The organism is Mycobacterium sp. IS-1590 (genome assembly GCF_001500025.1).
Classification (GTDB): Bacteria; Actinomycetota; Actinomycetes; order Mycobacteriales; family Mycobacteriaceae; genus Mycobacterium.
Genome location: NZ_LQIW01000011.1, coordinates 1 through 57,671, shown reverse-complemented (window position 1 = coordinate 57,671; position 57,671 = coordinate 1). Strand labels below are relative to the sequence as shown.

Annotated in this window: 53 protein-coding genes (1 of these 53 running past the window's edge); 38 read left to right on the top strand and 15 right to left on the bottom strand. The window is 66.5% G+C overall.

What is annotated here, in order from left to right:
* Window positions 1–189, bottom strand: the start of a protein-coding gene (locus AU197_RS09230; RefSeq protein WP_156434361.1) for an LLM class flavin-dependent oxidoreductase. The gene continues 732 nt to the left of window position 1, outside the view; only the first 189 of its 921 coding nucleotides appear in the window; the start codon lies at window positions 187–189; the stop codon falls past the left edge of the window.
* Window positions 190–534: 345 nt separating this feature from the next.
* Here AU197_RS09230 and AU197_RS09225 point away from each other — a divergent pair, with 345 nt between their 5' ends.
* A complete protein-coding gene (locus AU197_RS09225; RefSeq protein WP_064402242.1) occupies window positions 535–1,068 on the top strand; it encodes a TetR/AcrR family transcriptional regulator in 534 nt (177 codons plus the stop codon).
* Between the two features lie 35 nt (window positions 1,069–1,103).
* Here the strand turns inward: AU197_RS09225 and AU197_RS09220 are convergent, their stop codons facing one another.
* The gene (locus AU197_RS09220; protein WP_064402241.1) at window positions 1,104–3,242 is read right to left on the bottom strand and encodes a DNA gyrase subunit A; all 2,139 of its coding nucleotides are present in this window, start codon (window positions 3,240–3,242) and stop codon (window positions 1,104–1,106) included.
* 9 nt (window positions 3,243–3,251) lie between these two features.
* Entirely contained in the window at window positions 3,252–5,285 is a 2,034-nt protein-coding gene (locus tag AU197_RS09215) for a toprim domain-containing protein (RefSeq protein WP_064402240.1), read from the bottom strand.
* A gap of 183 nt (window positions 5,286–5,468) precedes the next feature.
* On the opposite strand from AU197_RS09215, the gene AU197_RS09210 reads away from it, so the two are divergent.
* From AU197_RS09210 to AU197_RS09145, 14 genes are all read left to right on the top strand, one after another.
* Window positions 5,469–6,767 carry a DUF2786 domain-containing protein gene (locus AU197_RS09210; protein WP_064402239.1) on the top strand — a complete coding sequence of 433 codons (1,299 nt, stop codon included), beginning with the start codon at window positions 5,469–5,471 and terminating at the stop codon, window positions 6,765–6,767.
* An 87-nt stretch (window positions 6,768–6,854) separates the two neighbouring features.
* Complete coding sequence (locus AU197_RS09205) at window positions 6,855–8,243, top strand: oxygenase MpaB family protein (RefSeq protein WP_064402238.1); 1,389 nt, start codon at window positions 6,855–6,857, stop codon at window positions 8,241–8,243.
* Between the two features lie 52 nt (window positions 8,244–8,295).
* Window positions 8,296–8,622, top strand: coding sequence for an ArsR/SmtB family transcription factor (locus AU197_RS09200; RefSeq protein WP_064402272.1), 327 nt, complete (start codon window positions 8,296–8,298; stop codon window positions 8,620–8,622).
* A 2-nt stretch (window positions 8,623–8,624) separates the two neighbouring features.
* A complete protein-coding gene (locus tag AU197_RS09195; protein WP_064402237.1) occupies window positions 8,625–9,113 on the top strand; it encodes an SRPBCC family protein in 489 nt (162 codons plus the stop codon).
* Window positions 9,114–9,263: 150 nt separating this feature from the next.
* Window positions 9,264–9,701, top strand: a complete 438-nt coding sequence (locus AU197_RS09190) for a hypothetical protein (RefSeq protein ID WP_064402236.1) — start codon at window positions 9,264–9,266, stop codon at window positions 9,699–9,701.
* A gap of 153 nt (window positions 9,702–9,854) precedes the next feature.
* Window positions 9,855–11,225 carry a flavin-containing monooxygenase gene (locus AU197_RS09185; protein ID WP_064402235.1) on the top strand — a complete coding sequence of 457 codons (1,371 nt, stop codon included), beginning with the start codon at window positions 9,855–9,857 and terminating at the stop codon, window positions 11,223–11,225.
* Window positions 11,215–11,844: a TetR/AcrR family transcriptional regulator gene (locus AU197_RS09180; protein ID WP_064402234.1), complete on the top strand. Its 630-nt coding sequence runs from the start codon at window positions 11,215–11,217 to the stop codon at window positions 11,842–11,844. The genes AU197_RS09185 and AU197_RS09180 overlap by 11 nt, the downstream gene beginning before the upstream one ends.
* Window positions 11,841–12,785 carry an alpha/beta hydrolase gene (locus AU197_RS09175; RefSeq protein ID WP_082696577.1) on the top strand — a complete coding sequence of 315 codons (945 nt, stop codon included), beginning with the start codon at window positions 11,841–11,843 and terminating at the stop codon, window positions 12,783–12,785. Before AU197_RS09180 ends, AU197_RS09175 begins: the two co-directional genes overlap by 4 nt.
* 189 nt (window positions 12,786–12,974) lie before the next feature.
* A complete protein-coding gene (locus AU197_RS09170; protein WP_082696583.1) occupies window positions 12,975–14,054 on the top strand; it encodes an AI-2E family transporter in 1,080 nt (359 codons plus the stop codon).
* A 225-nt stretch (window positions 14,055–14,279) separates the two neighbouring features.
* Window positions 14,280–15,584 carry a cation:proton antiporter gene (locus AU197_RS09165; protein ID WP_064402232.1) on the top strand — a complete coding sequence of 435 codons (1,305 nt, stop codon included), beginning with the start codon at window positions 14,280–14,282 and terminating at the stop codon, window positions 15,582–15,584.
* A 5-nt stretch (window positions 15,585–15,589) separates the two neighbouring features.
* Complete coding sequence (locus AU197_RS09160; protein WP_064402231.1) at window positions 15,590–17,344, top strand: NAD(P)/FAD-dependent oxidoreductase; 1,755 nt, start codon at window positions 15,590–15,592, stop codon at window positions 17,342–17,344.
* Window positions 17,341–22,869 carry a type I polyketide synthase gene (locus tag AU197_RS09155; RefSeq protein ID WP_064402230.1) on the top strand — a complete coding sequence of 1,843 codons (5,529 nt, stop codon included), beginning with the start codon at window positions 17,341–17,343 and terminating at the stop codon, window positions 22,867–22,869. The genes AU197_RS09160 and AU197_RS09155 overlap by 4 nt, the downstream gene beginning before the upstream one ends.
* Window positions 22,866–23,711 carry an ABC transporter ATP-binding protein gene (locus AU197_RS09150; protein WP_064402229.1) on the top strand — a complete coding sequence of 282 codons (846 nt, stop codon included), beginning with the start codon at window positions 22,866–22,868 and terminating at the stop codon, window positions 23,709–23,711. The genes AU197_RS09155 and AU197_RS09150 overlap by 4 nt, the downstream gene beginning before the upstream one ends.
* Entirely contained in the window at window positions 23,708–24,565 is an 858-nt protein-coding gene (locus AU197_RS09145; protein ID WP_064402228.1) for an ABC transporter permease, read from the top strand. Before AU197_RS09150 ends, AU197_RS09145 begins: the two co-directional genes overlap by 4 nt.
* Window positions 24,566–24,575: 10 nt before the next feature.
* Here the strand turns inward: AU197_RS09145 and surE are convergent, their stop codons facing one another.
* Window positions 24,576–25,349, bottom strand: a complete 774-nt coding sequence (gene surE / locus AU197_RS09140) for a 5'/3'-nucleotidase SurE (protein ID WP_064402227.1) — start codon at window positions 25,347–25,349, stop codon at window positions 24,576–24,578.
* A gap of 28 nt (window positions 25,350–25,377) precedes the next feature.
* Window positions 25,378–26,358, bottom strand: coding sequence for a 1-phosphofructokinase family hexose kinase (locus AU197_RS09135; RefSeq protein WP_064402226.1), 981 nt, complete (start codon window positions 26,356–26,358; stop codon window positions 25,378–25,380).
* A gap of 116 nt (window positions 26,359–26,474) precedes the next feature.
* Here AU197_RS09135 and AU197_RS09130 point away from each other — a divergent pair, with 116 nt between their 5' ends.
* A complete protein-coding gene (locus AU197_RS09130) occupies window positions 26,475–27,101 on the top strand; it encodes a TenA family protein (RefSeq protein WP_064402225.1) in 627 nt (208 codons plus the stop codon).
* On the opposite strand, the gene AU197_RS09125 is transcribed toward AU197_RS09130, so the two are convergent.
* Complete coding sequence (locus tag AU197_RS09125) at window positions 27,092–28,309, bottom strand: CynX/NimT family MFS transporter (RefSeq protein WP_064402270.1); 1,218 nt, start codon at window positions 28,307–28,309, stop codon at window positions 27,092–27,094. The genes AU197_RS09130 and AU197_RS09125 overlap by 10 nt on opposite strands.
* 89 nt (window positions 28,310–28,398) lie before the next feature.
* On the opposite strand from AU197_RS09125, the gene AU197_RS09120 reads away from it, so the two are divergent.
* On the top strand, window positions 28,399–29,076 hold the full coding sequence (locus AU197_RS09120; protein WP_064402224.1) for a FadR/GntR family transcriptional regulator: 678 nt from the start codon (window positions 28,399–28,401) through the stop codon (window positions 29,074–29,076).
* Between the two features lie 8 nt (window positions 29,077–29,084).
* Here the strand turns inward: AU197_RS09120 and AU197_RS09115 are convergent, their stop codons facing one another.
* Genes AU197_RS09115 through AU197_RS09105 form a run of 3 tightly spaced genes read right to left on the bottom strand, consistent with a single transcriptional unit; the run spans window position 29,085 to window position 31,580 of the window.
* The gene (locus AU197_RS09115) at window positions 29,085–30,410 is read right to left on the bottom strand and encodes an MFS transporter (protein ID WP_064402223.1); all 1,326 of its coding nucleotides are present in this window, start codon (window positions 30,408–30,410) and stop codon (window positions 29,085–29,087) included.
* Window positions 30,411–30,415: 5 nt separating this feature from the next.
* Complete coding sequence (locus AU197_RS09110) at window positions 30,416–31,012, bottom strand: TetR/AcrR family transcriptional regulator (protein ID WP_064402222.1); 597 nt, start codon at window positions 31,010–31,012, stop codon at window positions 30,416–30,418.
* A gap of 4 nt (window positions 31,013–31,016) precedes the next feature.
* Window positions 31,017–31,580: a hypothetical protein gene (locus AU197_RS09105; protein WP_064402221.1), complete on the bottom strand. Its 564-nt coding sequence runs from the start codon at window positions 31,578–31,580 to the stop codon at window positions 31,017–31,019.
* Window positions 31,581–31,783: 203 nt separating this feature from the next.
* Here AU197_RS09105 and AU197_RS09100 point away from each other — a divergent pair, with 203 nt between their 5' ends.
* From AU197_RS09100 to AU197_RS09060, 9 genes are all read left to right on the top strand, one after another.
* Window positions 31,784–33,151: an aromatic ring-hydroxylating oxygenase subunit alpha gene (locus AU197_RS09100; RefSeq protein ID WP_064402220.1), complete on the top strand. Its 1,368-nt coding sequence runs from the start codon at window positions 31,784–31,786 to the stop codon at window positions 33,149–33,151.
* Window positions 33,152–33,183: 32 nt separating this feature from the next.
* Window positions 33,184–33,708, top strand: coding sequence for a hypothetical protein (locus AU197_RS09095; protein WP_064402219.1), 525 nt, complete (start codon window positions 33,184–33,186; stop codon window positions 33,706–33,708).
* A complete protein-coding gene (locus AU197_RS09090) occupies window positions 33,705–34,169 on the top strand; it encodes a hypothetical protein (RefSeq protein ID WP_064402218.1) in 465 nt (154 codons plus the stop codon). Before AU197_RS09095 ends, AU197_RS09090 begins: the two co-directional genes overlap by 4 nt.
* Window positions 34,166–35,467 (top strand): cytochrome P450, encoded by a 1,302-nt coding sequence (locus tag AU197_RS09085; RefSeq protein WP_231744876.1) that lies wholly within the window; start codon window positions 34,166–34,168, stop codon window positions 35,465–35,467. Before AU197_RS09090 ends, AU197_RS09085 begins: the two co-directional genes overlap by 4 nt.
* A gap of 13 nt (window positions 35,468–35,480) precedes the next feature.
* On the top strand, window positions 35,481–36,236 hold the full coding sequence (locus AU197_RS09080; RefSeq protein ID WP_064402217.1) for an SDR family NAD(P)-dependent oxidoreductase: 756 nt from the start codon (window positions 35,481–35,483) through the stop codon (window positions 36,234–36,236).
* Window positions 36,233–36,862: a carboxymuconolactone decarboxylase family protein gene (locus AU197_RS09075; protein ID WP_064402216.1), complete on the top strand. Its 630-nt coding sequence runs from the start codon at window positions 36,233–36,235 to the stop codon at window positions 36,860–36,862. The genes AU197_RS09080 and AU197_RS09075 overlap by 4 nt, the downstream gene beginning before the upstream one ends.
* Before the next feature lie 195 nt (window positions 36,863–37,057).
* Window positions 37,058–39,328: a catalase gene (locus tag AU197_RS09070; RefSeq protein ID WP_064402215.1), complete on the top strand. Its 2,271-nt coding sequence runs from the start codon at window positions 37,058–37,060 to the stop codon at window positions 39,326–39,328.
* A 129-nt stretch (window positions 39,329–39,457) separates the two neighbouring features.
* The gene (locus tag AU197_RS09065; RefSeq protein WP_064402268.1) at window positions 39,458–40,216 is read left to right on the top strand and encodes a response regulator; all 759 of its coding nucleotides are present in this window, start codon (window positions 39,458–39,460) and stop codon (window positions 40,214–40,216) included.
* On the top strand, window positions 40,213–41,370 hold the full coding sequence (locus AU197_RS09060) for a sensor histidine kinase (RefSeq protein ID WP_231744875.1): 1,158 nt from the start codon (window positions 40,213–40,215) through the stop codon (window positions 41,368–41,370). The genes AU197_RS09065 and AU197_RS09060 overlap by 4 nt, the downstream gene beginning before the upstream one ends.
* Window positions 41,371–41,428: 58 nt before the next feature.
* Here AU197_RS09060 and AU197_RS09055 read toward each other — a convergent pair whose 3' ends face one another.
* The gene (locus AU197_RS09055; RefSeq protein ID WP_502687869.1) at window positions 41,429–42,160 is read right to left on the bottom strand and encodes a DUF305 domain-containing protein; all 732 of its coding nucleotides are present in this window, start codon (window positions 42,158–42,160) and stop codon (window positions 41,429–41,431) included.
* Window positions 42,161–42,460: 300 nt separating this feature from the next.
* On the opposite strand from AU197_RS09055, the gene lpqS reads away from it, so the two are divergent.
* The 3 genes from lpqS (at window position 42,461) to AU197_RS09040 (ending at window position 45,342) form a co-directional block, all read left to right on the top strand.
* Window positions 42,461–42,862 carry a putative copper homeostasis (lipo)protein LpqS gene (lpqS, locus tag AU197_RS09050; protein ID WP_120271020.1) on the top strand — a complete coding sequence of 134 codons (402 nt, stop codon included), beginning with the start codon at window positions 42,461–42,463 and terminating at the stop codon, window positions 42,860–42,862.
* A 111-nt stretch (window positions 42,863–42,973) separates the two neighbouring features.
* Window positions 42,974–44,083, top strand: coding sequence for a PLP-dependent cysteine synthase family protein (locus tag AU197_RS09045; protein WP_064402212.1), 1,110 nt, complete (start codon window positions 42,974–42,976; stop codon window positions 44,081–44,083).
* Window positions 44,080–45,342, top strand: coding sequence for an MDR family MFS transporter (locus tag AU197_RS09040; protein WP_064402211.1), 1,263 nt, complete (start codon window positions 44,080–44,082; stop codon window positions 45,340–45,342). The genes AU197_RS09045 and AU197_RS09040 overlap by 4 nt, the downstream gene beginning before the upstream one ends.
* Before the next feature lie 24 nt (window positions 45,343–45,366).
* Here the strand turns inward: AU197_RS09040 and AU197_RS09035 are convergent, their stop codons facing one another.
* On the bottom strand, window positions 45,367–45,828 hold the full coding sequence (locus AU197_RS09035) for a rhodanese-like domain-containing protein (protein WP_064402210.1): 462 nt from the start codon (window positions 45,826–45,828) through the stop codon (window positions 45,367–45,369).
* Between the two features lie 102 nt (window positions 45,829–45,930).
* Here AU197_RS09035 and AU197_RS09030 point away from each other — a divergent pair, with 102 nt between their 5' ends.
* Window positions 45,931–46,647, top strand: a complete 717-nt coding sequence (locus AU197_RS09030; RefSeq protein ID WP_064402209.1) for a DUF1326 domain-containing protein — start codon at window positions 45,931–45,933, stop codon at window positions 46,645–46,647.
* Window positions 46,648–46,873: 226 nt separating this feature from the next.
* Entirely contained in the window at window positions 46,874–47,107 is a 234-nt protein-coding gene (locus tag AU197_RS09025; RefSeq protein WP_407937605.1) for a hypothetical protein, read from the top strand.
* A 21-nt stretch (window positions 47,108–47,128) separates the two neighbouring features.
* Here AU197_RS09025 and AU197_RS09020 read toward each other — a convergent pair whose 3' ends face one another.
* The 3 genes from AU197_RS09020 to AU197_RS09010 are packed head-to-tail and all read right to left on the bottom strand — an operon-like array spanning window position 47,129 to window position 49,452.
* Window positions 47,129–47,983 carry an SDR family NAD(P)-dependent oxidoreductase gene (locus tag AU197_RS09020; RefSeq protein WP_064402207.1) on the bottom strand — a complete coding sequence of 285 codons (855 nt, stop codon included), beginning with the start codon at window positions 47,981–47,983 and terminating at the stop codon, window positions 47,129–47,131.
* Window positions 47,973–48,179 carry a ferredoxin gene (locus tag AU197_RS09015; RefSeq protein WP_064402206.1) on the bottom strand — a complete coding sequence of 69 codons (207 nt, stop codon included), beginning with the start codon at window positions 48,177–48,179 and terminating at the stop codon, window positions 47,973–47,975. Before AU197_RS09015 ends, AU197_RS09020 begins: the two co-directional genes overlap by 11 nt.
* Window position 48,180: 1 nt before the next feature.
* Window positions 48,181–49,452, bottom strand: coding sequence for a cytochrome P450 (locus tag AU197_RS09010; RefSeq protein WP_064402205.1), 1,272 nt, complete (start codon window positions 49,450–49,452; stop codon window positions 48,181–48,183).
* 155 nt (window positions 49,453–49,607) lie between these two features.
* Here AU197_RS09010 and AU197_RS09005 point away from each other — a divergent pair, with 155 nt between their 5' ends.
* Window positions 49,608–50,201 carry a TetR/AcrR family transcriptional regulator gene (locus AU197_RS09005; protein ID WP_064402204.1) on the top strand — a complete coding sequence of 198 codons (594 nt, stop codon included), beginning with the start codon at window positions 49,608–49,610 and terminating at the stop codon, window positions 50,199–50,201.
* Between the two features lie 15 nt (window positions 50,202–50,216).
* Here the strand turns inward: AU197_RS09005 and AU197_RS09000 are convergent, their stop codons facing one another.
* Window positions 50,217–51,245: a fused (3R)-hydroxyacyl-ACP dehydratase subunits HadA/HadB gene (locus AU197_RS09000; RefSeq protein WP_064402203.1), complete on the bottom strand. Its 1,029-nt coding sequence runs from the start codon at window positions 51,243–51,245 to the stop codon at window positions 50,217–50,219.
* A 155-nt stretch (window positions 51,246–51,400) separates the two neighbouring features.
* Here AU197_RS09000 and AU197_RS08995 point away from each other — a divergent pair, with 155 nt between their 5' ends.
* The 6 genes from AU197_RS08995 to AU197_RS08970 all read left to right on the top strand — a co-directional run bounded on the left by AU197_RS08995 (window position 51,401) and on the right by AU197_RS08970 (window position 57,542).
* Window positions 51,401–52,387 (top strand): glycoside hydrolase family 6 protein, encoded by a 987-nt coding sequence (locus AU197_RS08995; RefSeq protein ID WP_156434360.1) that lies wholly within the window; start codon window positions 51,401–51,403, stop codon window positions 52,385–52,387.
* Window positions 52,388–52,425: 38 nt separating this feature from the next.
* The gene (locus AU197_RS08990; RefSeq protein WP_064402202.1) at window positions 52,426–53,001 is read left to right on the top strand and encodes a COG4315 family predicted lipoprotein; all 576 of its coding nucleotides are present in this window, start codon (window positions 52,426–52,428) and stop codon (window positions 52,999–53,001) included.
* Window positions 53,002–53,058: 57 nt separating this feature from the next.
* Window positions 53,059–53,889: an LLM class F420-dependent oxidoreductase gene (locus tag AU197_RS08985; protein ID WP_064402265.1), complete on the top strand. Its 831-nt coding sequence runs from the start codon at window positions 53,059–53,061 to the stop codon at window positions 53,887–53,889.
* 57 nt (window positions 53,890–53,946) lie between these two features.
* Entirely contained in the window at window positions 53,947–55,140 is a 1,194-nt protein-coding gene (locus AU197_RS08980) for an acyl-CoA dehydrogenase family protein (protein ID WP_064402264.1), read from the top strand.
* Window positions 55,133–56,287: an acyl-CoA dehydrogenase family protein gene (locus AU197_RS08975; RefSeq protein WP_064402201.1), complete on the top strand. Its 1,155-nt coding sequence runs from the start codon at window positions 55,133–55,135 to the stop codon at window positions 56,285–56,287. Before AU197_RS08980 ends, AU197_RS08975 begins: the two co-directional genes overlap by 8 nt.
* Window positions 56,288–56,408: 121 nt before the next feature.
* A complete protein-coding gene (locus AU197_RS08970) occupies window positions 56,409–57,542 on the top strand; it encodes a glycoside hydrolase 5 family protein (protein WP_064402200.1) in 1,134 nt (377 codons plus the stop codon).
* The last annotated feature ends 129 nt before the right edge of the window (window positions 57,543–57,671 follow it).

Here is a 57,671-nt window from a genome sequence, read left to right as displayed (position 1 = left end):
CATCGCAGCCGCGGCGGCAAGCTGCGGGACGACTGACCAGCTGTAGGGGTAGACGATTCGTTCGTAGGTGACGAGCCCGTCCCACGGGCCCTCGTCTATCTTCCGATACCACGCAAGCTCCGTCTCGCGTCCGTGCGGGAACAGTGTCGGAAGACCCATGGAGATCTTCAACCCGAGATCAGAGCTCAACGTGGCTCCTCGGGAGGCTTGGGGCAGAGCGGAATCCGACTACTAAGCGGCGCAGCGCTATCCGTGACATATGCAGCATTCCTTTACTGAACCGGCGATCGACAGCAGGCATAATAGCAACAGTCTGTTCAATTAAGCTTGCGTGTCTCGGGATCGAAAGGCCGCCCGGCGCTGGCGCGATCTAATGGGACACCGACGACGAGGAGAACCGATGAAACCGACAGCGCGCAACGCCAGCGTCGGTCCAGCTGCAAGGGACCACGGACCGTGAGCTCGTCAACGCACCGCAGTGCTGCGAATCATGCAGTCAGACAACGCGTTCGCCCTGGCGGACGCAGCGAGCGTGTGCGTGAATCGGTGATGCGCGTATGTCTGGAGTTGTTGACCGAAGGCAAGGTGGAGCTTCCGATCGCGGAGGTGGCGGCACGGTCGGGGGTGAACAGGGGCACGATCTATCGCTGGTGGCCCACCTCGGCGGCACTGCTGGACGAAGCTCTCGTGTTTCACGCGCGTCATCGCACCGACACCCCGGACACCGGCGCCTGGGAGAGCGATGTCCGGACCCTGATCACCGAGTTGGCCTCGCTCGCAGCCGATCCCGTGGAGCGGGCAATCATGGCCACGATGATCTCGGGGCGGTACCCGTCGTTGAACGACTCCATAATGGGCTGGTTTCGAAACGACCTCTCGCAATGGTTCGGGATGGTCGAGCGAGGTATTGATCGCGGCGAGGTGAGCACTGACGTGGATTCGGCGGTCGTGCTGCGCATGATGCTGGCACCCGCGGTGTCGGTCTCCCTCTTCGAAGGACGAGCGATGACACCCGACGAGATCGATTCCCTGGTGACGTTGGTGTGTCGAGCTACGGCAGCGCGGTAGGGATCCGGTCAACCGTAAGCCGAAGTGAACTTCGGCTATCCGGCCGCCGTCACATCCAGGCCCGAGCCCTTGATCGACGCCTTGGCCCGGTTCTCGGCGCGGACCGACCTCTTCCCCCGCACGAACCCCGTCGCCGAGATCGACGCCGCAAGCAGCGCGCTCTCACCCTTGACGAAGGGATGGAACCCGACGCCGGCGCCCCCGCGGCCCTTCACCGGGATGTCGGCGACTTCGGTGACCTTCCAACTCTTTTCCGCCAGCGACAGGATCGCCTCGCCGTTGGCGCACGAGACGGGCAGCGCGGCAATGACCTCGTCGCCGTCGCCCGCCAACTTCACCCCGGCCACGCCGTTGCCGGCCACACCCTGCGGATTCACCGCCGCCGGGTCGATGCGCAGAACCTTGCCGCGTCGGGTCACCAACGCCAGGTGGTACCCCTCGGGTAGCACACCCGAGCACACGAGGCCGGTGATGTCCGGCGCGACGGGAATCTCGCGAACCTTGTACGGCAGCCCTCCACCGGCGGTGAACTTCACCCTGCCGTCGGTCCACACCGCCCACCCCAACCCAGAGGTGAGCAACTCGCCGTGGCGATCGGAGAACACGCCGCGGTCATCGAGCCGCCAGGCCGCGTTGACCTTGCGCTCGCGAGGCCCGTCGTCGCCTCCGCCCGACGTGACCGGCGTAGCGTCGAAGTCGAGCACGGTCCGACGGTCGAATTCCGGCCCCTTGAACAGTTTTGCCGTCTCCACCAGTTCCTTGTCGATCACCGCCTTGCGCGCCTCGGGATCCGACACCAGCTCGGTGAGTTGGGCGAACTCCGCGTCCAGTCGCTCTGCCTCGGCCTGCAACTCGATGACGTCGAGCTTGGTCAGTCGGCGCAGTTGCAACGCCAACACGTAGTCGGCCTGAACGGCGTCGATCTTGAACCGGTCCTGCAGACCCTGGCGGGCCTCGTCGACGGTGTCGGAACCGCGGATCACCGCCACCGCGGCGTCGATGTCGAGGTGGATGGTCATCAGCCCGGCCACCAGATGACGTCGCGCCGTGACCTTCTCCAGCCGGTACTCGCTGCGATGCAGCACCACCGAATCACGCAGCGACAGAAACGCTTTGATCAGTTCGCGCACCGACCACCACCGCGGCACCCGGTTTTCGTCGAGGGCGACGAGACTAGCGGCGAACGTTCCCTCCAAGGGGGTCAGCGCCAACAGCTGATCGCGGATCTGCTCGGCGCTGTGGCCGCGCTTGGCGGTGACGACGATCCGCAGCCCGTTGCGGCGGTCGGTCAGATCGGACATGTCCGCCACACCGGGGAGCTCGCCGGACTCGACCAGGGCCCGAATCCGTTCCTGGACCGTGTTGCTCGCGACGCCCGGCGGAAGCTCGGTGATGACGACGTTCTTCCCGTCCACCGACAGCGTGCCGCGCACGGTGAACTGGCCCCGCCCGGTGGTGATGTACTCCCGCAGGCCGGCGGTACCGACCACCGTGGCTCCGCAACCCCAGTCCGGGCCGGGGATCAACTTGACCAAGCGGTCGTCGGTCATGTTCGGCGTTTTCAGCAGTGCCCGGCAGGCGGCCATGATCTCGCGTGGATTGTGGGCGGGCACCTTGGTGGCCCACCCCTCGGCGATGCCGACGGCACCGTTGCACAACAACACCGGCCACTGGGCGGGCAGCACCGTCGGCTCGACCCATTCGCCGTCGAACGTCGAGACCATCGGGACCGCATGGCTGTCGAGCTCGGCGGTGAGCGCGGCGCCGGGTGCCGACAACCGCATCTCGGTGTAGCGGTCGGCGGCGGGGATGTCGCCCTGGATACGAGGGAACGCGCCTTGTCCGTCAATGACTTTCACGCGCTGGAACTCCGCGGCCATCAGGGCTGCCGCACCGTACATCGAGGTGCCGCCGTGGGGGTGCAGGTTGCCCGTGACCGCCGAGCAGACCTTCGAGGACTTCTGCGGCTTGTTGCCGGGCGTCAGCTTCGAATCGTGCATCTGGTAGAGCAACCGGCGCTGACCGGGTTTGAGCCCGTCATAAGCCGACGGGATCGCGCGGTCGCTGACGCTGTAGAGCGCGAAGGTCAGCTGGTAGCGGTTCCAGTAGTCGTCGGCGCTCTGGTCGAGGACCAGGTCCGGATTCTGTTCTGGAACGTCCAGGGTGGCGGTCACGTGGTTCTCCTAGTCCAGATCGAGGGAATTGGTGTCGACGCGGGCGGCAATCTCTGCCATCCACGTGCGCCGGCCCTCGGGTGGCCCGCCGAACAGCGTGTGGTGCAACTTCTTCTCCCCGTCGTCGGGCAGAACGCGAATCACGGTGCGCCGCTGGGGGTCGAGCACGGTGTTCCAGAAGTCGTCGGCGTCCATCTCGCCGAGACCCTTGTTGCGCTGCACCTCGACCCTGCCCTTCGAGGTGGCCTTCATCTTGGCCACCGCCGCGTCGCGCTCGGACTCGTCCTGACAGTAGATCCGCTCGCTGGCGGTCTTGACGACGAACAACGGCGGCAGGGTCACATAGACCATCCCGGCCTCGACGAGTGGACGGTAGAAGTCGAGGAACATCGAGATCAGGCTGGAGTTGATGTTGCCGCCGTCGGGATCGGCGTCGGAGGCGAACAGGATCCGGTCATATCGGCACAGTTCGGGATCGCAGTTGTCGCGCACACCGCAGCCCAGGATGCGCTCGATGGAGTCGAACTCGTCCTTGGACCGCGCCTTGCTCAGCGCGAACCCATACACGTTGGGCGGCTTGCCTTTCAGCGGGAAGGCCGCCTGGAAGGTGGCGTCGCGCGCGGCCTTGATGGTGCCCAGCGCCGAATCGCCCTCGCACAGGAACAACTCGGCGCCCGATCCGCGACCGGTCTCCCGGCTGGGAAGCAGCTTGGGCGGCAGAGACAGGTTGGTGCCCAACCCCTTGGCCTTCGAAGCCGCGCGCGACCGAGCCTTCGCCCCTTCCGCGCTGCGTCGTGCCCGCGCGGACTCCAGCGCCAGCTTGGTCCACAGGGTCACCGCATCGCCGTTGGCCGGGTTGGCCGCCCACACGGTGACGCTGCGCGCGACATCCGGGGCCATGGCCACGTTCAGCGACCGCGATGACACCGCGGTCTTGGCTTGCGAGTCCCAGGCGACATCAGGTGCGCGGGTGTCCACGGCGAGAGCGGTGACAGCGGCGAAATCCTGTGGCTCCGGGCCTTCTTCACCCTTGGCCAGGCCCAGATCGCGCATCCGCGACGCGCGGTCGGCCAGCGCCTCGGACAGCCCCTTCATCGCGGCCGTCAGATGCGATCCGCCGCCGGGGGTTCGCACCGTGTTGCAGAACGCGGCCACCGTCGCCGGTTCGGCCGGCCCTGCGGTCAGCGACCAGCGGAACGGCGTCGGGCCGCGGCCGGTGGTGTACTCACCGCGGCCCTCGACGGCGGCGCGGACGTCGGGCGCGGGAGTGCCGGCGGCGGTGCACATGAGGTCCAGCAGCGTGTCGGTGCCCCATGGGCCGCTGAACGGGTCGAGCAACGCGGGCGGCACCTCCGCACCGGGCCAGCCCTCGTCGACCACGACCAGGTGAACACCGGGGGACATCCGGGCCGCGGCATGCGCCCGCAGCAGCACTTCACCGATGTCGACGCTGGTGTCCGGCACCACCGCGGGGTCGAACAGGATGCGGACGGTGGTGCCCTGCATGGCGGGCTTGCGATTGCCGGCGCCGCGCAGTTTCTGGGTGTCGGCTCGGGTGAACGGGGCGTCGGGATCGAACTCCTTGCCCTCGAAGGTTCCCGGATAGCCGCGTCCGAAGCTCTGCAGGTAGGTCTTGCCGGCACGATGCACCGTCACGTCGGTGCGAGCGGAGATGAATACCGCTGCGGCGGCCCCGATTCCGTTGAGACCGGCACCGGTGCTCGCGGCATCGGTATGGGCGTCGAACTTCCCGCCGGCCCGCGCGGTGCCGAGCGTCTTGACGATGCCGTTCTTTCCTGTCGCCGGATCGGTGTCGACGGGCAGGCCGCGACCGTCGTCGGCGACGCTGACGGAGCCGTCGGCGTGCAGGGTGATCGTCACCGTCGAGCCACCGTTGCCGGGATCGGCCACTTCCTCGATGGCGTTGTCGATCAACTCACGCAACGCGGTGTTGAGCACATCGAGCCCCAGGTTCACCGCCGGCCGCAGGCGCGTGTGCTGGACATCATCGAGTTCGGTGATGTCGGCGGCGGTGTAACTCACTGCGGGTCCTTTGTGTCGATGCGGATTTGGGGGCCGCAGGAATCGTAGACGCGGGGATCGACATCTCCGCGGAACCTGGGTGCCTGCGGTGATAACGGTGTCGACACAGCCAGGTGAAGACTGCCTCGAACGAATCGGCGCGGCTGCCGCAGCGTGTCGGACCCCTTCGGAAGACTTCGGCGCATGGGGAGACGCAACCGCGAGAAGCGGGCAGCCAAACAGAGGAACCGCCGCCGGGCGACGCCCAAACAGGAGCGCGTCGGGTCATTCGATCCGGGACCGGACCGCGCCCTCCTCCTCGAACACCTTGTCGTGGCATTGAGCACGGCCGCCTCGGGCCCACCCGAGCATCTGCCGCGTCGTGCCACCGAACTGCTGCGCGAGTTCCGGGACTTCGCGCACGAGCTCGACGTTGCCGCTGACCTCGCCATGAACGAGGCCATCAGCGCGGCATGGAAGCACGGTTGGCAACCGTCCGATCTGCACGAAATCGGGCGCCGCAAGCTGAAGCCGGCCGAGATCCGTTACCTCGACGAGGCGATCGTCAATGAGTGTCGGCGATACGCGGCCGCGACTTTGCACCCGGACTGGCGCGCCGATATCGCCACGCTCTCGGCCACCGTCGGATCGAGTAGCCAGCCACCCCAGATGTGGCGGTGGGCAGCGTCGAATGCCGTCGACCAGCGCGACGGTCTGGCCGCGGTCCTCAAACTCCTGAACCTTCTCGGCCGCCTCCCGGCGCTGGAAACGATCGTGCCGCTTCCCGGCGAGTATCGGCCTACGGCAACGGCGGTGACCGTCACTGACGAAAAGGCGCTCGGCAAGGTGCGCGCTCTGCTGGCAAAAGCCGAAGCCACCGAGTACCCGGACGAGGCGGAGGCTCTTTCGGCCAAGGCCCAAGATCTGATGCGCAGGTATTCGCTGAACGAAGCGCTGGCCCGCCACGATCGAGGCCGTGAGCCCGCCGCGATCGCGCGCCGCATCTGGATCGAGAACCCGTACGCCGCGGCCAAGGCGACGCTGGTGCAAGTGGTCAGTCAGTCCAACCAGTGCCGTGCAGTGTGGGCCGAGCGACTCGGGTTCGCGACGATCGTCGGCTGCGAAACCGATCTCGATCTGGTTGAGTTGCTCACCACGTCGCTGCTCGTGCAAGCCAACCGAGCCATGCTGAGCGCTGGCCGCAGCGGAACCGCGCAAGCGCGCTCCAGGACATTTCGCCAGTCTTTTCTCCTCGCGTACGCACAGCGCATCGGCGAGCGACTCGACAGCGCGAGCGCATCGGTCACCGAGGAAGTCAAGCGCGACGCTCGCCTGCTTCCTGTGCTGGCGGCCAACAGTCGAGCGGCCGAAGAACTCGCTCATCAACTGTTTCCGTCGACGGTGCCTCGCGCGGTCTCAGCGTCCAACGGTGCCGGCTGGGGCGCCGGACGTGCAGCGGCCGACATGGCAATGCTCGACACCTACGAGTCGATAGCGGGGTAGCGAGCGCGGAATCGGCATTCACATCCGTAGGACCGTGCGATAACGTCAAAATCAGTGTCCTGTATCTAGCAGATTGGATCCGCCTACATGACTGTCACTGGCGAGCGGCAAGAAATCCTGCTCGAAGACGTCGAGTTCAACCGGCGGGATCATCCCGATCGGCCGCTGCGGCCCATCCCCCCGGGCCGCGACCACTTCGCGGACCAGTGGCGGCAGATGCGCGAGTTCATGTTCGGCGAGTGGATCGACATCGACAAAGAGGTCCAACCCAACGAACTCACGCGGCTACGCGACGACTACTTCTGGCAGGGCGACGAATACATCGTGGGCGTGGTCGACGCGTTCGAGCGCCTCGGCTACGAGAAGGGCCGCGCACTGTATGAACAGGCGCTGACCCAGGGCATCGACACGCTCGAGGATCCGCCCCGGGAGTTCGTCGAATTCTTCGAGCACCTGGACCAGCTTCCGAGCCAGTTCGACCTCGAGGCCGCGGAACGCGGCCGCATGCTGGCGATGTCGGCCACCCGGGCCGCCACCATGATCATCCAGGGGTGGGCGTTCTATGAGACCGCGATGACCGGAGACATCTCCGCATCCACCGGCGCCACCGGTCGTTTCGCCGATGACGGACCGCGGCGCTTCATCGAGACCGCACGGGTGTTCGCGGAGTTCACGCTGCCCGACATCTTCGACCGGCACTCGGAGGCGTTCCAGGATGTGGTGCGGGTGCGGTTGATGCACGGGCTGGCCAGTCGTGGTTTGCGCCGGAAATGGGGGGACGACGTCTACCTCAAGTTCGGCGAGCCCATTCCGGTGACGTCGCTGCTCGGGTTCGGCAGCGGAATGCTGCTCGGACGGCTCGTCGACCACGCGTTCGGACGGAAGCTGACCAGGCAGCAGCTCGAGGACCTCGCCGAGTACTCGTCGTACTCGGGGCGGCTGTGGGGTGCGCCGGAGCGGCTGTATTCCCCGACCGGCCTGGAGTTGATCAAGTCGCTGAACTACGTCCTGGCCAGGGGCGGCAACCCGTCGCCGTGGCGAGCCGAACTCGTCGATGCGATCGCGGGGCCCGCGCACCTGACGACGCTGACCGAAACGCTTCCCGGCGTCGTCAAGAAATTGGTGGCCCGGCACGCCAACCAGCTCACCGCAACCCTCGCCCTTGTCCCGGCGGGCGCGGTGTTCGGGTACCAGCAGATCGAGGCGATGGTGGCCGGCAGCTTCTTCGAGCCGCTTGGCTACAACTACGAACGTCGGATCCGGATCTTCAAGAAGGTCGCCAGGCTCAACGTCGGCATCGCGATGGTGGCCGACAAGCTGCCGTGGTCCAACCCCTTCCGCGAGCAGAGAAAAAAGACCGGGGCGGCCGCGCGGGAGCGGATCGCGATGCTGAACAAAATCGCCAAGGGCCGGCAGATTCCGCTGACGTACACCCACCACGACCGATCGACCAAGGGAGAGGGCTTCACCGGCTAGGGACTGCTCCCGCGGTTGACAATGTACAACCGATTGGTTGTATATTCTGGTGGTGACCGACCAGGACGAGGACAGAGCGGACGCGTTCTTCCACGCCCTGGCCGACCGGACTCGGCGAGACATTCTTCGTCGGGTGCTGGCCGGCGAGCACTCGGTCACGGCGCTCGCGGCGCAGTACGACATGAGCTTTGCCGCGGTGCAAAAGCACGTCGCCGTGCTGGAGAAGGCGGGCCTGATCTCCAAGCGTCGTCAGGGGCGAGAGCAGCTGGCGAGTGGCGAAGTGGAGGCGGTGCGGTCGGTCGCCTCGATGCTCACCGAGCTCGAGGACGTCTGGCGAGGTCGCATCGCTCGCATTGACGACCTACTCAGCGAGGAATAACCATGCCTGTCACCGACATCAGCAAGAACATCGACGAGCGCACCCTGACGATCACCGCGGAGTTCGCGGCGCCCGTCGAGCGCATTTGGCAGATCTACGCCGACCCGCGACAGCTCGAGAAGATCTGGGGCCCACCGGGTTACCCGGCCACCGTGGTCGAGCATGCGCTCACCCCGGGTGGCACCGTCACCTACTACATGACCGGCCCCGACGGTGAGAAGTACGGCGGATACTGGAACGTCACGGCCGTCGACGAGCCGCGCAGCTTCAGTTTCGAAGACGGTTTCGCCGACGCGAATCTCGAGCCGATACGGGATATGCCGGTCGCGCACAGTGTGTACACCTTCGAGGCGATCGGCGACGGTTCCACCAGAGCCACCTACGTCAGCACCTACGAGTCGGCCGAAGGCCTGCAGAAGGTGCTCGAGATGGGCGTCGAAGAGGGCACGAGGCAGGCGATCAACCAGATCGACGGACTGCTCGCAAGCTGATACCAGACACGGTCACGGTGCCGGAACCCGTTGTCCTACAGGGTTCCGGCGCCGCGTCAGCCGGAACGGCCAGCCGATAGCCGACGGCCGCGATCGGCGCGTCCGGACAAAGCGCGCTAACACCGCCGTCGCGACGGCCGATGACAGATCATGACCTCGCTTCGTGCCGCCGGCGCAGTCGCCGTCGTTCTGGCCGCACCCTGGGCCGGGATGGCGACGGCACACGCAGAGGCGTTCGCCCAACTCGAGCGCGTTCCCGTGGTGGCGTCGCCGACATGCGGCGGAAGCGTCAGCGCCGAGGCACAGGTGACCCCGGTACAGGTCGGCGATCGCGCCGAGAACGGGGTCCGCGTCGCCATCCACTACGACGCCGGTACCTACGACGGCTCGTGTTCTCTCACCGTCGCCGCCGATTGGGTGAACCTCGACAGCGGCGCCTCGGGCAGCAGCGACATCACCGCTGTGTCGACCATCGACGGGCACTACGGCTTCGTCGGCTATGCCAACACGACATTCGCGACCGGTCCCGGCACGGTGGTTGTGACGCTCAGTTCGCATCCCGACGCCGAAATGCGGCTCACCACCTGAGTCCGAAACGCCTGCCTACTTCTCCCTTCGCCGCTGGGACGGCGGCTGCCACCAGCGAAAACTTCGAGGCGGCCCCGCTGCGAAGCAATCTTTGACAGCTGTCAGAAATTTGGTACCGTAACCGGTGACTGAGTTCACAGAAACGGTAGGCAAATGGCTTCATCACCCACGGCGGCGATCATCGGCGCAGGCATCAGCGGACTGACCACGGGCAAGAACCTCGCGGACGCCGGCATCGCGTACGACTGCTTCGAGTCGTCCGACCGGATCGGCGGGAACTGGGCGTTCCGCAATCCGAACGGCCACTCGAGCGCCTATCGGTCGCTGCACATCGACACCTCGCGTGAGTGCCTGTCGTTCCGCGACTTCCCGATGCGCGCCGACCTCCCCGACTTCCCGCATCACTCGCAGGTCAAGGAGTACCTGGACGACTACGCCGAGACCTTCGGTCTGTTGGACCGCATCCAGTTCCGAAACGAGGTCAAGCACGCGCGGCGTCTACCGCACGGGGGTTGGGAACTCGACACCGCCGACGGACAGACGCGGCGGTACGACACGCTGGTCGTCGCGAACGGCCATCACTGGGATCCGCGCACCCCCGACTTCCCGGGCGAATTCACCGGCGAGAGCATCCACGCCCACCACTACATCGATCCCACCGAACCGCTCGATCTGCGCGGCAAGCGCATCGTCGTGGTCGGCATCGGGAACTCGGCGGCCGACCTGGTTTCCGAGCTCTCTCAGAAGTCCTGGCGCAACACGGTTTATCTCTCGACCCGTTCGGGCGCGTGGATCGTGCCCAAGTACATCTTCGGCAAGACCGCCGACAAGGTCGCGCGCTCGCTGCCGGTGATCCCGCTGGCGTGGCAGCGGCGTGCGATGCAGCCGTTCGCCAAGCTGATGTTCGGCGATCCCGAAAGCTACGGCCTACCCAAACCCAACCATCGATTCCTCGAGGCGCACCCCACCCAGTCCGCCGAACTGCTCATGCGGCTGGGGTCCGGCGACGCGACCGCAAAGCCGAATATCGAACGCCTGAACGGGAATTCGGTGGTGTTCGTCGACGGCTCGACCGTGGAGGCCGACGTCATCATCTACGCGACGGGATACAACATCACGTTCCCGTTCTTCGACCGCAGCTTCATCGAGGCCCCCGACAACCGGCTGCCGCTGTACAAGCGGATCCTCAAGCCGGGCATCGACGACCTGCTCTTCATGGGATTCGCCCAGGCGGTGCCCACGCTGTTCCCGTTCGTGGAGTGCCAGGCCCGGTTGGTCGCCGCGTACCTCGCAGGCACCTACCGGCCCCCGTCGGAGGCCGAGATGTGGCGCGTCATCGCCGCCGACGAGCGCAAGTACGTCGGCCACTTCGCCGACAAACCGCGGCACACCCAGCAGGTGGACTACTGGGACTACGAACGTGACATGCGCAAGCGTGAGCTGCCGGCGGGTCGGCGCCGCGTCGAGAAGTTCGGTCCGGTGCAGCTGGCCGGCCGGGCACGCGAGGCGGCCGGTGTCGCCTGAGTCGACGCAGACGTCGCGACGCAACGCGCGCCGGCCGCAACCGCGCGGGGACGAGAGCCGGCAGCGGCTCCTCGAAGCCTTCGAGGAGCAACTGCAAACCCAGTCGCTCGCCGAGATCAGCGTCGCCGAGGTGGCTCGGGCGGCGGGGCTGAAGCGCCCGGCGTTCTACTTCTACTTCGCGGGCAAGCACGAGGTCGTCACCGAACTGCTCACCGACATCTTCGCCGACGACGTCTTCACCATCGGCGGTTTTCTGGCCGGCGGTGGTGATCCGCGTGCCTCCGTGGCGGACGCGATGACGCGGACCTTCGAGTCCTGGCACGCCCACCGGACCCTGTTCCGTGCGATGCTCGACGCCCGCGACTCCGACCCCGAAGCCAAGACCATCTGGGACCAGTGGCTGGCGCGGTACGAGGAGTTCGTCGGCGACTTCATCGCCACCCAGCCCACCATCGACATCCCGGACGCCAAAGCCCTTGCCCACGCGCTGATCTCGATGAACGAACGGGTCCTCGACCGCCACATCCGCTCGGACGACGGACCAGAGGCCGCCCGCCCGCTTCTCGCGGCGATCATTCACGTCTGGCACACAGCGCTGTTCGGAGGGCCTGCACAGTGACATCCACCCAAATTCAGATTCCAGTCGGCGGCGACATCATCGCGGCGCGGCGCTTCTCCGCGACGACGGACGCGCTGACCGGCCCGGCGGGACGACCCTGCGTCGTCATGGCCCACGGCCTCGGCGCCACCCAGGACTGTGGGTTGTTCGCGTTCGCCGAAGCGATGGCCGACGCCGGCGCGGAGGTCGTGACGTTCGACTACCGCCACTTCGCCGAATCATCCGGACAGCCGAGGCAATTGATCTCACTCGCCGGACAGGTCGCCGACTACCACGCGGTGATCGACCACGCCCGCCGCCTCGAAGATGTGGACCCGGCGCGAATCGTGGCGTGGGGGGTATCGCTGTCCGGCGGGCACGTCATCCGCGTCGCCGCCGACGACCCGCACCTGGCGGGCGTCATCTCGCTGACGCCCGCTACCGACGGACTGTCCGTGACAACCCACATGCTGCGGACGCTTGGCCCGCGGTACGTCACGCGCGTGATGGGCTACGGCATCCGGGATGTCGCGGCGAAGTTGCGCGGCCGCCCGCCGGTGCTCATTCCCGTGGTGGGCGCGCCAGGGCAGGTGGCCGGTCTGAGTGCCGAGGGTGCCGTCGAAGGGATGCGTCGCATCGCGGGGCCGACCTGGCGTAACGAATTCGCCGCCCGGCTGGTGTTGGTCATGGGCGGCCACCGGCCGATCGCGAGCGCCGAACGTGTCACCTGCCCGGCCCTCGTGCAGATCGGTGATCTGGACCGTACCGCCCCGCCGGCGCCGGCCACGGCGGCCGCGACGCGGATGCGCGCGACGGTTCATCACTACCCCTGCGACCACTTCGACGTGTATCCCGGCGAGCCTTGGCATGAGCGCGTCGTCGACGATCAGATCGCCTTCCTGAAACGCATCCTCGCACCGGCCGAGTCCACACCGAGCGCGCGGCCTTCCGCTACTGCGTGATGTCCGACCGACCACGTCGCGGCGCGGTCGAACTTTCGCCTGTCAGGCCGCATAGCCAGCGTTCTGGTACGGGACCGGCCGCGGTTTCGATATGACCTTCCGGGGTAGAACGCTCGCGTGAGCGAACACAGCCCCGGTGCAGCAGCCGAGCGGGACCGTGGAGCCCTGATCGGATCCGGCGCGCTGTGGATGGCGAAGTGGTCGTTGGTCATCGTGGCGATCGCCGCGGGCGCGGTGGTGCTCGGTTGGCTCGTGGCCCAGCTGTGGGTGATCTTCCTGCCGGTCCTGCTCGCCGTCATCCTGTGCACGGTGCTGTGGCCGCCGGCTCGCGTGCTGATGGACCGCGCCGGGTTGCCGCCGGCGGTCGCCGCGCTGACGACGCTGTTGCTGTTCCTGGCCATTGCCTCGGGTCTGATCGCGCTGATCATCCCGCCACTGCTGAGCCAGCTACCCGCGCTGATCGACCAGGCAACCGAAGGCATCAACCGGCTGCAGGACTGGATCGCGGGGCCCCCGCTCAACCTGCGGCAGGAGCAGTTGGAGCGCTTCACCGACTCACTGGTCAACGCGATGCGCGAAAGGTCCGCCGCGATCGCGACCGGTGTCGTCAGCGGGGTCAGCACGGTCGGCAGCGTCCTGGTGACGCTGGTACTGACGATCGTGCTGTCGTTCTTCGTCCTCAAAGACGGCCGCAAGTTCTCACCCTGGCTCGTCGGGCTGACCGGGCGCCGCGCCGGGCGGCACCTGGAAACGGTGCTCAGCCGGATGTGGGACAACCTCGGCGGCTTCATCCGCGCGCAGACGGGAGTGGCTCTGATCGACGCGGTCTTCATCGGCGCCGGCCTGGTGATACTCGGTGTCCCGCTGGCGCCCGCACTGGCCGTGCTGACCTTCATCGGCGCGTTCATTCCGTTCATCGGCGCCTTCGTCGCCGGAGCGCTCGCGGTGCTGATCGCGTTGGTGGCCAACGGTTTCGTCAACGCGCTGCTGGTGCTCGCCGTCATCATCGCTGTGCAGCAGATCGAAGGCAATGTGCTGCAGCCGTTGCTGCAGAGCCGCGTGATGAAGTTGCACGCAGCGGTGGTGCTGCTCGCGGTGACCGCGGGCGGCGCGCTGTACGGGATCATCGGCGCCTTCCTCGCCGTGCCGACGGTGGCGATGCTGACCGTGCTCGCGCGCTACGTCAATGAGCAGATCGATGTGCGGGCCACGGGTGAGGCGGACGGTACCGAGCCGGGCTCCGAGACCGCAGGCCGGGCCCCCGATTAGCCCGCCGTCATCATTCGGAAAGAAATTCGCACGGTTAGCGACCGCAGAATGTGTCAATACCCCACTGCATCGAAAATGCATCGTCTCCGGCGAGACGTGCACACGCCGACAGGTCAGAAGCGACGAGGTGAGTCATAGACGGACTGGTGGAGCCCGCCCGCGCAGCGCTGCGCTCCGTACACAGCTGCACCCCCATGGTCTGCACCGCGGGCCGTAGGACCTGATATGCCCGCGGCAACTGCTGTTCACTTCTTTCTCGCGCTGGCGGTCATCCTCGCGGCGTGCCGCCTCGCCGGCCTGCTGGCGCAACGCGTGGGCCAGCCGCCGGTCGTCGGCGAGATGATCGCCGGGGTGGTCCTGGGTCCCTCACTGCTGGGCCGGGTCGCGCCGGGGGTGCAGGAGTCCCTGTTCCCGGCAGGCACATCCAACGTCGTGCTCTACACCGCCGCGCAGATCGGCCTGGTGCTCTACATGTTCGTCGTCGGTCTGAACTTCGACGTCGACCACGTCAAACAGCGCGCCCGCACCGCCGTCGCGGTATCCACCGCCGGAACCCTCGCGCCCCTGGTGCTCGGCGCCGTGGTCGCGGTGCCGCTGCTGTCCTCGGGCGGATTCTTCGGTGACGGCGTGAGTCTCCCGATGGCGATGATGTTCATGGGTGCGGCCATCGCGATCACCGCCTTTCCCATGCTCGCGCGGATAATCTTCGAAAAACGTCTCACCGGAACGTCTCTGGGCACTCTCGCGCTCGCCTGTGGCGCCACCGCCGACGCGATCTCCTGGTGCATCCTGGCGGTCGTCGTCGCCGTGCACCGCGGCACCCCGGCAACGGCCATCACAGCCATCGTGGGCGGGCTGCTCTACACCGTGTTGGTATTGACGCTCGGGCGGCGCGCGGCACGGGTGCTCGGCTCGAAGTCCGAAGAGCAGCGGACCATCCCCGGGTGGGTGTTGAGCACCGTCCTGATCGTCCTGATGAGCGGCGCCTGGCTCACCGACACCATCGGGATCCACGCGATTTTCGGCGCCTTCGTCATCGGTGTCGCCATGCCGTCCGGACTGTTCGCCCGGCGCCTCACCGAGACCATCGAGCCACTCACCACGAGGCTGCTTCTACCGCTCTTCTTCGTCTACTCCGGGCTCAACACCGAGATCGGCTTGGTGAACACGCCGGAGCTCTGGGCGCTGACGCTCGGCGTACTCGTCGTGGCGATCGCGGGCAAGGGCGTCGCGTGCGCCGCCGCGGCACGCTTGAGCAAGGTGCCGCTGCGCGAGTCGGTCGCGCTGGGCTCGTTGATGAACGCACGTGGATTGATCGAGCTCATCCTCCTCAACATCGGTCTGGAGGCCGGCATCATCACCCCGACGCTGTTCACCATCCTCGTGCTGGTCGCCATCGTCACGACGTTGATGGCAGCCCCGATCTTCGAATTCGTCTACGGGCGCCACCGGCCTCCGGTCGACGCCACACCACCGTCAGCGGACCACGCCGAGGCGACGTCCGCCGTTCCGGCGACCGAAGGAAGGTAACGCAGGTGCGATCGAAGCTGTCCCAACTCGACTCCGAGGCCCGTGCCGCCCTCGCACGAAAGATCCGGAACCAACTGTCCCTCAACGGATCTACGCAGACCAACCACGACGTGGCCATCATCGGAGGTGGTGCCGCCGCCCTGACGTTGGCATTGGAGCTTCGCACCGCGCGCCCACACACCCGGATTGTGATCATCGAGCCGTCCGCGCGCCCGGTCGCCGAGGTCACCCACACCGTCGGCGAATCGACGGTTGAGGTGTCTGCGCACTACCTTCGCGAACGCCTCGGCCTTGCCGACCATTTGAGCATCGCCCAGATCCGCAAGATGGGCCTGCGGATGTTCTTCACGCACGACGGCAACACCGACATCGCAAGCCGCGTGGAACTCGGCAGCTCGTCGTTCGTACCCCAGGTGACCTACCAGATCGACCGGGGCAGGCTGGAGAACGAACTCGCCCGCCGGTGCGAAGCCGCTGGGATAGCCACGGCCCGCGGCCGCGTCAGGACCGTGGACTTCGGCGACGATGCGCACACGGTGACGTACCAGGACGACGACGAGACCGCCAGCACCACGGCACGCTGGGTGGTCGACGCCTCCGGACGAAACCGCACGCTGTCGCGCCAGCTGGACCTGAAGCGGGCCACCGAACACCATTGCAACGCCGCATGGTTCCGGGTCAAGGCCGAACTCGACATCGGCCAGTGGAGCGCCGACCCCGAATGGCACTCCCGTCTGACCGAAGGCGACCGCGCCCTGTCGACGAATCACCTGATGGGCGAGGGCTATTGGGTCTGGTTGATCCGATTGGCGTCCGGCGCCACCAGCGTCGGGATCGTCGCCGATCCCGAGTTCCACTCGTTCGACGAGTTCAACACGCTGGATAAGGCCAAGGCGTGGATCCGCCGGCATGAACCACAGTGCGCCGACGAGATCGCCCGACACGACGACGCGATCATGGACTTCCGTGTCATGAAGCATTACAGCCACGCCGCCACCAAGGTCTTCGACGGCACCGCGCGCTGGTGCCTGACCGGCGACGCAGGCATCTTCCTGGACCCGCTGTACTCCTCGGGGCTGGACCTGGTTGCGATCGGCAACGGTCTGGTCACCGACATGATCACGCGTGAACTCGACGGAGAAGACGTGGTCGCCCGGGCGAGCATCAGCGACTCCCTGTTCAGGTCCCTGGCCGACATGTGGCTGGCGGTGTACGAGAAGCAGTACACGCTCATGGGCACGCCGACGGTGATGTCGGCGAAGATCGTCTGGGACATCGCGTTCTACTGGGGCTTCATCGGATTGCTCTACCGCAACGGACGGTTCGTCAGCGTCGCCGACGATCCCGCGGTCGTGCCCCATCTCGACGGCATGATCGCGCTGAGCAACCGGGTGCAGCGGTTCTTCCGCGAATGGGCGGCCGTGGAAGGCCGCCAATCACCGGTCCGATTCGTCGACCTGTACGAGCCGCTGGACTTCATGGCGACGCTGCACGTGGCGATGATGGAACCCGCGCCCGATTTCACCGACAGGTTCGAGGACAACGGCAGGCTGCTGCGACAACTGGCGGGTCAGCTGGTCGAAACCGTGCTCGCCGACAAGTCCACACTGTTCGACGACGATGCCGCCGTCGCCCAGGTGCAGGCGTGGCAGCGCGATCCTCTGCTGAGGGAACTCCGCTCCGTGTATCGCCATGAACAACAGAACAATCCGGTCAGCTCCGACTGGATTCACACCGCTATCCGTGAGTTGCAGGTATGAACACGCACGACAACCTAGACCGGCCCGTACCGCTGGCGATCGTCGGCATCGGATGCCGCCTACCCGGCGGGGTCGGCTCCGCCGAGGACTACTGGCAGCTGTTGAGCGACGGCATCGATGCCACCAGCGAGGTCCCCGAATCACGGTGGAACGCCGACCGATTCCACGACGCCAACCCGAAGAAGGTCGGCAAGATGGTCACCCGGCGCGGCGGCTTCCTCGACGCGATCGACCAGTTCGATCCGCAGTTCTTCGGAATCTCCCCGCGGGAAGCCCATTCGATCGACCCGCAGCAACGCCTGATGCTGCAGACCACATGGGAGGCCCTGGAGGACGGGGGGATACGACCCGACGACCTCGCCGGCACCGACGTCGGCGTATTCATCGGCGGCTTCACCCTGGACTACCAACTGCTGCAGAACCAGGGCCGCGGCAGCCGCTACCAGTTCAAGACGCACTCCGCCGCCGGAATGATGATGACGATGCTGGCGAACCGGATCTCGTTCGCCTTCGACTTCCGCGGACCGAGCATGACGGTCGACACGGCGTGTTCGAGCTCGCTGGTCGCGGTGCACCTTGCGGCGCAGAGCATTTGGAACGGTGAGAGCGAGATCGCGCTGGCCGGCGGCGTCAACATCATGGTCGGCCCCAACACCGCGATCGCCGAGTCCAAGAGCGGGTTCCTCAGCCCCGACGGGCGCTGCAAAGCCTTCGACGAGTCCGCCGACGGGTACGCGCGCGGCGAGGGCGGTGCCGTCGTCGTCATCAAACCCCTCGAACAGGCGTTGCGCGACGGCGACGAGATCTACGCCCAAATCCTCGGCACCGCGGTGTCTCAGGACGGCCGCACCGACGGCATCACCGTGCCCCGCGCGCAGGCGCAGGCCGCCGCCATCACCTCTGCGCTGCGTCGGGCCAATATCCGGCCGAGCGACGTCGGGTACGTCGAAGCGCACGGCACCGGCACACCCGTCGGCGACCCGGTCGAGATGCGCGCGCTCGCTTCGGCGCTGACGTCTGACCGCACCGCGCCCCTGGCGATCGGCTCGGTCAAGACCAACATCGGTCACCTCGAAGCGGGCGCCGGGGTGGCCGGACTGATCAAGACGGCGTTGGTGCTCAAACACGGTTACATCCCGGCACACTTGCATCTGCAGAACCCGACCAGCCAAGTCTGCCTCACCGAGCTCAAGCTCGACGTGCCACGCGCGGGCCGCCCCTTTCCTGCCGGACGGCGGATCGCAGGCGTCAACTCGTTCGGATTCGGCGGTACCAACGCCCACGCGGTGCTCGCCGAAGCACCGGCCCCGGCCGACGCCCCAACCTCGAACACCGCCGAGCACCTCCCTCTCACGTTGTTGCCGATCTCGGCGCGCAGCGAAGAGGCCCTGGTGGCGGTGGCGGACCGGTTGGCCGACCACCTGCAGGCCGAACCGAACACCGACCTGTTGGACCTGAGATACACTCTGTCACAACGACGCTCACACTTGAGCCACCGCCACACGCTCGTCACTGACAGCGTCGCCGACGCCCGAGACCAACTGCGCGCCCTCGCCGACGGGGGCCAGATCGCCTCCGGGCGCACGTCGCCGTCGACCCCCAAGCTCGCGTTCGTCTGCAGTGGTATGGGCCCGCAATGGTGGAAGATGTGCCGCGGACTTCTCGACGTCATGCCCGCGTTCACCGAGAGCATCGCGCGAAGTGATCGCGAGCTGGCGCGCCACACCGATTGGTCACTGATCGACGAACTGCGGCGCGACGAAGCGGATTCCCGGATGGGTGAAACCGAGTTCGCCCAGCCCGCCAACTTCGCGATCCAGATCGCCCTGGCCGCCCAGCTCGCCCAGTTCGGCATCCGGCCCGATGCCGTGATCGGCCACAGCGCAGGCGAAGTCGCCGCCCACCACCTCGCCGGGCTGCTGGGCTTCGAGCAGGCGGTCGAGGTCATATACCACCGCAGCAGGCTCCAACAGCGCACGAGCGGACAGGGCCGCATGCTGGCCGTCGGCCTGGACACCGACTCGCTGATGACGGCCCTCGACGACACGATGCGCGAGGAATTCGGGCGACGGGTTTCGGTGGCGGCCGTCAACAGCCCATCCGCGGTGACCATCGCCGGGGACGGTGAGGTCCTCGACGACATCGCCCGCCGATTGGAGGACGCCGAGGTCTTCACCCGGTACCTGACCGGCAAGGTGCCCTATCACACCCATTACATGGACGCGATCAGGCGCGATCTCCACCAGGCGCTCGACGGGTTGTCGTCGCAGCCGGCGACGCTCCCGCTCTACTCGACGGTCACCGGCGGCCTCCTGGACGGATACCGGTCCGGCGCCGCGTACTGGTGGCAGAACACCCGCGCCACAGTTCTTTTCGAACCGGCCATCCGCCGCATGCTCGACGACGGATACACGCATTTCGTCGAACTGGGACCGCATCCCGTACTGGCCGCCTCGATCTTCGAGATCGCCGGCGCGCAGAAGACGCTCGTCCAGGCCACCCAACGACGCAACGACGACGACGTGCACACCTTCATGGCGGGCCTCGGCGCGCTGCACGACCACGGCCACGACATCGACTGGGGCGCCATCTATCCCCGCGGGGAGGCACGGCTGCTGAAGCTGCCCGGCTACCCGTGGCAGACCCGACGCTACTGGAACGAGACCCAGGAGGCCACCGAAGCTCTGCACTATCACCCGGTGCACCCGCTGCTCGGCCAACCGGTCAGCGCCGTACACCCCACGTGGGAAATCGAATTGAGCACCGCGATGGTGCCGTTCCTCGGCGACCACCGGGTCCAGGGCAGCGTCGTCGTACCCGGAGCGGTCTACATCGAGTTGGCGCTGGCCGCTGGGAAGGAGACCTACGGAGTGGACCTCGCCGTCGAGAACCTGGTGCTGCACCGCGCACTCATCCTCGACGACACCTGTGATCCCATTCTGCGTACCACCGTCAACCAGGACACCGGAGCCCTGGAGTTCGCCGCGCACACCGCGACCGCCGACGGCGAACTCAAGTGGGCGATCACCGCCACGGCCGGTCTCACCACGCTCCCGAAATCGGCCGGCGCCCCGCCGCCGGTGGCCGAGGGCGCGCCCGCCAACGCTCTCAGCGGCGCGCAGTTCTACGCCCTCACCGAAGCCATCGGGTTCGACTACGGCGACGCGTTCCGCTCCGTCACCGGCCTCACAGCCGGAGACGCCTGGGTGGTCGCCGAGATGGAGATCCCGGCTCCGATCGCAGCCGCGCTCGACGACTACCGGTTCCATCCGGCACTGATCGACGGCGCATTCCAAACACTGTTCGGCGCACCGCTTCCCGGCGGGGATGCCGCAGAAAGCCCATACCTGCCCGTCCGGATCCGGCGCAGCGCCGTGTACGGCACACCCAAGGGAGACATGACCGTCAGGCTGGTCGTCAGGTCGGCGACCGCCGAGGAGATCGAGAGCGACATCACGATCTGCGACCACCGCGGTGATCGGCTGGCGGTCTTCGAGGGCTTCACGGTGCGATCGCTGAGCGCCTCGACCCGCATGTCGCCGGAACGAATCGACAAGGGGCTCTACGAACTCCAGTGGATCCCCGCGGCCGAATCCAGCGGTGAGAACAGCGCCGAGCCGACGCAGGCCGCATCATGGCTGGTGTTCGTCGACGACACCGGATTCGGTGAAGCGCTCGCCGATCGACTGCGGGACTGCGGCCACCGCGTGCGCACCGTCGTACACCGCCCCGTGGACACCGTCACCACGGTCGACGGCGGATACGCGATCGACGAGCGGCGTCCCGACCAGATGGCCCAGCTGTTCGACCGGCACCTTGCCGAAGACAGCGACCTCGCCGGTGTCATCGACTGCTGGTCAATGGATCTCGATGCCGACCCGCAGGCGTCTGACACCGACGGCGCCGACCACCTCGGCGTCCTCACGCTGCTGCGCATCGCCAAGGCACTGGCCACACACGACACCGTCTTCCCGCGCCTGTACGTCGTCACCGCGAACGCGCAGCCGGCGTTGGGCACCGAACCTCTGGCCGTCGACCAATCCACGGTCTGGGGACTGGGCCGGGTCATCGGTCATCAGGAGTTCGTCGAACGCTGGGGCGGCCTGATCGACATCGACGACACCGACGACGTCGGTGACACCGCCGCGCGTGTCTGTCGGCACATTCTGGAGCCCGCATCCGAGGATCAGACCGCGTTCCGCGGCGAGGTGAAGCTGGTTCCGCGGCTGCGCCACACTACGAGCCTCACGAAACCGTTCCCCACCAAGCTTTCTCCCGCCGCGACCTACGTCGTCACCGGCGGCACCGGTGCGCTCGGCCGCAGCGTGGCCACCTATCTCGTCGAGCACGGCGCGCGACACATCGCGCTGCTGAGCAGAAGCGGGCTGCCACCGCGCGAGCGGTGGCCGAGCATCACGCCCGACGACCCGCAGTTCACCGCCGTCGACACCGTCAGGGCCGTCGAACGCCTCGGGGCGCTGGTGAGTGCGGCGAGTGTCGACATCACCGACGCCGACGCGGTGGCCGCCTGGCTCGCCGACCACGAGCGCAATCACGACAGACCGGTTCGCGGAGTCATCCACGCCGCGGGCGCGGTCCACGACCAGCTTCTCGTCAACGTCAGCGAAGACGATTTCCTCAAGGTTCTGGGTCCCAAGATCGCCGGCACCCGGGCGCTGCACACCGCGTTCGCCGGTCAGGAACTCGACTTCTTCGTGATGTTCGGCTCCGCCGGTTCGGTCATCGCCTCGCCCGGGCAGGGCAACTACGCCGCCGCCAACGCGTTCCTCGACGCCTTCGCATATCAGCGGCAGGCGCAGGGACTGCCGGCCCTCACGGTGGGCTGGGGACCCTGGTCGGTGGGGATGGTCGAAGACCTCAACCTCGAGAATGTCTACGCCATGCGGGGAATCGAACTGATCACCCCGGCGGCAGGCGCGTTGATCCTCGACCGCCTGATCAATCAGACCGCTCCGAACGTCATCGCCATCAGCGCCGACTGGAACCGCGCCCGCCAACTTCTCGGCGGACACCTGCCGAAGATGTTCGCCGACCTCGACGCCGCGACCGCTTCACCGACGGAGGCCGGGGCGGACGGATCGTTGCTCGAGCTACTGGCGAACACGCCGGAGGCCGAGCGTCTCAACGTGATCATCGACCAGGTGGAGCGCCTCGTTGCGGCGGTGTTCGATTGCGGGGTCACCGATTTCGCGAACGACGACATGCTCGACGACATCGGCCTGGACTCGATGATGGCGATGGACTTCAGGGTCAGGATCAACACCACGTTCTCGATCGACCTTCCAGTGCTGGAGATCCTCAAGGGTGTCAGCGTCGACTCGCTGGCCGCCCGCGTGCTCGACGAGCTGCCCACCATCCACGGTGAGGAACCCGCCGCGGAGGCCGCCCCTGCGACCGAACCACAACCGGTCCCGGAGGTCGACGTGGACGGGCTGATCGACGATATGTCCGAGGCCGAGCTGCGAGACCTGCTGGCCGAACTCGAAGGCGGCGCCGCGCCATGACGGCGACGTCTACGGCCGTACAGGTGCGGGGGCTCTCGAAGGCTTACGGGCCGACGCGCGCCGTGTGCGACCTCGACCTCGACGTCGCCTACGGCGAGGTCTTCGCCATCCTCGGCCCCAACGGCGCGGGCAAGTCGACAACCATAGAGATCCTGGAGGGCAACAGAACTCGCGACGCCGGACACGTGCGGGTGCTCGGCGAGGACCCACAGACGGCGGGACGGGACTGGAGGGGCAGGATCGGCATCGTGCTGCAGGAGGTCAGCGACGCCGGAATGCTCTCGGTGCGCGAGACCGTGCAGATGTTCGCGAACTGTTACGGCGCCGCTCGAGATCCCGGCGACGTGCTCGACCTCGTCGGTCTGGACATGGTCGCGGACTCCCGAGTGCGCACCCTTTCCGGCGGTCAACGCCGTCGGCTGGATGTCGCGCTCGGCATCATCGGCAAACCCGAACTGCTGTTCTTGGATGAACCCACAACCGGTTTCGACCCCGAAGCACGACGGCAGTTCTGGCAGCTGATCAGATCCCTGGCCGCCGACGGCACCACAATCCTGCTGACCACCCACTACCTCGAAGAGGCCGCTGCGCTGGCTGACCGGGTCGCGGTGATCGCGAGTGGCAGGGTGGTGGCCGTCGACTCACCGGCGCGGTTGACCGAGCACGTGAGCTCGGCTGCCACGGTGCGGTGGATCGAGGACGGTGAGGTCCGCATCGAAACAACGGACTTCCCAACCGAGTTCGTCTGTCGTCGCAGCAGGGGAGGTGTCGAGCTGGAGAAGCTGACGATCAGTCGGCCGACCCTCGAGGACGCGTACCTGCAACTGATCGGTCAACCATGACGGACATCGAACACATCATCGCCCCATCGCCGCCCCGACACCGCGCGACCGCACAACCGTCGCTTCCGTCCCCGTTGCGGATCGGGCTGTCGCGGGTCGTTCCCGAACTGAAGATGTTCTACCGGCGGCCTGAACAGGTGGTGCTGACGTTCACCATGCCCGCGGTGATCTGCCTGCTGCTGGGTTCGATCTTTTCTGCGGAACTGCCGGGCAGCCAGACCAGCGCCGGTGCGGTGATCGCCGCGAGCATGCTGGCCTACGGCATTTTGTCGACGTCGTTCGTCAACCTCGGCACCAGCATCGCCGCCGACCGTGACACCGGCGCCTTACGGCGCCTTCGGGGCACACCGACAACGGCGTCGTCGTACTTCATCGGCAAGATCGCGCTCGTCGCGGTGGTCAGCCTCGCCGAGGCCGTCCTGCTGCTGGCGGTAGGTGTGCTGGTCTTCGGCCTGCGCCTGCCGACCGACGTGTACGGATGGTTCACCCTCGGATGGGTGGCGGTCCTGGGCATCGTCAGCTGTGCACTGCTGGGCATCTTCATCAGCAACCTGGCGAGCAATGCCGTGTCCGCCGCCGTCATCACCAACGGCCCGTCGGTGGCGTTGCAGTTCGTCTCGGGAACGTATGTGCCGCTGATGATCCTGCCGACGTGGATGTTGGTGATCGGCTCTGTGTTCCCGGTCAAGTGGATGGCCCAAGGCTTCCGGTCGGTGTTGCTGCCGGCGGAGCTGGTGGCGCTGGAACCGGCAGGCAGCTGGGAACATTGGCGCATCTTCCTGGTGTTGGCGGCGTGGAGCGTCGCCGGGCTGATCGGTTGTCTGGCGATGTTCCGCTGGTCCGACCGGAGCTGATCGCGCCGGACTAACTCTCGCCGGCCAGCCACTCGCGTACGAGATCGCCGTCATGCGCCTCGACCGATCGCAGCTCCGTCAGCGTCGGATGCCCGGCATCCAGCAGAGCGCTGTCGGTGTCAGCCTCCGGTTCGTCGGGCACCTCCACCTCGCTCAGCCGCACGCCGCCGTTGCGCACCTCCTCGACCCGCGTCTGCACCGCGCCACCGCGAGCCAACCGCGCGTGGCGGATCGGTCCGATCTCGTCGGCGGGCCGGTCCGGGACGTTGAGCGAAAGCACGGTGCCCTCGGGTGCGTCGAGCAACAGTTCCAGCACCGGCGCCAACAAACCGGCGGCGGTCTCCCAGTACCGCTCGCCCGTGGGATGCAATGCGACGTCCAGCGATACCGCCAGTGCGCGGGTGTCGCTGATCTTCGCGGTGAGTGCCGCCCCGACGGTCCCCGAATGCAGGATGGCCCGACCGACGTTGGCGCCGTGGTTGATTCCGGACAGCACGAGGTCCGGCCGAGGATCGAACCAGCCGTTGAGCGCGGCGGCGACGGTGTGTCCGGGCTGGGCCTGCACCGCCCACGCCTCGACACCGTCGAGCCCGGCTATCTCGCGGGCCTCGACGACCGTGTGGCCGTCGCGGCGAACTGCGCTCAGCGCGGCGCTCGCCCCGCTGGCCTGCTCGGCGGGAGCGGCGACGATGACCTCCAACCCCGCCTCGAGGGCCGCACTCGCCAGTGCGTGCAGACCGGGGGAGTCGATCCCGTCGTCGTTGGTCACCAGTGCGCGCGGCACGCGTCCACCCCCTGCGTTCGCAAGCCCGCTACTTCCATGGGCGCAGCTCCACTCTCTCGGCCAGCGTCTCCACGGCGCGCGCCCCGCCGGTGCCCAGCCCGTGCCGCACGACGTTGAGCGCCCCGCACGCCGCCCCGATCTGCAACGCCCGGCGCAGCGGGCGGCCGCTGGCCAGTGCGGCGACGATACCGGCGGTCATCGAGTCCCCGGCACCCTTCGAGTCGGCCGGTTCCAACGTCGGCATCGTGATCTCGACGACGGCTTCGTCCTCGTCGCCGTCCTCCTCACCGAGTAGCGCCAGGGCCGGGGCATCCCCGGAGCGCGACACGACGAGCGTGTTCGCGCCTTCGTCTCGCATGGATCGCATGGCCGCGACCAGATGCTTCGCGTCCTCCGATTTCGCCCGGCCGTCGTCGAGCAGCTCTTCGTGGCTGACCTTGATCAGGTCCGGTCCGCCGGCGAGCACCGCCTCGAGTCGCTCGCCGGACAGGTCCGCGGCCACCTTGCAGCCGTTGGCCCCGAGATCGGTGGACAGGCGGCGATAAAGATCGGCGGGCAGGACATCGTCCTCCTGAGGGCCGGAGAGCAGGACCCGACCGTGGGTCAAACCTTCGGTGAGGGTGAGCTCGTAGAGGGAGTCGAGTTCGTGGCGGTCCAGGGGGCTGCCCGCCGCCTCGGCGACGACCTCGCGGCCACCCGAACGGCGGTCGTGCACGTACGATCCGTTGCGCGCGCTGACCGGCACGGTCTGCACGGTGATGTTCTGTGCGGGCAGGAGGTGGCCGAGAACGTCGCCCGTCTCACCGCCGAGGGCCGAGCACAGCACGACCGGAACCCCGAGCGAGGACATCATGCGCGACTGCCAGACACCCTGACCGCCGGCGTGGACGTGGATATCGGCGTCGCCCGAGCGGTCCTCGACCGTCACGGTGAGCACCGGCAGCGGGGCGAAGATCACGACGGTGGAGTCGCCGTTGGATTTCTCGCCGCGAGATTCCCTGTCTGTCATGGGTCGCGGAGTACCCATCCTCGTGCCCGCCTACCCGACGGCCCCCGGTTCCGTGCCGACCCACATCAAGTGCGCCGCGACTAGAGTCCGTGGCGTTCGGATCCTGTGGAGGTGAGATGTCACTGGCAGCGCAGTTGTGGACGGAGAACGCCGATGTGGTGGCCGAGGTGCTGGCCAACCCGTTCGTTCGGGGTATCGGGGACGGCTCACTGGAGCGCGATCTGTTCGCCGGGTACATCGCCCAGGACGCGTTCTTTCTCGAATCCTTCGCTCGCGCATATGGTCTCGCGCTGGCCAGGAGCTCGGATACGGCCACCCTGCTGACGTTCGCCGATCTGCTGGCCGGCGTGCGTGAAGAGCTCGGGTTGCACGCGTCCTATGCCGCGTCGTGGGGGATCGACATGGCCGGAGTCGTACCCGCCGCGGCGACGCTGGCTTACACCGAGTTCTTGCTGGCCACCGCCGCCACCGCCGATGTGGGGGTCGTGTGTGCGGCGATGACGCCGTGCATGCGGCTGTATGCGCATGTCGGGGTCACGCTCGACGCCGACTCCGCCGGACCCTATGCGCAATGGGTGCAGACCTACGCCGATCCCGGTTTCGACGAGGTGGCGTCACTGTTGGAGCGGTTGCTCGATCAGCACGCCGACGATGTGTCCGCCGCACGGGTGGCCTACCGGCGCGCGATGCGACTGGAACTGGCGTTCTTCGATGCGGCCTTCCAGCGGGCCGATCAGACGTAACGCGGGCGGCCGGCCAGCGCACCGAGCACGATCTGCATCAGATACACGCCGAGGAACATGATCCACGGCACCGTCCACCCGTGCGTGACGTCGTGCAGCAGCCCGAACAGGAACGGGCCCACACCCGCGATGAGATAGCCGAATCCTTGTGCCATGCCGGACAATTGCGCGGTGTCCTCGGCGTTTCGGGCCCGCAGCGCGATGACGGCGAGCGCCAGGGCGAACACGCCCATGCCGACTCCGATCAACACACTCCACAGCAAGGGTTGCGCGGCGGGCGCGAGCATCAGGCCGACCGTGCCCACCACACCCACGGCGCCCAGGCCGACGATCCATGCGCTCTGACCGTGGCTGCGCGCGGCCAGCGGCGCGATCACCAGCGCGATGGGCACACCGACCAGCGATGTGAGGCCGACCAGTAACCCGGCGTGCGTCTTGTCGACCCCGCTGTCGATGAATACCTCTGGTAACCAACCCATCACGATGTACGCCATCAACGACTGGCAACCGAAGAACAGCGTGACCGTCCACGCCAACCGGTTTCGCAGCAGCGAGCGTCTTACGTCGGCCGGAGCGGTGCTCGTCGCCCAGGTGCCTGCGTGTCGTCTCGATGTGGGCAACCACGCCACCAGCGCGACGAAGGACACCGCCGCCCATGCCGCCAGCGCCGCGCGCCACCCTCCCAGCGGGTCCTCGAGCCCGGGAGTCACTGCCGATCCGAGCGCGCCGCCGCCCTGCAGTGCGGCGGTGTAGATCCCGGTCATCAGCCCGACCCGCGCAGGGAACGATCCCTTGATCACGACGGGGATCAACACGTTGGCCAATGCGATCCCCGCGCAGGCGATCAGGGTCGCCGCGATCACGGTGTGCGGGCCGCCGACGGTGCGGGCCAGCAGACCGACGGTGAGCGCGGCCAAGGCGGCGGAGATGGTGCGACCGAGCCCGATCCGGGCGGCGAGGCGGGGCGCGGTGAGTCCCGCGACCGCGAAGCACAGTGCGGGCAGTGTGGTCAGGAGACCGGCCCACGTCGCCGACACCCCCAGTTCGCTGCGCATCTCGCCGAGCAACGGCGCCACGCTGGTCACGGCGGGCCGCAGGTTGAGCGCCGCCAGGACCACGGCAAGCGCCAGCAGCGCACCGCCCGTGGCCACCGAAATGGGTGCGTGATCGGCCTCGGAGGGGTCCTTGAGGCCCACGTTGAGGTGCATCGCCGACAGCTTTCCTTCGTCATCCCGCCGGTCGACACGCATCCTGCTAATCTGCCATACATCCCATGATTGGTTGAAAGGATGTCTCTGTGCCGTTGCTCACCGCGCGTCGGTCCGGCCTCGTCGACCAGGTCATCGAGCAGTTGCGGGACTCGGTCGCGCGCGGCGAGTGGGCCGTGGGACAGCGCATCCCCAACGAGACGGTCCTGGTCGCCTCGCTGGGCGTCGGCCGCAATACCGTGCGCGAGGCGGTTCGGGCCCTGGCCCACGCCGGCATCCTCGAGGTGCGACAGGGAGCCGGCACCTATGTGCGGGCGACCAGCGAGGTGTCGGGCGCGCTGCGCCGGCTCTGCGGTGCCGAGTGGCGCGACGTGCTCGCGGTCCGGCGGGCCCTGGAGGTCGAGGGCGCCCGGGCCGCCGCGGTCCGTCGAACCGACGACGATCTTGCCGAGCTGCGCGCATTGTTGGCGCGCCGAGACGCCTGCCTGGCCGGCGGAGACACCGACGAATTCGCCCGCGCCGACGCCGAATTCCACCTCGCGGTGGTCCGCAGTTCGCACAACGCCACGCTGACGGAGTTGTACCGCGGGTTGATGGAGGCCATCACGGCCAGTGTCGCCAGCGGCCAGGACGCCGACGTGGAAGTCGTCGACCACGGTGTGCTGCTCGACCACATCGCCGCCCGTGACGTCGAACGGGCCGCATTGACCGCAGCCCAGATCATCGACGGGGTGCTCGCCGCTCTTCCCACCGCTGACTGCCCGTGACCGCGGGGTCACTCCCCGACAGCGGTGCGCGGCCTGGTGCCCACGGCGACGACCACAACGGCCGCGGCCAGTGACAGCGCACCGACCACCCACATGGCGACCTTGCTGTTGCCCGTCAGATCGGTGAGCCAGCCGGTGATGTATGGCCCGCCGAAACCACTCAGGTTTCCCAGCGAGTTGATCAGTGCGATCCCGCCGGCGGCCGCCGCTCCGGTGAGGAAAGACGATGGCAGGGACCAGAACACGGGAAGCGCGCACATGACGGCGCAGGTGCACAACGTGACGGCCACCATCGCGAGGTAGACGTCGGTCATGTAGAGGGCCGCGGGGATGGCGACACCGCCCACAATCGCCGGGATGGCGACGTGCCAGACTCGCTCGCCGGTTCGGTCGGAGTGCCATGACCAGGGCACCATGACGATCGCGGCCACGGCGTAGGGGATCGACGTGACCAGTCCGCGCTGGATCACGTTGAGATGGACGCCGTACTCTTCTTGGAACCCGGCGACGATGGTGGGCAGGAAGAACCCGACCGCGTACAGCCCGTAGGTGATCCCGAAGTAGATGAACGCCAGGGCCAGGATCCGCGGATGGGTCAGGGCCTTCTTCAGCGGCCAGTGACCACCACTGCTCTCGGCAACGACCCGCTCATCGTCCAATGTGGTTTGCAGCCAACGCTTTTCGTCGTGGTTCAGCCAACTCGCGACGGCGGGCCGGTCGGTGAGATAGAACCAGCAGATCACGCCCAGAACGACGGCGGGAAGCCCCTCGACCAGGAACATGAAGCGCCAGCCGGCCAACCCGAAGAAGCCGTGTCCCCAGTCGATGATCAACGACGAGATCGTCGACCCGACCGCGGTCGAGACCGGTACGGCGACCATGAACAGTGAAACCGCCCGCGACCGCTGCTTCTCGGGAAACCAGAACGTCAGGTACAAGATGATGCCCGGGAAGAAGCCGGCTTCGGCAACACCGAGAAGGAAGCGCAGAACGATCAGCGTTTCCGCATTCGGCACGAAGGCGATTGCGGCGCTGATGATTCCCCAACTCACCATGATCCGCGCCAGCCAGCGCCGGCCGCCGAACTTGTGCAGGGCGATGTTGCTGGGCACCTCGAGCAGCAGGTAGCCCAGGAAGAAGATCCCCGACGCGAAGCCGAACGTCTTGGCGCTCATCGCGAGGTCGTCGTTCATGCCGTTTGGCCCGGCGAAGGCGATGTTGACCCGGTCGAGATAGTTGACGATGTAGAGCAGGAACAGGAACGGGATGAGGCGCCAGGTGACCTTCGCCAGCGTCTTGTCCTCGATGGCGGGGTCCGGCAGGTAAGTGCTCACGCCTACTACGAGGTCTCGATGCTCGACATCACCAATTGCAGATAGGGGAGGTAGAGGTCTTCGCCGTCCAGATGACTGTCGAGGGTGATTCCGTCATTGGCGGCCAGAATCACTCGCGCCAGGGTCTCAGCCTCCATGGTGAGGGTCCCGCCGATCCGGGCGACGTGCTTGCTGATGAACTCGCCGAGCGCGCGGATCGTCTCGAGACGTTGAGCGGCGACGCGTTCGCCCGCATCGGGGTTGCGTAGCAGGAACAGCTTCAGCTCCAAACCCAGTGCCGCCCGGTCTGTTCCGCGGCTCAGTTGGCGCCACCGGTCGGCCAACTCGTCGAGGTCGACGTCATCGAGTCGGTGGAACGACATCATCACCTCGACGAACCCGTCGAGGAACCGCTGGCGCTGGCGGTCCACGACCGCCAGGAACAGCTTCTCCTTGGCGCCGAACTGCGAGTAGATGGCGCCGCGGGTGAATCCGGCGGCGTCGGCGATCTCCTCCAGCGCTGCACCGGTCAGGCCCTTGCGAGCGAAGACCTCCTCCGCGGCATCCAAGAGGATCTGCCGGGTGTGCTCGGCACGCCGCTCTTTCGTCCACCGCTCGGCCACGGGGTCATCCTCTCACCAAAGTGGCCGACGGCGGCCGGGCGACGGACTCGACGGTTCGGATCTGAGAGTCGAACAGGAGGTCGGCGAACAGGTCTGCATCCACGACATCGTTCGACCAGAACTCCTCCGATGGCTCGACGTGAGTGCCGAGTCCAGCGGCGTGCAGGGCACAGCCCTTGAATCTCCGGGCCGCCGGACTCAGCTCATGGCGGACGGGGTATTGGGGCTCGCCCGGCTCGCAGTCGACACGCGGTCCCCAGAACAGAAGCTGCGAACCCAGCCCGGCCCGTGGCAGCGTCACCCCCGTCGTGCGTCGGTTCACGGAAGGTGAATCGCCAGGCAGGACTCGGATGTGCACCACCCGACCAGCCTTCGCCGGTATCTCCTCGGGTTCTCCGGGGGGCTGGGTGCGGGTTCCGAGAATGGTCAGCGCCGTTGAGTGGGCGGTGTCTTCGGTGACGACGACGACGCGCCATCCCGCACGAACGCGGTCGAACATCAGCCCGCCGGCGTGACGCACCGCATCCGCGATGGTGGCGCTGACCACGTCGAGTCGGTAATTGCTCACCGCCAGCCTCCTTGGTCGTTCCGAAGGTGTGATCCCGACCACCTTTATACACTGTTGTATCTTCAATACATTCGTGTATATGGTGAACCACGTCACAGGCGGTGGACGCTCGGATCCATGCCACAGCCCAGGCGGGCCAAGCCCCGTCCGGCATGGGATTCCGGCACCCCGCGTGCTCTCGCCGACTGAGGAGGACTCCCTTGATGCCAGCAACGCGGCCAGGAGAATGGCTCGACCCGGACTCCGGGCTGGGTCTCGGACTGGAAGATGTCCAGCCGGGGACGTTCAACACGACGATTCGCACCGACCGCTACACCTGTCCCGAATACGCCGCCGGTGAGCGGGAGAAGATCTGGATGCGCGCGTGGCAGATCGTGGGCCGGGTGGACGAGCTACCCAAACCCGGCGACTGGAAAAAGTACGACATCATGGATCAGTCGTTCATCATCGTGCGCGGAAAGGACGAGAAACTTCGCGGTTTCGTCAACGCGTGCAGGCACCGCGGCAACGCGCTGTGCATCACCGAGACCGGAAATGCCAAGCGCGGCTTCCTGTGTCAGTACCACCTCTGGTCGTATGACCTCGAGGGCAGGCTCAAGGGAATGCTGCGAGAGAACCTCGCCGGGCCGATCGACAAGACCGAGAACTCGCTGCTTGCCGTGTCCGTCGACACCTTCGCCGGATTCATATTCCTCAACCCCGACCCCGAGGCGCAGCCGCTACGGGAGTATCTGGGCGAGGACGTGGTCACGTTGCTCGAGCCCTACAACATCGACAAGTTCACCACTGTCATGGATGTCACCGAGGCCATCGAGTGCAACTGGAAGGTCGTCATGGACGCCTTCGAAGAGGGCTACCACATCAACGGCATCCACCCTCAGCTGTTGCAGGTGCTGCACATCAATCCGAGGACCGCGCGTTACCGGTTCTTCGAAAACCACAGTGTCGCAATGGCTCCGTTCGAGGTCACGGGTGCCAGTGCACAGGAGCAGGTCGAAGGCATGCTGGCGCTGCCCGAGACCTTCCCCGGGACTGTTGCGGTGATCCCGCGGTTCCAGGAACTCCTCGCGCCGTATCAGGACGAGGACGGAAAGGTCACGTTCCCCGGCGACGTCACCCCTCGCCTGCTGCTGCAACAGGCCACCCGCGAGGTGTTGACCGGCATGGGCCTCGACGTCAGCGGTCTGACGGACAGCCAGATGGTCGACAACCAGGGCTGGGTGTTGTTCCCCAACTACTTCATGACCGTTCGCGCAGGCGAATGCCACGTCATCATGTCCAGACCGCATCCCGACGGCGACCCGAACCACTGCATCTGGCACGTGGCCAGCTACATGTACGTGCCGGAGGAGTTCCGCGACGCTGTGCGCGCCGAGGCGATCGTGGTGGAAACGCCCGGCAGCTACAAGTATTTCGAGGCGCTCCAGCAGGACTACGAGCAGATGCCTCGCCAGCAGAAGGGTTTGCGCAACGACCGGCTCGACCACATGTCGCTGGTGAAAGAGGAAGTGGTCATTGCGCACTTCCACTCGGTGATCGACCGCTACATGGCCAACGCCGCGACCAATTGACTGGATCCAAAATCAAATCGAAAGAAGACACATTGACTCTCGAGGAGCGCATCGCGCACCACATCCGAATGGCCGAGGCATACCGTGATGCCTACTTGCGTCAAGGTGTGAAGGACGGCGAAGCCTTCGCTGACACTTGGAAATTCGCTCCTGACGGGGTTTACGCCTCGCCGTACTTCACCGGCGATGAGGTGTTCAAGCTCAGCGAGTTTCCCGCGGACACCGCGAAGGCCTCCACGATGGAGGCCAAGGCGTATTCGCTGAGCTTTCCCGACTGGAAGCCTGCCGATTTCGTCTACTGGCCGGCCGACCACGGCTTCGTGATGAAGACCCGCTGGGAGGGTCACACGACCGGCAACGTCAAGATGGGCTTCTACTCGTACAGCTTCGTCGAGACCGACGAGCACGGGCAGATCACCCGGTGGGAAACCCACGTCAACGACGAATACAACGCCTTCCTGGACGTTGCCATCGGCGTCCACGGTCCGTTCCACGGCACTGGCGAGTACCTGGACGCTCTCGAGCGTCGCCTGGCGGAAGCCGGGGTGACGGTATGACGACCATCGACGACCTCCTCACCACGACAACCGGTCGGTCGCGTGCTGTGCTGGAGTACAGCCAGATCACCAAGCGATTGGTCGACAGCGCAAAACAACCCGGGTTCACCGTCGAGAGCTGGGCGCCGCTCGCCGAGCTCATCGCCGTCGACGAATTCGTGCGAATCGGCCCGTTCAAGGAGGTGATGAACTGGGCCGAATACGCGGAATTCCTCACGAACTGGGCGAAGTCGGCGGACTGGGACTGTTCGTTCCAACGGATAACCGAGACACCGGATCTGGTGTTCCTCGAACTGGAGGAGCGCAGCCACATCGGTGACTTCGAAAGTGTGGTCAACACCGTCTCGGTGTACGAGTTCAACGCCGACGACAAAGTCCGCCGGATAGCGGTGTATCTGCAGATGGAATTGCCCAACACGGGCACCGTGCCGAGCTTCGACGGCGCCGGAGGCACCGAGTGACCCAGCCGGAGACCGCAGCCAGCGCAGTTGGTCTGGACAACGTCGACTTCTTCACCGACAACGATCTACTGCACGACCCCTATGACCATCTCGCCGCTCTGCGCGAGGAGTGCCCACTGCGCCGCGAGCCTCATCACGACGTGGTGATGGTGACGGGGTACGACGAGGGTGTCGCCATCTACAACGACACGGCGCGGTTCTCGTCATGCATCTCGGTCACCGGTCCGTTCCCCGGGTTCCCTGTGCCGCTGCAAGGGGACCTGACAGCGGAGCAGGTCTCCGAACTGATCGCCCGGCACCGCGACGAGGTACCGTTCAGCGACCAGCTGCCGACCTTCGATCCGCCGGTGCACACCGCGCACCGGGCGCTGCTGTCGCGGATGCTCACCCCGAAGCGGCTCAAAGAGAACGAAGACTTCATGTGGCGGCTCGCCGACCGCCAATTCGACGTCGCGCTCACCGGCGGGCGCTGCGAGTTCATCGGTGATTTCGCGTCACCATTCGCGATGCTCGTCATCGCCGACCTGCTCGGTGTGCCGGAGTCCGACCACGACGAGTTTCGTGCTGCGCTGCTGACCGAAGCGGGAACGATCGGCAGCAGCGAAGGCGACCAGATGCATCACTCGCCGCTGGAGTACCTCTACGGCAAGTTCAGTGAGTACATCCAGGACCGGCGGGATGAGCCACGCGACGATGTGCTGAACGGGATTGCCGCGGCGACGTTTCCGGACGGCAGCGTCCCGGAGGTGATCGACGCGGTCCGCGTCGCGGCCAACTTGTTCGCCGCAGGCCAGGAGACGACGGTTCGCCTGTTGAGCGCCGCGGTGATGTTGATCGCGGAAGACCGTGAGCTGCAGGCGAAGCTGCGCGCGAACAGGGATCTGATACCGGGTTTCATCGAAGAGACGCTGCGCTACGAGAGCCCCGTCCGCGGCGACTTCCGGCTGTCGAAATGCCCCGTCACCGTGGGAGGGGTCGACCTGCCCGCAGGAACGACGGTCATGCTGCTCAATGCCGCCATGAATCGCGACCCGCGCAGGTTCCCCGAACCCGACACCCTCGACATCGAGCGAGCCAACGCGCGCAGCCACGTCGCATTCGGACGCGGGCCACACGCATGCCCCGGTGCGCCGTTGGCTCGTGCCGAAGGCCGCATCAGCCTCGAGCGACTCTTCGACCGCACCACCGACATCCGGATCGACGAAGGCAAGCACGGCCCCGTCGACAACCGCCGCTACTCCTATCTGCCGACCTTCATCCTGCGCGGGCTGACCCGCCTGCACATCGAATTCTCCTAAGGGCGCTACCAATATGCCGTTCGAAGACACCACCGCCATCGTCACCGGCGGTGCCGCCGGCCTCGGCCTGGCCATCACCGAGGCGCTTGCCGCGCGCGGCGTGAAGGTCGCGATATTCGACATCACCACCGATGAAATCGAGACCCAGGTCGACCGCCTGCGCCGCGACGGCGCGAAGGTTGCCGGTTATGCCGTCGACGTATCGAACCGTGCCGCAGTGGAGTCCGCAGTGGCCCAGGTCCGAGCCGACCTCGGCCCGGTGTTGATGCTGATCAACAACGCCGGCATCGAGCAGTTCGGCAAATTCGCCGAGATCACCGACGAGCAATGGGACCGGGTGATGGCGGTGAACCTGCGCGGACCGTTCATCTGCACCCAGGTGGTGCTGCCCGACATGCTCGACGCACAGTGGGGCCGCATCGTCAACATCTCGTCGTCGAGTGCACAGGGCGGACAGTCCCGGATGGCGGCGTACGTCAGTTCCAAGGCCGGGGTGATCGGATTCACCAAGAGTCTCGCGTTGGAGCTGGGGCCGAAAGGCATCACCGTCAACACCATTCCGCCCGGCATGGTGGTCACTCCGATGTTGGAAAAGGCGATCGAGGAAGGGCGGTTCACCGCGTCACTGGAGCATTTCGCCAAGATCACCCCGGTCCGCCGCGCGGGTCGGCCCGAGGACATCGCCAACGCCGCGATCTTCCTGTGTCAAGACGAATCCGATTACATCACCGGCCAAGTCATTCCCGTCAACGGAGGACGCCGGACATGACGGGCACCCAGAGCACACCGCCGCTGCTGGCACCGCTGACGGCCGACGAATGGGGCGACGACGAGTACGCCGCGTTCGGTGCACTAATGGGCCTTCCGGGGGAGAAGGTTCCCCGGGCGGGTTCCGGCCATGCCGCCGATCCCCTCAAGTTCGACATCATCGGCCTGCTTGCACGCCACCCCAAGATGGCCCGGCGATTCCTGACCTTCAACGGTTGGCTGCTGCAGCGCGGCGAATTGCCGTTGCGCCTGCGCGAATTGGCGGTGCTACGGGTGGCGCTCACCCGGCGGTCCGCCTTCTTCTGGGGGGAGCACTTCAAGGTCGCGACGGATGGCGGCGTACCGCAGGAAGACATCGCGCGCCTGGCGAAGGGTAACGAGGGTTTCGCCGGTGCCGACCGGTTGGTACTCGACGCCACCGACGAACTGATCAGTCAGGGCCGCGCCGAGGAAGCTACGTGGCAACGCCTCACCGACGAACTCGGCACGCACCAGGCGATGGAACTCATCTTCGTCGTCGGCACCTACGCGATGCTGGCGATGGCGTTCGACACCTGGCGTCTTGCCCCACCCGCCGGCAGCGCGCCGCTACCAGAGCCGCTCGCGACCCGCACCCGTCAGCTCTAGCCGCAGCGACGCGCGGGGGTCGGCGCCTGTCGGGCAACGGCTTTGACCCAGAGCCGATCCTCGGCGGCGCCGCGATCCGCACCGGCTTCCCTCGCGAACGTTTAACTTGCTCAGGAATGGAAACCCGCCGCCGCGAGCAGGCCTGCCGTCTATGACGGTTATCGGCACCGAGACAGTCGCGATAGGGAGAAATCGATGGCGGACGACCGCGCACCCAAAGAAGCCGTCAAGGGCATCGTCGAAGAGGCCAAGGGCAAGGCCAAGGAGGCGGCCGGAACGCTACTCGGCAACGAAGAGCTCAAGCGTGAGGGCCAGGCCGACCAGCACAACCCGTCCTACATCCCGGGCGCACCCGGTCCGGAGGCACCATCGATCGACGAGCCGACCGCCCCGCGCGAACCCCTGCCGCCGAAACCCGATCAGACTGCACCGAAACTGCGCACGGCGACGGGGGCTTCCGCCGAGGGGCCGATGACCGCCCGCGGACAGCAGGGTGCGTACCTCACCACCGCGCAAGGCACGCGGCTCTACGACACCGACCACTCCCTGAAGGCCGGCGAGCGCGGGCCGACTCTGCTGCAGGACCACCACCTTCGCGAGAAGATCACGCACTTCGACCACGAACGGATCCCCGAGCGGGTGGTGCACGCCCGCGGCGCCGGCGCGCACGGTGTGTTCCGCGCCAACGGTGCCGCCGAGAAGATCTGTAAGGCGGACTTTCTGAAGTCCGGCGCGGAGACCGAGGTCTTCGTCCGCTTCTCCACCGTGCTGGGCAACCGCGGCTCGGCCGACACGGTGCGTGACACCCGCGGCTTCGCCACCAAGTTCTACACCCACGAAGGCACCTTCGACCTCGTCGGTAACAACATCCCGGTGTTCTTCATCCAGGACGGCATCAAGTTCCCCGACGTCGTCCATGCCGCCAAACCGCATCCGGATCGCGAGATCCCGCAGGCGCAGAGCGCACACGACACCTTCTGGGACTTCGTCTCGCTGCACACCGAAGCGCAGGCGCACACCATGTGGAACATGTCCGATCGCGGAATTCCGCGGTCGTACCGAATGATGGAGGGGTTCGGCGTCCACACGTTCCGGTTGATCGGGCCCGACGAATCCACGTCACTGGTGAAGTTCCACTGGAAGCCCCGGCTCGGTGTGCACTCCCAGGTGTGGGAAGAAGCGCAGATCACCGGTGGGGTGGATCCGGACTTCCATCGACGCGACCTCGCGGACGCGATCGAGAAGGGCGTCTATCCCGAGTGGGACCTCGGGGTACAGGTGTTCCCGGACACCCCGGAGCAGATGTTCGAGGGCATCGACCTGCTCGACCCGACGAAGATCGTGCCCGAGGAATTGGCGCCCGTGCAGGTCATCGGAACACTTCAGCTCAACCGCAACGTGACGAACTTCTTCGCCGAAACCGAGCAGGTCGCGTTCCACCCCGGCCACCTGGTGCCCGGGATCGACATCACCGACGACCCGCTGCTGCAGGCGCGGCTGTTTTCCTATCTCGACACTCAGATCACCAGGCTGGCGGGCCCGAACTTCAGCCACATCCCGATCAACCGGCCGCATGCTCCGGTCAACGACATGTTCCGCGACGGATTCCACCAGTCCGGTGTGCATCCGGGCGTGGCGCCGTACAAGCCGAACTCCCTCGACGGTGGTTGCCCGTTCCTCGCGGGGGCGGACACCGGCGCGTTCATCGAGGTGCCCACCGTCGTTCCCGAATCGACGAAACGCCGCGACGCACCGGCCACCTACGACGACCACTTCAGCCAGGTGACCATGTTCTACCGCAGCCTGAGCGCGGCCGAACAGGAACACGTCGCCGAGGCGTACACCTTCGAACTCGGCAAGTGCTACGAGCAGGCGGTCAAGGAGCGCCAGCTGGTGGCACTGGCGAACATCGACGCCGACCTGTGCGCGAAGGTGGCCGAGGGGTTGGGTCTCGAGGCGCCGGCTCCCACCGTCGCCCCCGTCGATCCCGTGGTGCTCAGCCCCGCGGTGTCACAAGTCGGTGAGGAATGGCCCGTCGAGGGCCGCCAGATCGGCATCCTCACGGGCCCGGACTCCGACCTCGCCGGCGTGGCGGCCGCCGTCACCGCGATCGCGAACGCGAAGAACGTGCCGTTCGTCGTCGCCGCGCACGGCGGCACGCTCGAGCACGACGGCGGCACCATACCGGTATCGCGCACCTATGCGACCGCCCGTTCGGTGGAGTTCGACGCGATCCTCATCGCGGGATCGCCGACCGACGCCAAAGCGAAAACGATTGTCGACGAGACGTTCCGGCACCACAAGGCGATCGCGATGCTGCCCGAAGGAACTGAGCTTGCTGGCACCGCAGCGGTTCCGACCGACGGGCCGGGGCTGTTCTCCGGCTCCGATCCGGCGAGTTTGGCCCAGTCGCTGCTCAACGCGCTCGGCCAGCACCGGGTGTGGGACCGGGTGGTCGTCGCCTGACGGTTCTGCCCGGGCGGCGACACCGCCATCTCCGGCTGCGGTCTGGTAGCGGCAGGTTGGCTTGATGATGGTTGTGTGAAGATTTCGGCAACAGCCCAGAAGCGGGCGGTTGAGCGGCACGATGAGGTGATGGATACCGCCGCGCAATCGTCTGCCTGCAGTGCGGACTACAGTTACCGCGCCTTGGTGGTCGACGATGAAGCGCCGCTGGCGGAAGTGGTGGCGAGCTATCTCGAGCGGGAGCATTTCGACGTCACGGTGCGGCACACGGGGGGTGAAGCGCTCGACGTTGCACGTGAGGTCGATCCGGATGTGGTGGTGTTAGATCTCAACCTGCCCGGGATCGACGGGGTCGAGGTCTGTCGGCAGCTGCGGACGTTCTCCGACGCCTATGTCGTGATGTTGACCGCCCGCGATACCGAGGTCGACACGATCGTCGGCCTCTCGGTCGGCGCCGACGACTACGTGACCAAGCCGTTCAGTCCACGGGAGTTGGTCGCGCGGATCCGGGCCATGCTGCGTCGACCTCGCACAGTCGGTGGACCGGACCCGGCAACGGAATCGATGAGCGCCGATGTGCCGGCACCGCGGGTGTTTGGTCTATTGTCGATCGATGTCGCCGGTAGGCAGGTGTATCTCGGTGACAAGTTGATTGCGTTGACGCGCACCGAGTTCGACATTCTGGCCGCGTTGTCGTCACGCCCCGGTGTGGTGTGGAGCCGCCGGCAGCTGATCGAAGCGGTTTGGGGGGAAACGTGGGTCGGCAACCGCCACCTCGTCGATGTCCACGTCGGACATCTTCGGCGCAAACTCGGTGACGACCCTGCCGAGCCCAACTTCGTGTTCACCGTTCGCGGGGTGGGGTACCGGATGGGGACCGGGCGGTGAGTGCGCCGACGGGTACCGGGATGCTCCGCCGGTTGCTGTTGGCGCAGGGACTGGTGTTGCTCGCCGTCGGCGTCACGACCTGGGTCGTGGCGTCGCTGGTCGGTCCGCCGTTGTTTCGTGAGCACCTCCATCAGGCGGGTGTGCCACATAACTCCGGTGAGCAGTTCCACGCCGAACAGGCCTACCGCCACGCCACGGCCATTTCGGTGGGGACCGCGATCGTCGTGGCGGCCTTGACCGCTCTCGCGGTCACCGTCTACCTGAGCCGGCGCGTACAGCGCTCGGTCGCCGAGATATCCGCTGCGGCAGCGACCGTCGCCGAGGGCCGCTACGACATCCGGGTGACACCACCGCAACTGGGGGATGAATTCGACGGGCTGGCAGCTTCTTTCAACCAGATGGCGCAACGGCTTCAGGCGGTCGAATCGACCCGCCGCCGGTTGTTCGGCGATCTGGCCCACGAAATCCGTACCCCGGTGGCGGTGCTCGAGGCTTATCTGGAGGCCGTCGAGGACGGCGTGAGAACCCTCGACACACAGACCGTCGCGATGCTGCGTGAGCAGACCGGGCGACTGGTGCGATTCTCGGCGGATGCCGCCGCGCTCGCGCAAGCCGAGGAGGCTCACACGACCATCGCACCCGAATGGGTCGACCCCGGCCAGCTGATCGGCACGGTGCAGGCCGCATTCGCCGATCGCTACACCGAAGATGGTGTGGCGCTGGAGGTTCGGCTCGACGACGCGCCCCAACTGTGGGGTGACCGACAGCGCCTGACCCAGGTGATCGGGAATCTGCTCGACAACGCTCTCCGGCACACTCCACCGGGCGGCCACGTCACCCTCGCTGTCGGAACTGTCGGCACCGATGTGGTGTTCACCGTTTCCGACGACGGCGAGGGCGTTGCCGCCGAACATCTGCCGCACCTCTTCGAGCGCTTCTACCGGGCAGACACCGCCCGAGACCGTGACCGGGGCGGTGCGGGGATCGGGCTGGCAATCGCCAAGGCGCTGACCGAGGCCCATGGCGGCCACATCAGCGCGACCAGTCGCGGCCCCGGAGAAGGGACCACCTTCATCGTGACGATGCCCCTACGTCCAACGACCGGCGCGTACGCCTTCGACAAGCATCAGGCCGCGCCGACGGTGACTTCGTGACCCGACGCGCAGCACGCCGTCGAATGATCAACAGCGTCAGCCGTGGCGGTGCGGACCACTACAGGGACTTGAGTATCTCGTTCATCGTGTCGATCTCCCTCTGCTGGCTGCTCACTATTGACTTGGCCAGCGCGACGGCCTCGGGATACTGACCGTTGTCGATCTCGTTCTGCGCCATGGTGATCGCGCCCTGGTGGTGCTGAATCATCTGGGTAAGGAAGAGCTTGCTGGCCTCGACGCCTTGAGCGTTCTGCAGGGCCTGCATATCGGCCGGCGACATCATCCCCTCCATGCCCGACATGTTTCCCATCCCCGGCATCCCCGGCATCATCGACCCGCTCGGTGCGGGTGATGCCGGGGGAGAGACGGTTTCGGTTCCAGAACCATGCATTCCGCCATGACCGGGGGGCATGTTGCCACCAGTGCCTTCGGGCCCGGGCATCCCGCCCGGTCCGGGCATACCCCACTGGTCGAGCCAACCCTGCATCTGTTCGATCTCGGGGCCCTGCGCATCCTTGATCTGCCTCGCCATGTCGGCCACTCGTGAGTCGATGCCCTGCTTCTCCAAGATCATGTCGCTCATCTCGACCGCCTGTTGGTGATGCGGAATCATGTGGTGGGCGAACATCACGTCGGCATGATTGTGGCTTTCAGCCGGCGCTGCACTCACGCTTTGAGTGGGAGCACGAGATGTCGTCTCCTGGTTGGTACCAGAGTCACTACACGCTGCGACCACCGACGCTGCGGCCAGCACCGCCGCTGCGACCGCAGTGGGCCTGTTCACCTTCACCACACATCCTCCACGTCCATCACGAACCGATTCGCTGTAAGTCTTCTCGAAGGGCTGTAGGACTGCTGTAGTCGTTTTCTCAAGATTTGATGAAGAAGCCCGGCCCTCAACAGCGGACGGACCAGATTCTGACGCCCAGTTCCCGGCGGTCGCGGATCCTCTGCACACGCTCTGATCAGGGCTTCAAGCATGCGCGGAAGCACTGATGTCGCGACCCGATAACGAGATGGCGTCAAGTCCTTGGGCGAGTAAGGCGATCGCCATGCCGCTGCTACCCTCGGCAACATTGTGAGATACCAGATGGCCGTCCCGGCGTCGCGGATCCGCGCGGCGCTCGCGCTGGGCGTGGCGCTATGGCTCGTCGCCGTCGCCGCCCAATGGGCGCTGCCAGTCGACGAGGTCACCCCGGCGCACGGGCCACATGCACTTTCGTCGGCCCTCGTCGGTGATCACCCGATAGTCCTTGATCATCAGCACATCGGTGATGCGTCGCCCACCGTGCCCCCGGATACGCTCGCCGAGGCGGTTCTTCCGCGCGCGTCCACCTCACTGGTGCTGTTGGGGCTGATCGCTGCGCTCGCGGTCGTCGCGGCGTGCTGGCATCAACCGGCGCTGGCCGCCATCCGAGGCCCGCCAAAATCACGACCGTCCGTTCTGTCCGGCCGGGTGCTGCTCACCCGGCTCTGCATCGCGCGACGCTGATCCGGCGGCGTCAGACCACGCCGCCTGGTTGCGGCACGGTCGGTGACCGTCGCCCCTTTTCAGCTGCCGCGTATTGATTTCCGCGGCTCGACGCAGAAGCGATGCATGTAGATGAATCACGTTCTGTCCCTTCATAATCTGAAACCGCCAACCCCTGGTCAGAGATGCCTGGGCCGCTATGACCGGCCGGGCACGATGGTCGGCCACACCCCGGTGTTGCGCATTGCAGAACCCTTTGCGCCGGCTCATCGAGGCTTCTGGGCCAAGCTCGAGGGCTTCAGTCCTGGTGGCATGAAGGACCGCCCGGCCATGTACATGGTGGAGCGGGCGCGGGCCAGCGGTACGCTCCGCCCAGGTGGCCGAATAGTCGAATCGACCAGCGGTACTTTGGGTTTGGGCCTGGCACTGGCCGGCACCGTCTATCGGCATCCGGTCACCCTGGTGACAGATCCCGGCATGGAGCCGATCATCCAGCGAATGCTGCGGGCGTATGGCGCCGATGTCGACCTGGTGACCGAGCCGCATCCCGACGGCGGCTGGCAGCAGGCGCGTCGTGACCGGGTGCTGCAGGTGCTGGCCGCCGACGAGAGCGCGTGGTATCCGGATCAGTACAACAACCCCGACAACGTCGACGCGTACCGCGGGCTGGCCTTGGAATTGCACGCTCAACTCGGCACGGTCGACGTGCTGGTCTGCTCGGTCGGTACCGGCGGTCACTCTGCCGGCGTGGCGCGGGTGTTGCGGGAATTCAACCCCGACATGCACTTGATCGGGGTCGACACGGTGGGTTCCACCATCTTCGGCCAACCGGCCTCGACACGACTGATGCGCGGCCTGGGGTCGAGCATCTATCCGGGAAACGTCGACTACGGGGCCTTCAACGAGGTCCATTGGGTCGCCCCTGCCGAAGCCGTGTGGGCGTGCCGCACGATGGCAGCCACCCATTACGCCAGTGGCGGTTGGAGTGTCGGAGCGGTGGCTCTGGTCGCCGGCTGGGCGGCGCGCACCTATCCAGCTGATATGACGATCGCGGCGATCTTCCCCGATGGGCCACAGCGCTACTTCGACACCATCTACAACGACGATTTCTGCCGCGAGCACGGTCTTCTGGACGAAACACCTTCCGCCGAACCGGAGGTCATCAACGATCCAAGACAACGGGTGGTGTCCTCGTGGACACGGTGCGCAACGATCGTGGACCCGGTAGGGGCAATGCGATGAGGGGTCTCGTCGCCGAGTTCCGCAGTTTCGGATGGCCGAGCCGACTGCTGATGATCAACCAGTTCGGCATCAATCTCGGCTTCTACATGCTGATGCCGTATCTGGCCGGCTACCTCGCCGGGCCGCTAGGGCTGGCCGCCTGGGCCGTCGGCCTGGTCCTGGGGGTGCGCAACTTCTCCCAGCAGGGCATGTTCATCGTCGGCGGAACGTTGGCCGACCGTATCGGATACAAGCCGCTGATCGTCGCCGGTTGCCTACTGCGCACCGTCGGCTTCGGCATGCTGATCATCGCCGACTCGTTACCCACCGTCCTGATCGCCTCCGCGGCAACAGGTTTCGCCGGGGCATTGTTCAATCCGGCAGTGCGCGCATACCTCGCCGCCGATGCCGGCGCCCGTCGTGTCGAGGCTTTCGCCCTGTTCAACGTCTTCTACCAGGGCGGCATCCTCGCCGGTCCGCTGGTCGGCCTGGCGCTGATGGTCCTCGACTTTCGTATTGCAGCCGCTGCGGCGGCCGCGATATTCGCGGCTTTGACAATCGCGCAACTCTTCGCGCTCCCGCAGAACAACCCCACCCAGCCCCGGGAAGAGTCCTCGATACTGGACGACTGGCGAACCGTCGTGGCCAACCGGTCCTTCCTGTTGTTCGCGGCGGCAATGATCGGCTCGTATGTGCTCTCCTTCCAGGTCTATCTGGCGCTACCGCTACAGGCAAAGGCCCTGATGCCGAATTCGGAAGCGTTCGTGGTCGCGGGTGTCTTCGTCATCTCCGGACTGGTCGCGGTCGCCGGCCAGCTGAAGATCACACGGTGGTTCGCCGAGCGGTGGGGGCCCGGGCACTCGCTGGTTATCGGCTTGCTGATTCTCGCGTCATCGTTCATCCCGATGGCCGTGCTGCCCGACGGTAGCCGTGCCGGCGAGATCGCTGCGGTGGTTGCACTTCTCGTCGGTGCCGCAGTGCTGGCAATCGGATCGGCCGCTGTGTTCCCTTTCGAAATGGACACGGTGGTATCGCTGGCCGGCGGCCGGTTGGTCGGAACGCACTACGGGTTCTACAACACCATCGTCGGAATCGGGATTCTCCTGGGCAATCTCGCCACGGGAACGCTCATGCAGAAGACCGCCGAAGCCGGAGCGCCAGAGCTGACGTGGCTCGTGTTGAGCGCCATCGGGGTGGCGGCGGCCTTCGCGCTCTACCGGCTGGACCGCACCGGCAGACTTCAGCCTCAGGCGGTCCGTACTTCGATCACACGGCCGTAAGGCACTGCGCCTCAGAATGATATGTCAGACGCCCGACACCTGACGGCCGTCGGCCTGCCACGCGCGCATGCCCCCGCGGAGTTCGATGATGTCGATGTAGCCGAGCTCGCGAAGTGATTGGGCCGCAACCGTACTCATCGGTCCAGAGCGGCAGTAGATGGCCAGGGGGGCGCTGCGATCGGCGGGAAGGAGTGCAGCTCGCGCGGCGATCTGATCGAACGGGATCGACAGGTCTGTGCCCGGGATGTCGCCCTCGAAGGGCACGTGCACGTTCACGGTCACACGATCGGGCTCGGCGATCGCTGCGGCGAACTCCCCCGGGTCCACCAGCCGCGCGGCGCTCGCCGGCTCGAGTCGCGAGGTCGCGGTCGGGGGAACATCATCCGACGCGCACGCGCTCAAGCCCATTACGCCGGCTGCCGTCAGTACCGAGGCAAGCAGGCGTGACGATCGGGTGACCACTGTGGATCGAGATGCTTCGAACATATTCCGAAGATACCCCCCTGGGGTACTTGCGCACCAGTGCGGCGAGCAGCTAGGGTCTCACCATCAGATACCCCCCCGGGGTATGGAGGAGAGGATCGGATGATGGCGACGACAACCCCGACAGTGGTCGACTGGCACCTTCGCGGCGACTGGTTCGACGTGTGTAGCTGCAAACTGCCCTGCCCGTGCAGCTTCGCTCAGGAGCCCACGCACGGCGACTGTCTGTTCACCCTCGTGTGGCACATCCGTGACGGGTACTTCGGCGACGTGGATCTCGCCGGGTTGAACGTCGTCTCTCTGGGGGAATTCACGGGGAACATGTGGGTCGATGATCCCAACGCGATGATGAGGTTGATGTTCTACATCGATGCCCGTGCCGACGCCGACCAGCGTCACGCGCTGAAGCGGATCTTCACCGGCAAGGAAGGCGGCTGGCCTGCCGAATTCGCATCTCTCATCGCCGATTTACGCAGCATCGAATACGCCCCCATCACGTTTGAATCTGCAGATGACCTGGCCTACTGGCGCGCCGAGATTCCTGGGAAGGTCGATGTGCGGGTCGGCGCGCTGACCGGCCCCACATCTGATCCGAATCGGCGCGTCACCACCGTCAACGCCCCGGGAGCGGAGGTCGGCCCCGGGCAGGTCGCCACGTGGGGCGTTGTCGAGCGTGATCACGCCGCCGGGTTCGAGTGGTCTCACGAATACCACGGCGGCTCGAGCAAGCACTTTCCCTTCGACTGGCGGCCCGACGGCGGCGACGCAGACCTTCTGGAGGCCACCTCCACCAGGGCGTCGCAGTGTGAATGCCACACCTGATTTCTGACGGCCCTGGCGCCGGTCCTCGGATATACGCGGCGGCTCCTTGTGGTGGGTCGGCAACGTCGACGGTATTTGCTGATTTCCTTCCGAGCGGACGCGCGCGAAATTACCATCGAATCAGCCGACCACCAGATGTCGTCCCTGGACCTCGGACGACTGACTCAAGGGGGTTCGAATGCGTTACCTCGGCGTTGCCGCCTCGGCGGTAGGTCTCATGGTTGCCGTGGCGGTAGCGGCACCCGCCGGAGCGACCGAGGACGAGTTCCTGCGTGACCTCCAACCGCGGTATTCGTTCCTGACGGCCGAGGAACTGGTCACGCAGGGCTACCGGGCCTGCGCCGCCACCAGCGTCGGTGTCCTGGCACCGGACGCGGTCAACATGATCAGCGCGGACCTCGGCATCTCGACCGGTGCGGCGATGGACATCGTCAGCCGCGCTCTACTGCGGCTCTGTTGACCCCTCGCTCCGTCGGTGGTGTCACCGGACCAGAGTGGCGCCACCGTCCAGGCGGATCTGTTGGCCGGTCATGAACCGCGATTCGTCGGCGAGCAGGTATAGCGCGGCGTACGCCGATTCCCAGACGCTGGCGCGGCCCATCTTGAGCTTGACGACGTCGTTGTGCCGTTCGGTCGCCTCGTCGGCGTCCACTCCGAACAGCGATTGCGAATCCCGATTGGCCAGTACGGAGTTGATGGGCCCCAACATCAATGTGTTGACCCGGATTCCGGCCTCGGCGAACTGGACGGCGGCCAGTTCGGTGATGTGGTTCAGACCGCATTTGCCCAATGCGTAGGGCATGATGCCGATGTTGAGGCCGAGCTCGTTCTTGACGCTGGCGATCGACGAGATGTTGACGATGCTTCCGGCGGTGTCGCCGTCGTTGCGCTCCATACATTGTGCGGCAAAGAGATTGCAGTGATAGCAGCCCAGCATGTTGACGTTGATGCCGTGGTTGAAGTTCTCGACGGTCATCGAGTTCGAGTCGAAGTCGAACGGCGGGTTGGTCGCCACGCTGTACACCATCCCGTCCACGTGACCGCTGGTCGCCATCGCGGTATCGAAGATCCTCTGGCAGTCGTCTTTACTGGCGACGTCGGCTTCGATGGCGTAGGCGTTTCCACCTTCGGCGACGATCATCTCGACCGTTTCCTTCACCGCTGCGGGGTTCACATCGACGGCGACGACCTCCGCGCCATGGCGCGCCGCCAGAAGCGAGATGGCCCGCCCGTTCCCCATGCCGGGGCCGGGACTTTGTCCCGCTCCCACCATCACGACGACCTTGCCGGACAAGTCGAAGGCCTTGCGGCCCTTGCGATCGAAGTCAATTGACATGGTTCTCCTTGGCGACGTGTATGGCGCTTTCGGGACAGCTCCGCGCGGCGCCGATTACCGACGCTTCCAGAGCAGCGGGTATTTCGGGATCTGCCGCCTCCGCGTAGCCGAGGTCGGCGATGACGAACACCGACGGACACAGCGATACGCAGACTCCGTGTCCGCGGCACGCATCCTCGTCGACGGAAACCCTCATCTCAGTCCACCTTCACGTGTAGATCGGTGAGTCCGCGCAGGATATAGGTGGGCACGTAGTCGAACCGCCGGCTTCCGGCGGGGCCGTGTGCGGCGTCGTCGATCCGTATCTCGGCCGTGCGCTCGTGCAGCCGCTGAAGGAGCACTCGGCCCTCCGAACGCGCCAGCGGAGCACCGATACAGCTGTGGACGCCTCGTCCGAATCCGATGTGCCGGCGCGCATTCGGCCGATCAGGATCGAACACATCCGGGTTCTCGAACTGGCGGGGGTCGCGGTTGGCGGCGCCGAAGTGCACCATCATGGTCGTACCCGCGGGAACCTCCACGCCGCCGACCGTCGTCGCGGCACGGGCCAACCTGAAGTCGCCCTTGATGGGGCTCTCGAACCGCAGGGCCTCCTCGATGAAGTTGGGGATCGCCTCCGGAGTCTCGCGTAGCCGCTCCTGGAGTCGCGCATCCTCGGCCAGCATCTTGAGCGCAGAGGACAGCAGTCGAACGGTCGTCTCCTGGCCGGCCGAAAAGAGGTTGGCCGCAACGCGAACCACGTCGATGACCTCGGGCACCGATCCATCCGGAAACGTGGCCATGGCCATCTCGGTCATGACGTCGCCGCGCGGTGACTGGCGCCGCTCGTCGATGTAGTCGGTGAAGCGCGCGTAGAGGTACTCGAGCGGCGAGTGCGCCATCGCGGTTTCCCCGCCGGCGCTGCCCAGGGCGACGTCACGGGTCAACTCGGCGGTGAGCTCGGCGTGGTCTTCTTCGGGAACACCCAACAAGTCGGCGATGACCAGGAGCGCGAACGGGTTGGCGACTTCCCTGATGAACTCGCCGCCGCCGGCCGCCAGGAAGGGGTCGAGCACTCTGTCGGCGAGGCGCCACATGAACTCCTCGTTCTCTTTGAGGCGCTTGGGTGTGATCAAACGCGAGAGGAGCGACCGATGGGCGGTGTGCTTGGGCGGATCGAACGAGGGCAATTGGTCGCTGAACGGCAGCTTGTCGCGATGGGCTTCGATCAGCGCGCGGACCTCCGCCCCGTCGAGCCCCTCCAGGGGAACCGGGAAGCCGGCCAGAAAACCCGTCGTGGAGTTGCACGAGGAGAACGTCTCCGGATCGCCGACGACCGACAGCACTTCGTTGTAGCCGGTGACCACCATGACGCCGTGCACCGGCTCGCGCAGCACCGGGCTTGTCTCGCGCATCCGGGCGAGGACTGGATACGGGTCGGCGATCAACGCGTCGTCATGAAAGAAGTCGAGCGTTTCCAGCGTGGTCAACGGCGCTCCTCGGGATGTGCGGTGACGGGATGCTGCGACAAGCTCCTTGCCGCCTGACCAATCGTAAAGCTCGGTCCTGACCAACCGTACAGCATCGCCCTGTACGACTGGTCAGCTAAGGTGAGCGGTGTAAGCAATCCGACAGAGAGAATCCCGTGAGCGACCCCTCGACGGAAGCCGGTGCCCCGACCCGGCAGCGCCTCATCGACGTAGCGATCGAGCTGTTCAAACAACACAGTGTCGCCGGAACGTCGTTGCAGATGATCTCCGACGAGCTCGGCCTGACCAAGTCCGCGATCTACCACCATTTCCGCACCCGCGACGAACTGCTGACCGCCGTCATGGAACCGCTCATCGAAGAGGTCGCCGCGATCGTGGCTGCCGCCGAGACCCACCGCGCCCGTCGTGCCCGTGCGGACCATCTGCTGCGCGGCTACGCAGCGCTCGCCGCCGCGAACCGCGAGCTGATACCGCTGTTCACCGGCGACCCGGGCGTCGTCGCACTGCTCCGGACCCGATCGGATTGGGCCGCGGTCGTCGACCGTCAGATGCGCCTGCTCGCCGATGTCGAGCCCGGGTTGGCCGGCCAGGTGAAAGCGGCGCTCGTCATGTCGGGGGTCGCATCCGCCGCGGGCCTCGACTACGGCGACGTCGACGAGGAGACGCTGCGCGATCAACTGATTGCGGCCGGGCGCCGCACGCTCGGATTGCGCGCACCGCAATCGCGTGACGCGCGGGCCGACGGCTGAGGACGGTGGCGGCGGTCAGCGGAAGCGGATGTTCATGGTCGCCAGCCCGAAGATCTTCTTTCCGGAGGACTTGGCCGCCACCACGATCACGCCCGAGCGGGTCGCGGGATCCAGCGACTTGATCCTGCCGCTGAACTCGATGTCGGCGCCCTCTTGGGCGGAGACGATCGCCGGTGCGGAGAGCCGCACCGCGTAGCGGGTCACCGCGCCCGGGTCGCCCGACCAGGCCGACACGAACCCCGCGCCGAGGCCCATGGTGAGCATGCCGTGGGCGATCACGTCGGGAAGTCCGGCCAGCTTGGCGATGTCCTCGTCCCAGTGGATCGGGTTGGCGTCACCGGCGACGCCGGCGTAGTTGACCAGGTCGCCGCGGGACAACCGCGTGTGGCGCACCGGGAGCTCGTCGCCGACGTTCAGCTCGTCGAACGACGGCGTGCCCGGTGGGCGGTCCGAACCATCGGCGATCCGGGCTTCGCTCTCGGGCCGCACGGTCTTCTCGTATGTGCCCTCAGCCTCGCTGACCGCGAAGATGTCCACGTCGTGCATCATCTTGGCGTGGACGGCGGTCATGATGTCCGGATCCACGTCTTCGCTGGTCAGACCCACCACGGTGGTGTGCAGGGTGTGCACCCGCTCGCCGGCGGTGTCGGTGAAGGTGTTGGTCACGGTGATCAGATCCCGGCCCGCGATCCTGCGCACCGACGTCAACTCGACGTCGATCACCAGCTCGTCGCCGGCCACGATCGGGCGGTGCTGCTCGAAGACCTCTTCGGTCTGCAGGTAGGTGTCGTAACCGACGACCACCTGCTCGAACATGTGCCGGTTACACGACATGGCCGGGGCCGACGTGAACGTCAGCGGCGCTACCAGACCCGAATATCCCAGCTCAGCGGCGGCAGCGACGTCCCAGTGCGCGGGGTGGTAGTCCTGCACCGCACGGGCGTATTCGCGCACCTTCTCGCGGCCGACGAGGTACGGGTCGGCCATCTGGTACCAATGGCCGACCCGCGCTTCGATGGCCGACGTCTCTGGTGCTGCGGTCATGGATGCTCATCTTTTCTGCCGGTTTGTCCGTGAGCCCGACCCCAGCACACTAACGCGCGCAGCCACGAACCCTCGCCGAGCATGGCCGCAAGCTGCACGGTCGGTTACCAGGGCCGAATTGGCGGGCCCGATCGCGAGCCATTAATTTCCCTGGGGTGATGTCCTCAGCTGCCCGCGCGGTCGCGCGATTGACCGCCCCCGTCCTCACCTTGGCGGTCGTCGCCTCTGCGACGCTCCTCGCCGGCCCAGCGCCGACGGTGCATTTGGTCAGCGAGGCCAACCCGTTGGCGGGCAAACCCTTCTACGTCAACCCGACGTCGAAGGCGATGCGCGCCGCACAGGCTGCGGACCCGCCCAGTCCCGAACTGAGCGCGGTCGCCAACACCCCGCAGGCCTACTGGCTGGTGCCGGGCTCCTCGGCGTCGACGGTGGCCAAATACGCGGGCGACGCGGCCGCCGCCGGTGCCATACCGGTGTTCGCCATTTACGGAATCCCGCACCGCGACTGTGGAAGTTTCGCGGCGGGCGGTCATGGATCCGGTGAGGCGTACCGACAGTGGATCGACGGCATCGCCGCCGACATCGGTCCGGTGCCCGCGGCGGTCATCGTCGAACCCGACGCGCTTGCCATGGCCGACTGCCTGTCGCCAGACCAGCGTCAGGAACGCTTCGACCTGATCCGCTACGCCGTGGACGCCCTGACCAGGAACCCGTCGACCGCGGTGTACGTCGACGCCGGCCACTTGCGCTGGCACAGCCCCGAGGAGATGGCGTCACGGCTCAACCAGGCCGGCGTGGATCGCGCGCGGGGGTTCAGCCTCAACGTCGCGAACTTCTTCACCACCGAAGACGAAATCGGTTACGGCGAGGCGATTTCGGGGTTGACGAACGGTAAGCACTACGTGATCGACACCTCCCGCAACGGGAACGGGCCTGCCGAGGGCGAGCTGTACTGGTGCAACCCCGACGGCAGGGCCCTGGGTGTCGCGCCGACCACGGCCACGGCGGGTCCGCACGCCGACGCCTATCTGTGGGTGAAGCGGCCCGGCGAATCCGACGGGACGTGCGGTAAGGGTGACCCGCCGGCAGGAGATTTCGTCAACCAGTACGTGATCGAGTTGGCCAGCAACGCGGGTCGGTGACACGTTTGAGCGGTGAGACCGAAGGATATGGATTGATCATGCCCACGCCACGTACGTCGTCGACGTGCGCCCCGATCCTGATGGTCAGCCTGCTGGCGCTGTCCGGGTGCGCCGCGCTCGAGAACAAGGAGACCCACAGCACGGCGACGGCCGCGGCGTCCGGCACCCAGACCTCGTTGGCCGCACCGCGCACCGAACCGCGCACGCCGGCCCCGAATCCACCACCGTCGATCGAGCGCAAGCCGCCGATCGGCGACGTCTCGCTCGGCATCGACGACCGCGGCGACCTCGGCGAGATCATCGTCGACAGCACCGGACGCACGCTGTACGTCTTTTCGCAGGACGGTCCGAACGAACCCACATGCTACGGCGAGTGCGCCGACACCTGGCTGCCGCTGTTGGCGGACGCGGATCCGGCCGGCGGTATCGGCATCGACGTGGCGGCGGCCAAGATCGTGCCGCGGCGCGACGAGGGCGAACAGGTGACGTACCGCGGCCAACCCCTTTACCGGTATGCGGGCGATCAGAACGACATCGACGCCCACGGGCAGGGTCTCGACATGTTCGGCGGCGAATGGCATGTGCTGACCAAGTTCGGCGAACCGCTGGCCTGAGGAATAGTCGCGTCGTACGCCGGCGTTGGCATGCGCATCGACGAAAGCGAGGGCGGCATGGACTTCGGGATCTCAACCTTCGTCAATGACGACACGATCGACACCGTGTCGTTGGCTCGCGCCGTCGAGGAGCGCGGCTTCGACGCGCTTGTCGTCGCCGAGCACACCCATATCCCGGCCAGCAGGCAGTCTCCGTATCCGATGGGAGGGGACCTGCCGAAGGTCTACTACCGCACCCTGGATCCGTTCGTCACGCTGGCCGCGGCAGCGGCGGTGACCTCGAAGATCGAACTGGTCACCGGCATCGCGCTGCTGATCCAGCGCGATCCGATCATCACCGCCAAAGAGGCCGCAAGCATCGACCTGATCTCGGGCGGCCGCTTCGTGTTCGGTGTGGGCGCGGGGTGGAACATCGAGGAGTTGCGCCACCACGGCACCGACCCCAAGACCCGCGGTGCGCTGCTGGACGAACGCATCGAGGCCATCAAAGCGTTGTGGACCGATGAGCCCGCCGAGTATCACGGACGCTTCGTCGACTTCGAATCCTCGTTCCTGCGACCGAAGCCGGTGCGCAAACCGCATCCGCCGATTGTCGTCGGCGGTGACTCCGACGCCACGGTCAAGCGGGTGATCCGCCATGGAGCGGGTTGGATCTCCAATCCGCTGCCGGTCGAGAGGCTGGCCAAACGGATCGACCAGATGCGGGAGGGTGCGGGTCACGACGTCCCGTTGACGACGTTCGGCACGCCTGCGGATCCGGATTACTGGCGCGCGCTCGAGGACCTCGGCTACCGGCAGGCCAACCTGCTGCTGCCCACCAAACCGCGCGACGAGTCGCTGCGGATCCTCGACGACTACGCCGGCAAGGTCGCCCAGTACCGCGGTTAGCCGCTCAACCCGGTACCGCTGTTCGTCGACGCGCGTCGAGTTTCTATGGTGACACCCATGAGCACTGACGCTGATGCCGGTCGGGTCGCCGAACTGGCGCGCGGGGTCGTCGCCGACCACGACCCGAAGAGCGTGCCGATCCCCGAGTTTCTCGGCGCCTGCTACGACGCCGGTCTGACCTGGGTGCACTTTCCCGAAGGCCTCGGCGGGCTCGGGGTGTCCCGCGGTCTGCAGGCCGTTGCCGACCGCATCTTGCAGGGCGCGGGCGGCCCCGTACCCCTCGGCCTCAACCCGATGGGATACGGCATGGCGGCGCCGACGATCCGCGAACACGCCCAGACCGAGGACGTCAAACGAAAGTGGTTGCGCCCGTTGGCAACCACAGACGACCTGTGGTGCCAGTTGTTCTCCGAACCGGGCGCCGGCTCTGATCTTGCCGGGCTCGCCACGTCGGCGGTGCGCGACGGAGACGACTGGGTCATCAACGGCCAGAAGGTGTGGACCAGCCTGGCGCACCGAGCGCGCTGGGGGCTGCTGCTCGCGCGCACCAATCCCGATGTGCCCAAGCACAAAGGCCTGACGTACTTCGTCATCGACATGCACGGCGATGGCGTCGAAACGCGACCGCTGCGCCAGATGACGGGGCAGGCGGAGTTCAACGAGGTCTACTTCAGCGACGCCCGCATCCCGGACAAGCACCGTCTCGGCGAGGTCGACAACGGCTGGGCCGTGGCGATGACGACGCTGATGAACGAACGCACCGCACTCGGCGGCAGCGGCAGCAGGCGCGGTGCCGGCACCATCGCCGACGCGACCGGACTGTGGGCGTCGCGGCCCGAGCGCCATACCCCGGTGCTGCGCGACCGCCTCACGCAGCTGTGGCTGCGCTCGGAGGCACAACGGCTCACCTCCGAACGGTCACGTGCGGCCGCGACGGTCGGCGGGCCCGGCCCGGAAGGGTCGGTCGGCAAGTTGGTCGGGGCCGAACTCAACCAGGACATCTACCAGTGGTGCATGGATTTCCTTGGGCCCGAAGGGATTCTGTATCACGGTTATCAGCAGGGTGCAGGCACCGGGGAACGGGATTGGCAAGGGCCCATCCAGCAGCGGTACCTGCGCAGCCGTGCGAACACCATCGAAGGCGGGACGTCTGAGGTGATGCGCAACATCCTCGGTGAACGCATCCTCGGGCTGCCCGGCGACCTGCGTGCCGACGCCGGCATGCCGTGGAAGGAGATTCCCCGTGGCTGAGTACAAGTTCACCGAGGAACAAGGCCAACTACGCGATGCGGTGCGCAAGTTCAGCGCCGAACACTTCTCGGAGGAGACCGTCCGCGGGTTGATGGAGTCCGACCCGCCGTTCGATCCCAAGGTGTGGGCGCGGCTCGGCGGCGAGCTCGGCGTGCTGGGTCTGTCGGTGCCCGAGGCCGACGGCGGAGTCGGCGGAACGCTCGTCGATCAGGCCGTGGCCATCGAGGAGCTGGGCGCACGGTTGGCGTGTGGGCCGCTGTTCGGGACGGTGTACCTGGCGATTCCGGCCCTGGTGGCCGCCCCATCCGGGCCGGTGCGCGACGAGCTGCTCGGTGACCTCGTCGAGGGTCGGCGCACCGCGGCCTTCGCCGTGGTGGACCGCGGCGGCGCATTCGATCCCGACGCCGTCACGGTGACCGCTGCGGGAGATGCGTTGTCGGGCACGGTGAGTCAGGTGGTCGACGGCGGCATCGCCGACGTCCTGCTGGTCGCCGCGCGGGGCGACGACGGTGTCGTCCTGTATGCCGTCGACGGCACCGCCGACGGAGTGCAGCGCACGCCGCTGGCCACGCTCGATCTCACCCGCTCCGAGGCGAACGTGATGTTCACCGAGGCGCCCGCCCGCGTGATCGCCGGGGCCGAGGAAGCTGCCCGGGTCATCGACCATGCGCTACAGGTCGGTGCGGCGCTTCTCGCGGTGGAGCAGGTGGGCGCCGCCCAGCATCTGCTGGACCTGTCGGTGGAGTACGCGAAGTCGCGACTGCAGTTCGGCAGGCCGATCGGATCGTTTCAGGCGGTCAAGCATCGGCTCGCGAACCTGCTCGTCGACGTCGAGCACGCGAGGTCGACTGCCTATCACGCGATCTGGGCGCTGGCGGACGGATCCGATGATCCGGCGCTGGCCACCAGCATCGCCCAGGCGGTCTGCTCGGGCGCCCTGAGCCACGTCGCCAACGACACCATCCAGGTGCACGGTGGCATCGGGTTCACCTGGGAACACCAGGCGCATCTGTATTACAAGCGCGCCGCGACGAACGCGGTTCTGCTGGGCAGCGCCGAACAACACCGGGACCGGGTCGCCGCGATGGTGCTCAACGGCGCGGAGGCGGAGCGGGTGCCGCGGGTGGCCGACGGGCTCACGGTCTGAGCCTGTCTGGTCGGCAACAGGGTGACTCGGCTCACCCGATTGATAACAATTCGAAACCTGTTGCGTTGCAAGATGAGACACGAGGACCGAACAGCTCGGCTCTGAACACTATGTTCACAAGGTGCGCCGGCGAACCGCCCTCAAACTTCCGCTGTACCTTGCAGCCGCCGCGGCACTGACCAAGCTGCCCTCCGCCGCTGCGGCCGAGACGGGGCGATGGTCGGTTGACCGCGCCAACGCCTGGTATGGGGAGCAGGGTTGGCTGCTCGGGGCCAACTATGTCACCTCGAACGCGGTCAATCAGCTCGAGATGTTTCAGGCGGGCACCTTCGACCCGCGTCGCATCTCCGGCGAGCTGAGCGTGGCCAGGCGGATCGGGATGAACACCATGCGGGTGTTCCTGCACGACCAGCTGTGGGCGGCGGACCGAGCCGGATTCAGCCAACGGCTCTCTCAGTTCGTCTCGATCGCGGCCAGTCACAACATCAAGCCGCTGTTCGTGCTGTTCGACTCGTGTTGGGATCCATTGCCCAAGGCCGGGCCTCAGCGGGCTCCGATCAAGGGAGTGCACAACTCGGGCTGGGTCCAGAGTCCCGGTGCGCATCGACTGCAGGACCCGGCCTACACGCGCGTACTGCAGAGCTATGTCACCGGTGTAGTCGGCCTCTTCCGCAACGATCCCCGGGTGCTGGGGTGGGACGTGTGGAACGAGCCGGACAACCCAGCGAAGGACTACCGCAAGGTCGAGCATCCCGACAAGCAGAAGCTGGTCACGGCGTTCCTGCCGCACGTGTTCCAGTGGGTGCGAGCGGTCAAGCCGATCCAACCGTTGACCAGCGGGGTATGGCAGGGACATTGGCGAGACCCCGGCAGCCGCAGTGAGATCGCCAGCCTGCAGCTCGAGCTCTCGGACATCATCAGCTTCCACAGCTATGCCGAGCCCTCAGAGTTCGAGGACCGCATCGACGAGCTCACTCCGCTGGGCCGGCCGATCCTGTGCACCGAGTACCTCGCCCGTAATCTCGGCAGCACCGTCGAGGGCATCCTGCCGATTGCCAAGCGGCGCAACGTCGGCGCCTACAACTGGGGATTCGTCGCCGGGCGCACGCAGACGTACCTTCCGTGGGACTCCTGGAACGAGCCCTATACGACGCTTCCGGACACGTGGTTCTCCGACCTGATCCACCCGGACGGCAACGCACACGACAACGACGAGATCCGGTTCATCCAGAAACTGGTCGGGGTGAGCGCCTGACAGCGACTTATGCTGCCCGCCGGAGTGTTTGGGGCCGCTAGCCCTAGTTATCGCTTGGTGGTGGTTGGGGTTCGTAGGGGTCGTACCATTTCCATTCGGCGCGGTCGCCGGGGGGGCCGGGGCAGGGTG

Excerpts from the sequence above, each read along its gene's own strand:
- AU197_RS09185 (WP_064402235.1), top strand. The coding sequence starts at position 9,855 with ATGGCTTCATCACCCACGGCGGCGATCATCGGCGCAGGCATCAGCGGA.
- AU197_RS09155 (WP_064402230.1), top strand. The coding sequence starts at position 17,341 with ATGAACACGCACGACAACCTAGACCGGCCCGTACCGCTGGCGATCGTC.
- AU197_RS09210 (WP_064402239.1), top strand. The coding sequence starts at position 5,469 with ATGGGGAGACGCAACCGCGAGAAGCGGGCAGCCAAACAGAGGAACCGC.
- AU197_RS09145 (WP_064402228.1), top strand. The coding sequence starts at position 23,708 with ATGACGGACATCGAACACATCATCGCCCCATCGCCGCCCCGACACCGC.
- AU197_RS08990 (WP_064402202.1), top strand. The coding sequence starts at position 52,426 with ATGCCCACGCCACGTACGTCGTCGACGTGCGCCCCGATCCTGATGGTC.
- AU197_RS09015 (WP_064402206.1), bottom strand. The coding sequence starts at position 48,179 with ATGAGGGTTTCCGTCGACGAGGATGCGTGCCGCGGACACGGAGTCTGC.
- AU197_RS09080 (WP_064402217.1), top strand. The coding sequence starts at position 35,481 with ATGCCGTTCGAAGACACCACCGCCATCGTCACCGGCGGTGCCGCCGGC.
- AU197_RS09090 (WP_064402218.1), top strand. The coding sequence starts at position 33,705 with ATGACGACCATCGACGACCTCCTCACCACGACAACCGGTCGGTCGCGT.
- AU197_RS09045 (WP_064402212.1), top strand. The coding sequence starts at position 42,974 with ATGAATCACGTTCTGTCCCTTCATAATCTGAAACCGCCAACCCCTGGT.
- AU197_RS09070 (WP_064402215.1), top strand. The coding sequence starts at position 37,058 with ATGGCGGACGACCGCGCACCCAAAGAAGCCGTCAAGGGCATCGTCGAA.
- AU197_RS09075 (WP_064402216.1), top strand. The coding sequence starts at position 36,233 with ATGACGGGCACCCAGAGCACACCGCCGCTGCTGGCACCGCTGACGGCC.
- AU197_RS08985 (WP_064402265.1), top strand. The coding sequence starts at position 53,059 with ATGGACTTCGGGATCTCAACCTTCGTCAATGACGACACGATCGACACC.
- AU197_RS09000 (WP_064402203.1), bottom strand. The coding sequence starts at position 51,245 with ATGACCGCAGCACCAGAGACGTCGGCCATCGAAGCGCGGGTCGGCCAT.
- AU197_RS09170 (WP_082696583.1), top strand. The coding sequence starts at position 12,975 with ATGGCGAAGTGGTCGTTGGTCATCGTGGCGATCGCCGCGGGCGCGGTG.
- AU197_RS09125 (WP_064402270.1), bottom strand. The coding sequence starts at position 28,309 with ATGCACCTCAACGTGGGCCTCAAGGACCCCTCCGAGGCCGATCACGCA.
- AU197_RS09065 (WP_064402268.1), top strand. The coding sequence starts at position 39,458 with ATGGATACCGCCGCGCAATCGTCTGCCTGCAGTGCGGACTACAGTTAC.
- AU197_RS09130 (WP_064402225.1), top strand. The coding sequence starts at position 26,475 with ATGTCACTGGCAGCGCAGTTGTGGACGGAGAACGCCGATGTGGTGGCC.
- lpqS (WP_120271020.1), top strand. The coding sequence starts at position 42,461 with ATGGCCGTCCCGGCGTCGCGGATCCGCGCGGCGCTCGCGCTGGGCGTG.
- AU197_RS09035 (WP_064402210.1), bottom strand. The coding sequence starts at position 45,828 with ATGTTCGAAGCATCTCGATCCACAGTGGTCACCCGATCGTCACGCCTG.
- AU197_RS09195 (WP_064402237.1), top strand. The coding sequence starts at position 8,625 with ATGCCTGTCACCGACATCAGCAAGAACATCGACGAGCGCACCCTGACG.
- AU197_RS09205 (WP_064402238.1), top strand. The coding sequence starts at position 6,855 with ATGACTGTCACTGGCGAGCGGCAAGAAATCCTGCTCGAAGACGTCGAG.
- AU197_RS09190 (WP_064402236.1), top strand. The coding sequence starts at position 9,264 with ATGACCTCGCTTCGTGCCGCCGGCGCAGTCGCCGTCGTTCTGGCCGCA.
- AU197_RS09150 (WP_064402229.1), top strand. The coding sequence starts at position 22,866 with ATGACGGCGACGTCTACGGCCGTACAGGTGCGGGGGCTCTCGAAGGCT.
- AU197_RS09135 (WP_064402226.1), bottom strand. The coding sequence starts at position 26,358 with ATGACAGACAGGGAATCTCGCGGCGAGAAATCCAACGGCGACTCCACC.
- AU197_RS09040 (WP_064402211.1), top strand. The coding sequence starts at position 44,080 with ATGAGGGGTCTCGTCGCCGAGTTCCGCAGTTTCGGATGGCCGAGCCGA.
- AU197_RS09020 (WP_064402207.1), bottom strand. The coding sequence starts at position 47,983 with ATGTCAATTGACTTCGATCGCAAGGGCCGCAAGGCCTTCGACTTGTCC.
- AU197_RS08980 (WP_064402264.1), top strand. The coding sequence starts at position 53,947 with ATGAGCACTGACGCTGATGCCGGTCGGGTCGCCGAACTGGCGCGCGGG.
- AU197_RS09030 (WP_064402209.1), top strand. The coding sequence starts at position 45,931 with ATGGCGACGACAACCCCGACAGTGGTCGACTGGCACCTTCGCGGCGAC.
- AU197_RS09165 (WP_064402232.1), top strand. The coding sequence starts at position 14,280 with ATGCCCGCGGCAACTGCTGTTCACTTCTTTCTCGCGCTGGCGGTCATC.
- AU197_RS09100 (WP_064402220.1), top strand. The coding sequence starts at position 31,784 with ATGCCAGCAACGCGGCCAGGAGAATGGCTCGACCCGGACTCCGGGCTG.